Below are 57,671 nucleotides of genomic sequence, written 5' to 3'. Positions count from 1 at the left end.
ACAAATCATATATAAAAATTTTATGATACAAACAGACATAGCAAATAGACAGAAGAGGTGTGATTCACTTGAAGAAATATGTAATAGGGATTACGTTATTTATGCTATTATTCTCGGTATCTTCAATGGTAGTTCTAGCTGCAGCTGAAAAAAATGATGCGATAGATATAAAAAAATGGATAGCAAAAGAATATTATGTTCAAATCACTGAGAATGGAAAAGAAGAGCCTGTGGAAGATCATGATGAGAAAAAACAACCCATATATTGGTATACAATGAAATCCTATGATAAAAAAGGGAATGAAGAAACAGTTAAATTTTTTGCAACGAAAAACTTAAAAGTAGGGGCAGTTCTGCGTGTGTATGTAAGTGGTAAATATCCTGACAAAACAAATGGTATTGAAAGTTACGAAGAAATAAAGGCGAATGAAGTACCTGGGAAAGCAAAGGAAAAGTTAGGTGTGAAATAAATAAGCAGCTTGTGGAAACTAGATCCACAAGCTGCTTATTTTATTAAAATATCAATTATGTAGTTTGTTCTATAAACAAATAATGTTTACGATTTAGAAATCAGTAAGTAAGATTTTTTATAAAGTGAAAATTCATTTAAATTAAATAATCCTTATGGTATCCTTAGGTTATGTCTCTCTACCATTTAATGTAAGGAGTTGAGTCGTTATTACTATATTAGAAAATATAAATAAAACTGCTGAATTATTATTAGTTTTATCTACATTTTGCTTTTACATGTATCTAAGAAGAATTAAACTAGAAAGAAAACTTACTGGTTTTGAATTTTCCATGTATATAGTATCACAACTTGCATACATTCTTTGGGGATTTAGCTTTATTTTTAAAATATGGGGATAAAATAAAGTTGTTCTAAATGTTGTATATAGCATTAAAAATAAAAAATATAAAACTGCATAATAAACGGGCATGCTGATAGATTTTTCTAGCTAGCATGCCCTTATTTTATTTCGCACTTCTAGCACTTTTAATTAAATAAAAAGGGATGCATAAAATAGCAATCAGCACTCCAAATAACGCGCATTCTTCGCAAAAGCATCAATAGTATTCATAATTGAATCGCCTTTGCGTTTTCTCGTCTGATCATACTCTTGTAATTCTGTATATTCTTTTTGTAGTCGCTGCATGAAGTATCTCCCCTATATTATTTTTTCATGTACGTGATGAATCCTGATAAGGAAGCCAGCAAAGAAAAAACAAAGGGATCATAAGGAATTGAGTCCTCACACATTTCTTGAACATCTTTACTCCATTCATATAATTTCATTTCGTAAATTCACCTCATCTAATATTTGATAATTCTTAATATTAAAATTATAACACAAAAAAAGTGTTCATAATCAAAGAAGACAGGGGAAAGATAGAATCAAATAAGTCAGATTGAAAACAGTTCGGGCACTTTTTTTAATTACAAAACCACTTACAAAAGTTACAAAAACTATTATTACTATTGAAAGCGTTTTAACATTGTAAATAACAACATAAGGGGGTGCCTCTATGGGGATTCAAAAGCAAGTGGAAACAATGCCGCCTGCAGGTGAGGTAGAAACAAAGCAGGAGACATTTGTTTCAAAAATTATGAACATAAAAATTGGTGTTATACCGTTACCTTTATATCTTGTACTAGCAGCAGTTATTTACGGAGCATCTGTATATAATAAGTTGCCAGCGGATATGATTGGCGGATTTGCAGTTATTATGATTATGGGTATTTTCCTCGGCGATATCGGAATGAGAATTCCAATTTTAAGGAACATTGGCGGACCAGCAATTCTTTCATTATTTATTCCTTCATTTCTTGTGTTCTTTAACTGGATGAACCCAGCATCAATGAATGCTGTAAATATGTTAATGAAAAAATCAAACTTTTTATATTTATACATTTCTTGTTTAGTAATCGGAAGTGTTTTAGGAATGAGCCGTAAAGTATTAGTACAAGGCTTTATTCGTATGTTTATTCCGTTAGTTGTAGGAACACTTGCTTCTATTGCAGTTGGATTATTAGTTGGATCATTATTTGGATTCGAAATGAAGAGAACGTTCTTCTTTATCATTGTACCGATTGTGAGCGGTGGTATCGGAGAGGGGATTTTACCACTTTCTTTAGCCTACAGTGAGATTTTAAATCAATCATCAGCAACATTTGTATCTCAGCTTATTCCAGCGGCGGTTATTGGAAATATGTTTGCGATTGTAGGCGCTGGATATATGAAGCGATTAGGTGAGAAAAAACCAGAGCTTAGCGGTAATGGTGTATTAGTAAAAACAGGTAATCAAGATGACTTATTAAAAGAACAAAATACTGAAAAACCAATTGACTTCTCATTAATGGGAGCAGGTTTATTAATCGCATGTACGTTCTTTATTTTCGGTGGATTAGCTTCTAAATTTATTGGTATTCCAGGGGCGATCATTATGATCTTCTCAGCAGCACTTGTGAAATACTTCAAGTTAATGCCAGCAAAAATGGAGCAAGGTGCATATCATTTATACAAATTTATTTCGACAAGCTTAACGTGGCCATTAATGGTTGGTTTAGGATTATTGTATATTCCGTTAAAGGATGTAGCAGCTGTTCTTTCAGTTGGATATGTTGCGGTGTGTGCATCAGTAGTAATAACAATGATTGCAACTGGTTTCCTTGTTGGGAAAGTTATGAAAATGTACCCAGTTGAGTCAGCGATTGTAACAGGATGCCATAGTGGACTTGGCGGAACGGGAGACGTTGCAATTTTATCAGCTTCAAACCGTATGGAATTAATGCCGTTTGCACAAATTTCAACGCGTTTAGGCGGAGCAGCAATGGTTGTAACTGCATCAATTTTATTAAAAATGTTTTCGTAATGTAACAGCAGACAAGCTAGCTATGTAAAGACGTAGCTAGCTTGTAAAATTAGGAGGAGATTATTTTTATGTTAGAGAGTCAAATTAAAGAGCGTTCGTTATTACTTCATAAAGAATTAGTAGGAAAAATTGAAATTACAAGTAAAGTAGAAGTGAACTCAGCTGATGATTTAAGTTTGACATATACACCGGGCGTAGCGGAATCTTGTAAGGCAATTGCGGCAGATGAAGAAACAGCTTATGACTATACAGCACGTGGTAATATGGTTGCGGTTGTCTCAGATGGAACGGCAGTACTTGGCTTAGGTGATATTGGACCGAAAGCGGCTATGCCTGTTATGGAAGGGAAAAGTATTTTATTTAAAAAGTTTGCGAATGTCGATGCATTCCCACTTTGTCTTGGAACGACTGATGTAGATGAAATCGTAACCATCGTTAAAAATTTAGAACCTACATTTGCGGGTATTAATTTAGAAGATATTGCAGCACCGCGCTGTTTTGAAATTGAAAAGCGTTTAAAAGAAGAAACAAATATTCCAGTATTCCATGATGATCAGCACGGAACAGCAATTGTTGTTTTAGCGGCAGTTCTTAACGCATTAAAAGTAGTAGATAAAGCAATGGATGAAGTGAAGATTGTTATTAATGGTGCTGGTTCTGCAGGGATTGCGATTGGTAAATTGTTATTAAAAGCAGGCGCACAGCATATGACATTAGTAAGTTTAGAAGGTATTGTGTGCGAGGGAGAATCATGGATGAACCCTGCACAAATCGAGATTGCGAAAGCAACAAATCGCGAACATGTACGCGGAACATTAAAAGAAGCGATTCAAGGCGCGGACATTTTTATCGGCGTATCTGCTCCTAATGTGTTAACAAAAGAGCATGTAAAGACAATGAACGAAAATCCGATTGTATTTGCAATGGCAAATCCAGTACCAGAAATATTCCCAGAAGAGGCATTAGAGGCTGGTGCAACTGTTGTTGGAACAGGGCGTTCTGATTATCCAAACCAAGTGAACAACGTATTAGCATTCCCGGGTATATTCCGCGGTGCATTAGATGTGCGTGCGACAGATGTTACGGAGGAAATGAAATTAGCTGCCGCATATGGGATCGCTAATATCATTACAGATGAAGAGCGAAATGCAAATTATGTCATTCCAAATCCACTCGATAAACGAGTTGTACCAAGTGTAGCAGCTGCAGTCGCAAAAGCAGCAATTGAATCAGGTGTGGCGCAAATTAAAAAAATGCCAAACTATTCAATCGAACAGTAAAGTGAAACTTCCTCTTGGGAAAAAGAGGTTAGTAGAACCAATCGGGCTTTTACGGGAAGCTAACTGCCCGTAAAAGCGGGATAAAATGAAACTTTGAATAGAAGTTTCATTTTATAAGAACTCGATACATTTAGAAATATACAAAAGTCTCTTTAGAAAAAAACTAAAGGGGCTTTTTATATTGCAAAAAAACATAATAGTCTCGATATAAAAGGAACCACCCCTTTTTACAAAATGTACATGAACTCCTCTTTCGATTGTATCGTATTAACGAACTCATCATCTTGATCTGCTATTCTTTTTGTAGAAATCTATAAAAAGAATAGCGTTTTTCTACGTTTGCTAATCTCCTTTTTTTATTTACAAAAAGAATTACAAAACTTTCAAAATCTATTTTTATTGTTGAAAGCGCTTTATTATGTGAGTAAGAACATAAGGCGGTGCCTGCATGTGGATTCAAAATAAAAAGGAGACTCTTTTATTAAAAATGTTTTGGTAATGTATGCAGATAAGCTAGCTTGTAAAATTCGGAGGAGGTCATTTCTATGTTAGAAAGCCAAATTAAGGAACGTTCATTATTACTTCATAAAAAGTTAGTAGGGAAAATTGAAATTACAAGTAAAGTAGAAGTGAATTCAGCAGATGATTTAAGTTTGACATATACACCGGGCGTAGCGGAGTCTTGCAAGGCAATTGCTGCAGATGAAGAAACAGTTTACGATTATACAGCACGTGGTAATATGGTTGCTGTAGTTTCAGACGGAACAGCAGTACTTGGATTAGGGAATATTGGACCAAAAGCAGCTATGCCTGTTATGGAAGGGAAAAGTATTTTATTTAAAAAGTTTGCGAATGTCGACGCATTTCCGCTTTGCCTTGGAACGACTGATGTAGATGAAATCGTAACCATCGTTAAAAATTTAGAACCTACATTTGGGGGTATTAATTTAGAAGATATTGCAGCACCACACTGTTTTGAAATTGAAAAGCGTTTAAAAGAAGAAACGAATATTCCAGTGTTTCATGATGACCAGCATGGAACGGCAATTGTTGTTTTAGCGGCAGTTATTAACGCATTAAAAGTAGTAGATAAAGCAATGGATGAAGTAAAGTTTGTCATTAACGGGGCTGGCTCTGCAGGGATTGCGATTGGTAAATTATTATTAAAAGCAGGCGCACAGCATATGAAATTAGTAAATTTAGAAGGTATCGTGTGCGAGGGAGAGTCATGGATGAACCCTGCACAAATCGAGATTGCGAAAGAAACGAATCGCGAACATGTACGCGGAACATTAAAAGAAGCGATTCGAGGCGCAGACATTTTTATCGGTGTATCTGCTCCTAACGTATTAACAAAAGAACTTGTGAAGACAATGAATGAAAGTCCGATCGTGTTTGCAATGGCAAATCCAGTACCAGAAATATTCCCAGAAGAGGCATTAGAGGCCGGTGTAGCTGTTGTTGGAACAGGACGTTCTGATTATCCAAACCAAGTGAACAACGTATTAGCATTCCCAGGTATATTCCGCGGTGCATTAGATGTGCGTGCGACAGATGTTACGGAGGAAATGAAATTAGCTGCCGCATATGGAATTGCTAATATCATTACAGATGAAGAACGAAATGCAAATTACGTCATTCCAAATCCGCTCGATAAACGAGTTGTACCAAGTGTAGCAGCTGCAGTCGCAAAAGCAGCAATTGAATCAGGAGTGGCACAAATTACAAAAGTGCCAAACTATTCAATTGAACACTAAAGTGAAACTTCCTCTTGGGAAAGGCTATTCTTCCCAAGAGGTTAGTAGAACCAATCGGGTTTTTACAGGCAGTTAGCTTCCCGGTTCTTTGCTAGCCTTTACTGCCCGTTAAAGCGGGATAAAGCGAAACTTCGTCTTGGGAAAGGTTTTTCTTTCCAAGATGTTAGTTGAGCCAATCGGGTTTTTACGGGCAGTTTACTTCCTAGTTCTTTGCTAGCCTTTACTGCCCGTTAAAGCGGGATAAAATGAAACTGTGATGAAATAAATATATTGAATTTGGACATACTACGAATCCAAAAGGTGTGGATTGTGTATGTCTAAGTTGGATACATATCATCCATTTTTTTAACTTATCCCCACCTTAAGAGGTGGGGATAAGTTTTATTCTTTCTTTATATATCTATTTTCAACATATAAGTCGCTGCTATGCAGCATAAAATTGCTGGCTCCTTTTGTTTTAAACCTTGCGTGTGGTAGGAAAAGATCTGATTGTTTCTATGCGTGGCCATATTCTCTTGTCTATCTAAAAAACGTTATATATTCCAATAATTCTGTTGAAGACTTCTCTGGATTTTTTTGGAGTTTCAATGAGTGAAATGTTCCATATAACCGTACTTAAGAAAAAAAGTTGTTTTCATTGTAAAGAATTAGTATTATAGATTTCGCATGCAATATAGAAATTACAGGGGGAACAGGCGGGATGGAGAAAAGTAAGACGTTTTGGGACTTGCAGAAAACGATCGCATTTTTAGTATGTGCTGTAGTTGCATTTGCTTTACTTGTAACTGATATTTTAATTAGTCATCATGTCGAACGTACGACAGAAGAAAGTCAAATTGAAAAAGCAAAAGTGGTTGCACGTATTACAGCAAATTCACCGCTCGTAATTGATGCTTTATCGGGAAGAAAAGATGAATCTGAAATTCAGCCGAATGTAAATCGGCTTTTAAAAAATACATATGTTCAATTCATTGTCGTTATGGATATGAATGGGATACGAAAATCTCATCCAGATCCAACGAAAATAGGCCAACATTTCGTTGGAGGCGATGAGGAAACGGCCTTGAAAGGAAAAGAGTATGTATCAACAGCAAAAGGGACATTAGGAAGGTCTATGCGAGTATTTGTACCAATCTTTTCTGAAACGAAAAAACAAATAGGGGTTGTAGCTGTTGGAATTTCAGCTAATAATGTAGAAGAGATGGTCGAAGAAAGCAGAAATATTATGTATATCGGTGTCAGCGTTGGGATTTTAGTAGGAATTATAGGGGCTATTTTATTGGCTAGACACATTAAGAAAATTTTATTCGGTCTCGAACCTAGTGAAATTTCAAAGATTTTAGAAGAACGCAATACGATGTTACAGTCTGTCAAAGAAGGAATTATCGCAATTGATAAGGATGCGCGGATTACTTTAATTAATAACGAAGCCAGGCGGTTAATTGGGAAAAGCGGGATTAAAGAAGAGTTTATTGGTAAAGACATTAAGAAATATATGCCGAATTCACGGATAAAAGAAGTATTGCAAACCGGAGTAGCGCAGTTCGATGAGGAACAAAGTCTACATGGAATTACAATTGTTACGAACCGGGTTCCATTATATGTAAAGGGAGAAATTGTTGGGGCGATTGCGACATTTCGTGATAAAACAGAAATAAGAAAATTAGCAGAGCAGTTAACCGGTATTCGACTATATGCAGAGGCTTTGCGTGCACAATCTCATGAATTTATGAACAAGATGCATGTTGTTTTGGGATTAACACATATGAAGAATTATGAACAATTAGAAACGTATGTTAGCAGTATGGTATCAGAGCATCAATATGAAATTGGAGATGTGATGCGGAAGATAAAAAATCCTGTGTTTGCAGGTTTTTTACTTGGGAAACTTAGCTATGCAAGAGAAAAAGGAATCGAATTAACGATCAGTGAAGATGCTTATTTACCAGAGCCGGAAGATGAGGATATTATTCATGAACTCATTACAATTGTAGGGAATTTAATTGATAATGCCTTGGATGCAGTAGCGGATTGTAAAAATAAGCAGGTAAATGTTGAAATTATATATTACAATGGACTAATTGTAAAAGTTACAGATACAGGTAATGGGATTAAACAAGAAGAAATAGATAAATTATTTGTAAAAGGGTACTCTACAAAAGGAGAAAATCGCGGATATGGCTTATATCTTGTGAAAGAAAGCGTAGAGCGCATAAAAGGAACTATACATATCGATTCAGTATTAGGAAAGCGAACGACAATCTCAATTGAAACACCATATAAAAGTAGGGATGAGATAGAACTATGATCAAAGTTTTAATTGTAGAAGATGACCCAATGGTAGCGATGTTAAATAAACATTATTTAGAACAAGTTGGCGGGTTTGAACTTGTTCATATAGCTAACTCTGTAGATGAAGCGTTACGTGTACTAGAAGAATCCCATATAGATTTTATATTACTTGATATTTTTATGCCTGGTGATACTGGGTTTGAATTGTTATTGCATATTCGAAATAAAGAAAAAGAAATTGATGTGATGATGATTTCTGCGGTGCATGATATGGTAAGTATTAAAAAGGCACTGCAATATGGAGTTGTAGATTATTTAATTAAGCCATTTACATTTGAACGTTTTAAGGAAGCATTATCTGCTTATCGTGAAAAATTTAAATTTATGAAGGCGCAGCCTAATATTAATCAATCTGAACTAGATGCATTGATTTTACAAAAAGAAAAAATAGAACCTCTTGCAGGTAAAGAACTGCCAAAAGGACTAACAAAGCAAACATTGCAGCTAGTTTGGAAACAGATACAATTGCTTCATGGAAAAATATTTACAACAGAAGAAATGGCACAATTGGTTGGGATTTCTAGAGTTTCCATTCGAAAGTATGTCATGTTTTTAATTGAAATTGGAGTTTTAGAGAATGAAATGGTGTATCAACAAGTAGGAAGACCGGTAAGTAAACTGCGTTGTATTGATGAAAGCAAAATACATTTGTACATATGAAGCTGTTCCCAAATGGCGTTCTAAACGTTTTTTGGGGGGCAGTTTTTTTGTTGGAAATAAGCGTGGATCATAAGTGTTTTTAAAATTATGTGAACATTTTAAGATAGATTGTAGAATGATGTCGAATTAATGAGAAAATTGTCACTTTTCATCTTGTAGCCGTGTATTTTTAGTGTTAAACTTGAACTCACAAAGAGGAAGTAGCAAATTCTTTTTTTAGAAATAGAAGACTGAAAATTCTATTTTTTAAGGTTTTCTCTGTTTTTTCGTGATTGTTATGTATGTGTATAGGCTACTTTTTCTTTGTTTTATCTTATATCAAGCACATAGGCATGGAGGTGATGAAGAAGGGTTATCAATCATATAGTAGGAGTAGTTTTAAAAAAAATTTAAACAAATAGTTGACAAATGGCTCTCTTTTTAATAATAATTAAATTATAATCATTTTAAATAAATAATTATTATATAAGAGGAGGCTCCAAAATGAACCAACACAATCGCTTAACAACAAACCAAGGTGCTCCTGTAGGGGATAATCAAAATTCTCGTACAGCAGGTCGTCGCGGGCCAGTATTATTAGAGGATTATCATTTAGTAGAAAAATTAGCTCATTTTGATCGTGAACGTATTCCTGAGCGCGTTGTACATGCACGAGGTGCTGGTGCTCATGGTGTTTTCGTAACAAAAAATAGTATGAAAGAATATACAAGAGCAGCATTCTTACAGAAAGAAGGAACAGAAACACCTGTATTTGTTCGTTTCTCAACGGTTATTCATGGGCAAGGTTCTCCAGAAACAGCTCGTGATCCAAGGGGATTTGCGGTGAAGTTTTATACAGAAGAAGGGAACTATGATCTTGTTGGTAACCACTTACCTGTATTTTTCATTCGTGATGCAATCAAATTCCCAGATATGGTGCATTCTTTAAAACCAGCGCCTAATACAAATATTCAAACACCAGATCGTTATTGGGATTTCATGACGCTAACACCAGAATCGACTCATATGTTAACTTGGGTATTTTCTGATTACGGTACACCTGCAAATTATCGCGAAATGGAAGGCTTCGGTGTTCATTCATTTAAATGGGTAAACGACAATGGCGAGGTTGTATATGTAAAATATCACTGGAAGCCAAAGCAAGGTGTACGTAACTTTAATGTAAAAGAAGCCGAACAAATGCAAGGAAAAGATTTTAATCATGCAACTCGTGATTTATTTGATGCGATTGAGCGTGGAAATTATCCAAAATGGGATCTTCACGTACAAGTTATGAAACTAGATGAAATGGATTCCTTAGAGTTTGATCCACTAGATCCAACAAAAATGTGGTCAGAAGATCGTTTCCCATTAACGGAAGTAGGTACAATGACGTTAAATCGTAACCCACAAAATTTCTTTGCAGAAGTTGAGCAAGCGGCATTTTCACCAAGCGCAACTGTGCCTGGTATTGAGCCATCTGAGGATAAATTATTACAAGGACGTTTATTCTCTTATCCAGACACACAACGTTATCGCTTAGGGGCAAATTACTTACAAATCCCTGTAAACTGTCCGTACGCAGCGGTGCATAATCAACAGCGTGATGGTTTCATGCAAGTAAATCAACAGTCATCTACAATCAATTACGAACCAAGTCGTCATGCGGAAAATCCAACTGAAGATTCGGTATATCGCGATTCAACTATGAAACTTGAAGGTTATGTATCTCGTGAGAAAATTGAGAAGCCAAATGATTTCCAACAAGCGGGTGAGCGTTATCGTTCATTCTCAAAAGAAGAACAAGATAATTTAATTGCAAACTTGGTAAATGATTTGAAAGGTGTAAATGAACAAACAAAACTGCTTGCGATTTGTAATTTCTTCCGTGCAGATCGAAAATATGGTATGCGTTTAGCAGAAGCGTTAAACGTTGATATTTCAGCGTATGTGGGAGGATCTGTGAGGTAGGAGGAATGACCATTCTTTTATATGAAAGTTAAAAAACAGTATACTTCCAGATAGACGAGAGCACCTGGCCGTGCATAGAAACGGCCAGGGCCTTTTCTACAATCGTACGATGCGAACGGCGTAGCGTACAAGTATGAAGTAAAAGAACAACCAGTAGCAGGATACCAATCCGAAGTGAATGGTTATGACATTACGAATACAAAGATTAAAGTCCCAACAAATACAGATACAAATACAGATATAAAAACAAACACAGGTACAAACACGAATATTAAGAATCCAGAAGCGTCATCTAATAAAAAGGATAATAAGGGCAGGGATTACTTCCTGAAACAGGGGGAACATCAGAATGGATGATTTCAGTAGCAGGAGGAATGATGTTGTTTGTTTTAGGTGGAATGTTATTATTCCGTCGAAGAGTTAAATAATTAGATTGTTTTTTATCAAAAACCCGAGTAGTAGACAGGTTAAAAAGTCGCTACTCGGGCTTTTTATTATTTAGAACTTGTCTTTTTAAAACAAATAATCCTTTTTGCATATAGTGATAGGGAGAGTGGAGGGATAAAATGACGAGAATTGCGTATACAGAAAGTGATGTGGATTTATTAGCTCGTCTCATGCGTGCAGAGGCAGAAGGAGAAGGGCAACAAGGGATGATGGCTGTAGGGACAGTAGGTGTGAATCGCGTCATGTGTGATTGTTTAGACTTTAAACAAATTACAAATATTTCGCAAATGGTGTATCAGCAGCCAGGCGGATTTGAAGCAACGACGAAAGGGTATTTTTATCAAAGAGCAAGAGAGAGCGAGAAAGAAATGGCAAGAAAGTGTTTGAATTATGCTCGTATATGGCCAGGTGTATATTCTTTGTGGTTTTTTCGGCCAGTTGGTAATTGTCCTCCGACGTGGTGGGATCAGCCTCATGCAGGACAATACAAGAATCATTGTTTTTACGAACCGACTGGAGACGAATGCCCGAAAGTATATAGTGGAAAGTAGCGCAGAAGAAATATATCAGTGCTTTTTACAATTTATCGGCGATTCGACACAAAATAAAGATTGTTCGATGAGAGTCGACGGATAAAAAAACCATCTCATTTGCAAAATGAGGTGGTTTTTGTTATTTTCATAGAAAATAATACTGAGAGGAAGCGATTGTTATATGATGCCTGAGATTGTAGTTAGAGGATTTTTTGAAGAAATACGTTCAGGACGTAATCTGCATTTAGTAACAGAGTTTATGGCAGAAAAAGTGTTGGCTCATCAAGTTCAAGCTGAAGATGAAGTAACAGTTGAAAGATCTCCTATGGATTATGCGGATCATGTACAAGAGATGTTGGATGTTTATGGTACGTTTACTTTAGAAATTCAAGAGTTGTTAGCATCTCAGCAAGATCGTGTATATGTTCGCTGGAAACAAACAGGTACTCATATTGGTGAAGTTGATGGATACCAACCAACTAGACTTCCTATCATTGAATTAGCGAGCGCGGTGTATCGTGTAGAAGGCGGAAAAATTGTGGAGTACTGGATTCAAATTGACCGCACTGGTATTACGGCTCAATTAGAACGAAATAAAAAGAAAAAAATCGAAAATCATTAAAAATATGTATTGTATATCGTTAAAACAAAAAGCATTTCTTTCTATGATGCATATAGAAAGAAATGCTTTTTGTTTTACTTAATAGGACTGTTATATAAATCCATTTTAATTTTTAAATATATAAATCGTTGCTATGGAGAATACAACATGATCTACACTCACTCACTTTGTTTTAAACCTCGCATGTGGCAGGAAAAGGCCTTGACTAATTCCATGCATGGCTAGATGCTCTTGTCCTTCGCTAAAAGAAAGGTGTTTTTATTTTTTTTAACTCGGATATATATAGTTCATGAATAATGAGCCAAAATGCTCATATAGAATATTTTCCCTTAGGAAATACATACTAAACAATAATATAAAACGTACGTAGAGAGTGGGGGAGTTCATGGTTAATTTTCTGAAACGGTTAAAAAGCAGGGGCAATCCTAGGTCGTTTTCAAGACGCGACGATCGTCATTTTCAGGATGAAAATATAGAGGACTCCCTCTTAGATGCGGATTTATCTAAAAACATTGGTGAGCTTCAGGAACTCTTTCGTCAAGCTCCTGATTTAGTGATTCGGCGGTTTTCAATGTCAGGAGATGGAATAGAAGCAGCTTTAGTATATTTGTCTGGATTAACTGATAAGCTATCGATTCAAAAACATGTTTTAACTCCATTGATGGATAGCGTCTATGATGCGAATGCGGAACTTCCAATTCCATTGGGTCATGTTGAAATAATTAATACGTGGGGCCGAATTGAAAATGCTATTTTGGAAGGCGATAGTATTTTATTCCTTCATGGCCAAGCTACAGCGTATCAATTAGATACAAAAGGATGGCCGCAAAGAAATATTGAAGATACTCGTAATGAAATATCTCTAAAAGGTTCTCATCAAGCGTTTGTAGAAACTGGAAGTCAAAATATCGCAATGATTCGAAGATACATCCCTCATCGCGAATTCAAGGTGCAAGAAATAACAGTTGGTATGCGAAGTAAAACGAGAATTTCTATTTTATATTTGAAAGATGTAGCTTCTGAAGATGTTCTGAAAGAATTGGAAACACGGATTCAAGGTATTACGGTCGACTCTATAGCGAGTGCGGGTGAACTTATCGAATTCATTGAAGATAATCCGTATTCACCGTTTCCGCAATTTATGCTAACTGAAAGACCAGACGTGGCTATATCTCATATTCTTCAAGGGAGATTTGTAGCTGTAGTGGATCGTTCTCCCCATGTATTAATTGCTCCAACAAACTTTATCTCCTTTTTTCAAGGAGTCGACGATTACGGGACACGTTGGTTAGTTGCTTCGTTTATTCGGATACTCCGGTTTATTGCTTTTATGATAGCTCTATTTTTACCTGCGAGTTATGTTGCGTTTATTTCCTTTAATTTTGAAGTTATTCCTGTAGAACTTTTTTTATCTATCGCAGAATCAAGAACGCGTGTACCTTTTTCTCCAGTTATGGAAGCGCTACTTATGGAAATGACACTGGAAATGATGAGAGAAGGCGCCCTACGGCTACCTGCTCCAATCGGTCAAACAGTTGGAATTGTAGGCGGGATTATTATTGGACAGGCCGCTGTTCAAGCGGGAATTGTCAGCAACATTATGATTATCGTTGTTGCTGTTACGGCTATCGCTTCTTTTATTATTCCTAATTATGATATGGGAGCGGCGATCAGACTGTTGCGCTTTCCTATGATGATATCGGCTGCTTTGTTTGGGATTGTCGGAATTGTTATCGGGTGGATGACATTAGTTGCACATCTCATCAGTCTTGAATCGCTCGGAACTCCTTATGGGACTCCGTTAGCACCGTTTCGCTTTGCTAATATGAAGGATACTTTTATACGCTTTCCTTTATGGACAATGAAAAATCGTCCTAAGGGTACGGGAGCTACTCAATCTATTCGACAAGGAAAAAACCATAATAAAAGGTGAAACTATGAAAAAGTATGCCTATAATGACATTACTCTTCTGCAGTATATTTTTTTAATTAATGGAATGCAGGTAGGAACTGGAGTTTTATCTCTCCCGCGAGTGCTTGCAGAAAAAGCTGGAACGGATGGATGGATAGCTATAATTATCGGTTGGATATTCTCCACGATATCCGGTATTTTTATTGTGAAAACATCTGCAAGATATCCAGAGGACACGCTTTATGACATTCTTATACGATTGTTTGGCAAAATAGTTGGGAAAGCGCTAATTGTTATTTATATGATCTATTTTGCTTGTTATTCGTGCATCATTCTTGTGAATACCATGCTGTATATTAAGGGGTGGCTTCTTCCGAAAACGCCTGACTATATCATTATATTTTTGTTTTCAATTCCTACATTTCTTGTTGTGCGCAATGGCATTCGGATAATAGGGCGTTACTGTGAACTCGTTTTTTATATGATGATTTGGCTTCCGCTCTTTTTTTTGATACCGCTAAAAGGAGGTTGGAGTTGGCTGCCGTTCTTTCCGCTCTTAAAAGAAGGATGGAAATCGGTATTAACAGCTGTACCAACTACTATTTTTACTTTTTTAGGGTTTGATATCGCGTTCTTTTTATATCCCTTCTTACAAAAAAAACAGTATGCAGTCCATGGAATCGTGATTGCCAATACTTTGACGATGTTATTTTATTTATTTACTACTCTTATTTGCTTTGCCTATTTTAGTCCTGACAGTATTACGGAATTTAATCAGCCTGTACTAAATTTATTGAAAGTAATTGAATTTCGGTTTTTAGAACGTTTTGACATGTTTTTATTAGCTGTTTACTTAATTGTTGTTTCAACAGCTTGGATGCCTTGCATATACTGCGCTGTATTTTGCTCTAGTCAATTACTTGGAAAACAAGACCATAGTTCTCACGTCATCGTTCTATTATTACTTATTATAGGTTTCATATTTTGGAACCTTCCTACTTGGAATAAAGCTGATAGTTGGCAACAGGCAGTATCAAATGCGGGATTAGGATTGACGTATATATCACCTGTAGTCTTATGGATATATAGCTGGGTATATGAGAAGTACCATCGGAGGGGAATACAGTGAAAAGGAAGGTGCTATGTTGTGTCTTGTTATTGACGTTTATGACGACAGGGTGTTTTGATCAAACAAATGTTGAAGACGTTTCCCTTAGTCTTATAATTGGTGTGGATTTAGATCATAATGATAATTTATTGGTGTACATGTCAAGCCCTGTTTTTAATAAAGAAGCAAAGAGTAAAGAAGAAAATACTGGTGTGAAATCTGTTACAGTTCGAAATGCTAGAGAGAAATTCGATGCTACAGTTATGGCGTTAACATCAGGAAGTAAAACGCAAGTCTTCTTAGTTGGGAAACGGCTGCTGCAACGAGCAAATTGGGATGATTACCTCGATCCATTTTACCGAGACCCAAAAAATACAGTGACTGCAAGGATTGTCGCTGTTGATGGACCTGTTTCGGACGTAATCTTTTATAACCCAAAAGATAAGCCACGGCTCCCTTTGTATTTAACGAAACTAGTTGAAACGGCCTCTAAACGAAATGTTGTGGTAAAAACAACTCTTCAAGAATTGCATGAACAAATGAAAGATAAAGGGATGACAGCGAGTATTACCGAGATGAAAAAAAAGAAGAAAATATGGCTGACAGGAACAGCCCTTTTGGACGAAAAAGGAAAATATAAATTAACGCTGAAACCCGATGAAAACAGATTGTTACGCATCTTACAGCATAAAAATAATGGTGAGTTTCTATTCACAATTGCAACCAATCCGAAAGCGGATGACAGTAATAAAGATTGGATAAGCTTTGTTGCTCAAAATATTAAGGTAAAGACTAAGGTGAAATATGACAGTAAATTTATGTTTCATATAGATGTAAAGATGAGAATCGCCATTACAGAACGACTTTTTCCATTTAATACAAAAAAGGAGGCAGCAAAGCTGGAAAAAGCTATTGAAACGAAATTGCAAGCTGATTTCAAGAATTTAATAAAGAAAATACAAGCTGCTGAAATCGATCCGATTGGACTGGGTACATATGCAAGAACTTATACATATCCAGAGTGGAAAAAAGTCCAAAATAATTGGAATAAAGCATTGGCAAAAGGGGATGTGAACGTTAAGGTACATGTGACAATTGGTGGGATGGGAACGATTAAGTAATAAGCGTTTAACTGGAATTCGTATAAAAACTGCAAGCCCCTTCAATTTTATGAAGGGGCTTTTCTCATGACAGCTGATTTAAAGCGGCAATACTTCTTCTAGATGTGTATTCAGTTCAAATATAAATTTATCAATATCTGGATTTTTTATTACATCATAGCAAGCAAAGCTCTTTAACGGCTTCATACCGATAAACTCGTGTGTTCGATGTAAATGACTGAGTGCTTCTTCTAAACTCTTTCCTCCAAAGAATTGTGCTGGATCGTTAAATGCTTGCTTAGGAGCATTCCATGTAGTTGAAAACATATAGTGTTTGTCAGTTAATAAGCCGCCTCTTCCATATTGCTCAGATCCTTTGAAAAATAATCCATAAGCATACACTTCATCCATATATGTCTTCAGTAAACCAGGCACATTGAACCAATAAATAGGTGTTTGAAAGATGATAATATCAGCCCATAAAAACTTACTTTGTTCTTCCTCGATATTGTATCCGTTTTGAACAACTGTTGTTTGGACATCGTTATTTGCACTTAATACATTCACTATGTTATCTGTCAAGGTTTTATTTAATGTTCCTTCTGCTGATCTGTAAGTTTGATGGCCGTTTATAATAAGGATATTTTTCATTGTAGTTTTCCCCTTTATTTTATGATGTGTTTCCATTAATTTTCCGGTACAACGCCGAGTTGTTGCATAAGCGTTAGATTATCTTCTAAGTGCCAATCTTCAACAATTTTCCCATCTTTCACTCGTAAAATATCGATAGCAAAGAAGTGAACAGCTTTGCCAGTTGGCTGTTTCTCTCCAAAGTTACCTTTATGTGTTCCAGTGAATGATAGACGGGCTGTTACTTTGTCGCCAGTTACTAGTAAATCCTCGATGTTACACTGTAAGTCGGGAACGGCTTTACGGAAATTGCTTGATGCAAATGTTAAGCCTTTTGGTCCTTGAGGACGCTCTTTCGGCAGCGTGTTATCAAAAAAGTTGTCTGTAACAGTTTGTGGGATTAGAGCGTCATTACCAGTATTCCAAAATGCATAGAAGCGCTGGGCAGCATGAACCATTTCCGTAGCTTTCTGTTGATTCAACGAAGGATCGATTGTCATCGATTTAGGTTGTGGAAAATCCCTCAACAATTGAATATCTTTCTTGGCTGGTGCAGCAGTCTTGTATTCTGATGTTTGTGTATGACAAGCTGCCAACATAATCATGAACCCGAAGATACTTATGGCACTAGCTATGTTTTTTACACCCATTTTTATAACCTCCTTATTTTGTAAAAAGCGTCGGTCGCTAATAATATTTTATGTATAGTTAGTTCCTTTTGGGAAGTAGTGATATTTATTTCATATAGTTACCGTAAAGATAGAATTGTGATACCATAAAGAAAATGAATCGAAAAAAATTTTAGGAGCGTGGTTCAGTGAGTAACATGGAGCAAATCAAATTAACAAAAGGAACACCAGGACAGGTTTGTCCCATTGCGAAAACACTTGATGTGATCGGGACAAAGTGGACGTTTTTAATTATTCGGGATCTTCTTATTGAAGGAACGATGCGATTTAGTGATTTGCAAAAATCAATAGACGGAATTAGCCCAAAAACGCTCTCGCTTCGTTTGAAGGAACTTGAAGCACAAGGAATTGTAGAAAGAACGGTATATCCAGAAGTTCCCCCGCGGGTTGAATATACATTAACGGAGAAGGGAGAACGTTTAGAACATATTTTTATTGAACTAAAGCGCTTCGGATTAACGTTATAGAAAACACTGTAAATAATCACAAATAAAAGCGCTCAGAATTCTATCATTCTGAGCGCTGATTTATGATTTCGTAAAGTATTCATTTGTTTCGTAAGCGATTTTCATCTTAGGCAACAATGTTTTTAACTCCATTAAGTCATTTATTACAAAATCAGCTTGTACAAGTTCCTCTTCTTGTGCAAAATCAAAATTACATCCAATTGCGATCAAAGCATTATCTTTCGCTGCATTTATATCAGATAGACGATCACCGACTACTGCAGCCTTTTTTATATCATATTTTTCGATAATTGTTTTAACTAAATCACCTTTATCGAGCGTTTGTATTTGTTGAATACTAAATGTTTCAGTAACCCAATTATTCAAATTATAATAACTTACAATTGCTTGTAAATATTCCGTTAAACCATTACTTGCTATGTAAATGGAATAATTATTTTCTTTTAAATAACTAAAAATTCCCTCTACATTGGGATATAATGCACCTTTCCCGCTTCTTATATTTTCAATTAATCTTTCCAAAAAATAAGCATCCGTTTGTGCTCTTACTTCACTAGAATGATTAGGTAACAAAGCTTCCCATACTTTTGGTAAAGGTACTCCCATAATTTCACGATATGTATCAATAGGGGTTACTGTATCCCATAAATGTAGTGATCGTAAATGATTAAAAGTATCATCAAGTGATAATTCTAGAATTTTTTCTGTTTGAAATAAAGTTCCGTCCATATCAAAAATTAATGATTGTAACATTGGTTTCTCTCCCTTTTTATCATTGCTGACATAACTTAAATTCCTATTCAGCGAATGCGACTTATCAGTTTACGTGCAAATTCTCGTAATCTTTAAATAAATTTTAACATAAATTTACAATGGTCATTCTCATTTTTTATCCCGCATTAACGGGAAGTAAGACCTCGACCTCAAGATTGAGAGAAAAGCGAAGAAGATAGGTGGAGGATAACTGCCCGTAAAAGCCCGATTGGTGAGGGCTGATTAAAGTTTCACTTTATTAAGCATGATGAAAACAAGAATTTCATCATACGAGGAGGAAAAAATGAAAAGGATTTTACTCGTGCTAGGAATTGTAATACTGGGATTGGCAGGATGGATTGTTTACCAACATTCTTATGATATAAAGCAAGAAGAAGTAACGATTCAAACGAAAGAAACTACATTACACGGTGTTGTTTCTTTTCCTAAAGAAAAAGAAAAGCCAGGATTAATTATTTTTGTTCATGGTGATGGACCTGTAAACGCAACGTATGATGATGGCTATTTACCTTTATGGGAGGAATTAGCGAAAAAAGGGTATGCGTCCTTAGCTTGGGATAAGCCTGGTATTGGAAAATCAACTGGAGATTGGCTAAATCAGTCGATGGAAGATCGCGCCAATGAAGTAATCGAAGTGATTGAATGGGCAAAGAAAAATCTTGATATTAATCCTAAAAAAATAGGTTTATGGGGAGCGAGTCAAGGAGGATGGGTTGTCCCAAAAGTAGCAAATGCTAGTGATGATGTTTCGTTTAGTATTTTAGTGTCACCTGCGATTGATTGGATCGAACAAGGAAAGTATTATACGGAAAAAAGTATGACTAGTACTGGTGCAACGAAAGAAGAAATCAATCAACGAATGAAAAATAATGAAAAAGTTCTAGAGTTACTTTTGAAAAATAGTAATTATGAAGAATACAAAAATGTAACGAACGATAAAGGAGATATCTCTAAAGAAAGATGGGATTTTATTAAAAAGAATGTAAATAGCGATGCCACAAAGGACCTCACAGAAACAAAAAAGCCTGTTAAGTTAATTGTTGGTGGTCGTGATGAAAATGTAGATGTTAAAAACACGATGGCAGTTTATAAAAAAGAAGTGCGGAAAGAGCTGTTATCAGTATCGTATTTACCTGAAGCAAATCACTCCATGTTGAAACCGCAATATGTAAATTCAGAATTGGGTATGTTTGTGAAATCTATTTTTGATCCTAGAGAGCTATTTGACGATGAATATGTGAAGTCGGTTAGTGAGTTTGTCGATCAGATGAAGAGATGAAGTGAATACAGTAAATTTTTTTAGAAGTGCCCCCTTATTAAAAAAGAAACTTTCCAAAAAGTAACTATATGAATTAAATATCACTACTTCAAAAAAGAAAGTTATAGAATTACAATAACCTCAGCAAAACAAAACAAGAAAAACTGGGGGAAATGAACATGTTACACAATAAAAAAGTTGTCATTATCGGTGGTAGTTCTGGAATTGGTTTAGAAACGGCGAGACTTGCGCTTATGCAAGGCAGCGAGGTCATCATTGCTAGTCGTTCTGAGGAAAAACTGCAAAGGGCAAAGGAGCAGTTAGGAGGAAACGTAACAATTCATGTGCTTGATACAGTGCAAGAACAACAAGTACAATCTTTTTTTAAACAAGTAGGTCCGATTGATCATTTAGTTGTTACAGCAGCAGAAACATCTGGAGGGTCTTTTATCGATACAGATACTGCCGCAGCACGTCAGTTATTTGAAAATAAATTTTGGGGGCAATTTTATGCAGCGAAATATGGTGCACCTAACATTGCTGATAATGGTTCCATTACTTTATTCTCTGGAGTTGTCGCTTATAAATCTATGATTGGATCGGCAACACTTGGTGCAGTCAATGCCGCTGTTTCTAACCTTGGCCAAACGTTAGCGCTAGAACTAGCCCCAATTCGCGTAAACGTTGTCTCACCAGGAATTATTGATACACCGTCACGCAGCAAAATGGCAGAAGAAGCACGGAACAAATTTTACACTGACCTAGGAAACAAACTTCCAGCGGGGCGAGTAGGAAAAGCTGAAGATGTAGCCAAAGCGGTATTATATGCTATGCAGAACGAGTTTGTTACAGGAACAGTTCTGCATGTTGAAGGTGGGCATACGTTAATTTAGTTTGTATGGATAGAATAGAAGACGCTACTCTTTTTGAGAGAATAGCGTTCTTCATGTTTCTATATAAAGTTTAGAGGATAAAAAACCTCTACCTTACTCCATTTCTCCTCCCACTTCTTTTTCTGTACACGCTCTTCATATATAGTTGCATATTCCTTCGTTTCCTCATAATAAGGAGTCGGCCTTAGTTCTAAGTTAATCACATCTTGTACACTCCAAGGAGCAGCTAGTACAATTTCATCCTGTTCATCCAATTTCAAACCTAGTGCCGTTGCGGTTTCAGGAAATTTTGATATGGCATCTATTGAAGAAGAAAAAGGTGGCATGTTGTTAATGATGTGCATTCTTGCTTCATTTTTTACAGACCAAGGTATATTTGGAAGCATATTTAGTAGTTGTTGTTCGTATTTTTTTTCTTCGGATTCATCAATATTTTCAGTATCAAAATAAACAACATCAACATCTGAAAGGGGGGTTCTTTCTTCAAACCCGTGCAGAGTGTCCCATATTTTTGAACGGACAAACCCAGCGCATACCCACCAGTCGGGTAAGTGTAATTGTTTAGCGGTCTGTAATATATCCATCATCCATGCATCTTCTTTTACTAATTGAATGATATCTTGTTCGTTTGTTAGTTTCATAGGTGTGTGCCCTTCTGTTTTTTTGTTATGTCCTTCCATTCGCTTAAGTACATTTTATCCGTTCGGTCCAATTCAAAAGGAAGACGAGTGATTAGTTCTAAGCTATTGCCATCAGGATCATTGAAATATACAGAGGCATGTGCTTGATTTGGAAATACGATAGGTTCAATAGGTTCCATTCCAAAATCTTTCCGCGCTTCCATTCCTTTTTCTTTTAGCCAGTCAATCGCATGTTCTAAGTCGTGTAAATTTACTTGAAAGGCGATATGTCTAAGAGAAGGATGATACTTTGTTTTGTATTCGTTTCCTTCCCAAAGCCCTAGCCAGCTTTGTCCTTCGATAATCCAAAAGAAAGCTACTGTTTCATCTTTTTTATATAGCTTTAAACCTAATGATTCATAGAATGAGATCGATGTTTCTAAATGACTGACAGGAAGATGTGCTTCATATAATCCTTTGATCATGAAAATAGCTCCTTTTGGGGGTCACCTTACATACCCATCAAGTTAAGAAATTCGACTCCCCCTAAGTGTAAAAAACATTATTTTTTCTAAACAAGTTATATAGCTTAATAATAATTTCACAATAAATTTAACTCCCATTGTTCTTCGGTAAGTTTTTTGTTAGACAACGTTTGAATTCGAGTTTCCTTTAAAACAAATCCATTTTTTTTATAGATTCGTCTTGCTGATGTGAGTTCGCTATTTGTCCAGAGAATGATATTCCTGAAATCTAATTTCTTACAAAAATCAATAGCTGTTTGCACCAGTTGCTGTCCATAACCAGCACCTCTTACAGTGGGGTCAACAAGAAATAAACCTAACTGAGCAGTATCTTTATTAACTTTTTTAATACTTATCGAGCCACTTTGCTTTCCTTCGAGTTCTAAAATCCAAATATTCTCTTTATTATCGCACCTTTCTACAAAACCCTTTACACTATCTGCAATAAAATTTCGGAAAGATAAATCGTAATTGAACTCCCTGCTATAGAGCTCATAATGTGAGTTAATTATGTAGTCTACATCATTATCTAATCTATACGTACGTATCATTATATCACCTTTTATTTTTAAAATTAGAGCTACTCTTGTTTTTATAAACTACCTTTAATTTAAAAAGAGCAACTGTTGGATGCATTTTTTTATTCATTTCTAAATCAATTAACATGATTATTCCCCCTTTTTAACAAGATTTTACCATAAATTTATGTTGTATATTCTATACATGTGAGTTTGACATAACGCATCATTATAAAAAGTTGGATATCGTTAGGAATTCTTTTATACCAATAGATTCTCTTAATCGCCGATACTATAAAACATGTAGGATTTTATACATTACTACAATAGTGTGGGTTTTCGGGTTCTCGTTTGTTACGGGATTAGCCAAAAAATTGTATAAAACCTTGCATGCTCTTAGCATGTTTTTTTTCAAAAATGCTGGCGATATCCCATAGCCGTCAAGCTAAAATTTTAAAGTATCCCCTAAACGGAAATTTTTTGCTAACTTGTAACAAAAAGCTCATTTTTTCGGTTTGGGGTAATTTTGAATTCTTAAGTTGATGGGCATGGGTCACCATATCGAAAAAAGAATATTGTACGTTTAGACACATTTTGGACACAAATTAACCGATTCCCTGTACGATTAAGGAATCGGTTATTTATTTTAGCGCTTTTTTATAGAGTTTTTCTCGCGTAATGGTCTTAGATTATTGAAATTTGTTTTTTGGTTTAAGTTCCACACATAATCACCTGTCAATGTGATATGTTCCCAATCAAGTGGAGAGATATGCTGTAAATATTCCTCAGGACTATTTACGCCTTTTGTACGCAAAGCATCAACTCCATGTGATATATGGGGTACTACCCCACATCCATCAACTTAAGGGATTTATGAAACGAAAACGTAAGCTTTCTGGTTCGAGTTTAAATAGAAACCTTTCAATAAAATTAGGATTGCATTGGAAATGTATCTCTGTTGTTTTTTGTTATATATCTGGACCAGTATACCGTTATGCCAAATCCAATAGTAAGAATTAATCCTGCAAAGATATATGGTAGATTAACATTTACATTAAGTAAAATGCCTCCCATTGCTGGCCCAATAATATTCCCTAAGCTCGTATAAGTAGAATTCATCCCTCCAGCAAATCCTTGATTTTCTCCAGCTATTTTAGAAAGTAATGTTGTAATTGCTGGTCGGAGTAAGTCACATGCCAAAAAGACGATAAATGTTACAATCATGATTACCCAATAATTACTAATAAATGTGGAACCAAATATATATATAGCAGCTATGAGTAAGCTACATTGAATGATTCTTTTTTCACCAAATTTTTTTACCAACTTTTCGAAGAATAAGATTTGTGCTACCACTCCTAATATGGCGCTTACTGCAATAATTGTTGATATATCTTTAGGTGTAAAACCAAACTTTTTATCAACAACAAAGCTAAACATATGCTCATATGCCGATAAGCCACACCCTAAAACAAGGACAAGTAACAACGGAACAAAATATAAAGGATGAAAAGATTGTTTAATTTCTTCTAAAAAACTTATTTGCATCTTGGTATCTCTCATTTTAATTCGTTGTTCCTTAGTTATAGGTTCTTTCAAAATGAATACTGAAAAGCATGCAGCGATACCAGAAATTATAGCTGCAAAAAAGAATGGTACACGTATGCCAAAATCAGATATAAACCCACCAATCCCAGGGCCAATGATGAATCCTGTACTGATAGATGCGGATAGATACCCTAATGCTTTTGCTCTGTTTTCTAATGAAGTTGTATCTGCTATAAAAGCGGTAACTGCCGGCATCATACATGCGGCGCTAATACCTCCCAATGCTCTAGAAAGAAATAACACCCATATTTGATTTCCCACACCAAATAAAAATTCAGAGAATGAAAAAAGGAATAGTCCCATTATAATCATTTTCTTTCTACCAAATGTATCTACCCATATTCCAGCGATAGGAGATGTTAATAATTGAAAAAATGCAAACGTAGCAATTAAATATCCCATAATATCAGTACCTAATTGTAATGTCTTCATATAAGATGGCATTATAGGCACAACAAGACCAATCCCTAAGAATACGATAAACAAATTAAATAATACTAAAGCTAATGATGATTTTTTCCTATTATAAATGTCCATATTATTTCCCTCATTTATGATTAATTAAATATAGACATAAAAAAGCTTTTTTATGTAATTATCTTCAGCATAAACCTTAAAGTAACTTTAAGGTCAATACAAAAATAAAAAACGTAAAGATATCTATAAGGAGTCATAAGAAAGGAAAATTGTAAATTGGATACATTTTAATTTGTCCTCTATACGCTAAGTGTAAAACTAGTTAAAAGGTCAATTATCATTAAAGAATAAAATGCCTTAAAGCAAGCGTTGCATAAATGTTAATTTTTGCAACACCTAGTTGGGTCTATTTTACCCTTAGCGTACAGGGTATTGACTTAAATTTGTCTATATTGTGTCGTAAAGTACAATTTTCTTTTTTTGATATGGTGAGGCCTTATAGAGAAATGGGTCATCGTTATTTAGAAGTTATGATGGAATTTTTCGGTACTTCTTCCTTTGAAGGAATATTTATTGAGGGTCACAACAAGTTTCCAGAAAAGGCACAAAAAATTAAGGAAAAGGCTATTCTTAGAGCTAAAGAAGTTGCTAAAGATTTTTAAATATTTCGTTCTAAAAAATAAAGTATTGCCGATTATATTGATATAATTGGCAATACTTTATTTTTTTAACAAATCTCTAAGCTTCTACTTAACTTTTACCTAATTCATCACTAAACAATTTTTTTGGTACTATTGACAGACAAATACGGATTCTTATCGTTTTGGGAATCATCTGTTTCGTAAGTTAATGAATGTGTGGTGATCCCCTTTATAGACTTTATTCTTACCAGATAGGCCTTAACCTCGATGACAATTTACCTTCATTTGCTTCATATACTAATTTTGTTAAATCCTCTTTGAGCATTTGCATTCGTTCTGCACCTATGTTTTCAATCCAGCGCCCCTCCATCTCAGCTAGTATCTCCTCTTTTGCTTTCACTACTAACCAGCCTCGTTCAGTCAAAACAATAATTTTCCCTCTCTTATCAGTAGGATGAGTTTGGCGCATGACATAACCACATTTCTCAAGGTAATCCACCATTTTACTCACAGCTTGCTTTGTAACTCCTAAATATGCAGCTATTTCTATACCTGTTGCTCCATCAGGGATGATACATTTAAACATAAAACCATGTACAGGTCTAATGTCTCCAAATCCCAATTTGCTCAATCTGTCATGTAGTTCATTAATCGATGCACTAAAGGATAATGACAAAAGTGATGTAAGATCCAATTCACCAAATACTTGATGATTATTCATACATAAAACCTCCTTAAATAAAGTCAAATAAATTGACTTTATTCGAATCCTATTGTACTATGCGTAATACGGTCAATCAAGTTGACTATATTGAATTCCATTGTATCATGCATAATATAGTCAATTGAGTTGGCTATATTATGATTATGAAAGAAATAGGATTCACCAAAATAAAAATGAATAAATTATGGAGGGTTCTCATGGCTAATATCGTTAAAATTAGAGGGAGTGTATTTGCACCGTATGCTTGGTTGGCACCTATTAAAGATCCTGCAACAGGAAGGGTATTCGAATATACTGGTGATGCACGTGAATTTACACCATACGCTGTAAACACAATGCGGTCAAGATTAGAACAAGAAGTGATTATTGATTTTTATAAAAAAGAAATTTTCACATTTGCAGATGCTTGTATTACAACTGTAAAAATTACAAATCCAGATGGTTCTATTGAGCATAAAAAAGGAAAAACAGGTACAGAAAACATTGTATGTACGAATGTTGTGTGGGGCGCTGATGAAGTCTCTTTTGAAATGAGGGCAAGTGCCAGCAACCCTTTAAATACAGCAGCACCTGCGGCTGATTATTTATTAACTGTATGTGTTAACAAAAGTGGAGCTTTGCATATTGAAGGTTCTCATGATGGGTTCCCTTGCTATGAATTTTATAAGCAAACGGATTTTGGTCGATTTGAATTAATCTATACACATGATTTCAGAAAAACTGGTGACACTCCAGCGGCGCTAGCTGGAGAGATGGAATACAGTTTTAAAAAGACAATTTAAATATAAATATGAATTAGAAGAGTATCACACTTTACAAGCAGTAGCGAGTATAAAAGAAAAACAATTGATTGTTCTAAAGAAATTGTGACCTGTTTTGCTCAATGATGAAAGGTTATGTATTATCCAAAATAAAATTAAAATTACAGAGGTGTTTCTCATGACTAATATCGTTAAAATTAGAGCAAGTGTATTCATTCCAATGTCTTGGACTGCAATAGGTTGGACTGGACCTAAGGAAGATAAACAAAAGGGAAACTTAATCGAATTCGAAGGTGACTCACGTGAATTTACCCCTTATGCTGTAAACGCTATGCGTTCTAGAGTTGAACAAGAAGTAGTTGTAGATTTTCATAAAAAAGAAATTTTCACATATGGGAATACGGGCATAACAACGGAAAGAGTTACAAATCCAGATGGTACCGTCAATAAAAAAACAGGAAAAGCTAGTACAGAACGTATTGTATGCACTGATATTGAATGGGCTTCTGATGACGTCAAGTTTCAAATGAGTGCAAGTGCTAGCAATCCATTAAATATGAATGCACCTGCTGTTGACTATCTTTTAACTGTGCATGTCAAAAAAGATGGTACTGTTGAGATTGAAGGTAAACATGATGGATTCCCTTGCTATGAATTTTATAAACAAACAGATTTTGGTCCGTTTGAACAAATTCATACACATGATTTCAGAGAAACAGGTGATACAGCTGAAGCTCTAGGTGGAGAAATGGAGTATAGTTTTAAAAAAATATTATAAATTCAGCGTGGTGCCACATTGGCATCGAACCAAGATAAAGTAAATTCTTCGCAGTAAGTATGTAGGTACAATTCAAATGTATATTTTATCGCCCTATTTGTAACTTTCACAGTTATAAATAGGGCGATAAAAGAAAAAGTGAGAGAACATATATATGACTGTAAAAATTAAAGTTTATTCTGATTTTGTATGCGCATTTTGTTTTTTAGCAACGGGTCCTTTGGATGAGGTTGTAAAGGAAAAAGATGTAGAAGTAGAATGGATGCCATTTGAATTGCGTCCTAGTCCATCTCCGAAAATTGATCCACGGACACAACCTCGTGTAATGGAAGCTTGGGATTCATTTATTTATCCTACTGCTGAAAAATTAGGATTAGAAATAAAGTTACCACATTTTCGTTCATATACGCACCTTGCGTTTGAAGGTTATCAATTTGCAAAGAAACTTGGAAAAGGAAATGAGTTTCACCATAGAGTGTTTATTGCACATTTCCAAGAGGAACAAAATATTGAAGACATCGAAGTGTTAACAAAATTGGCGGAGGAAGTGGGAATTTCTCAAGATGTATTTAAAGAAGCATTAATATCACGAAAGTACCGAGAAATGCATCAAAAAGCTATAAGACATGCCCATCAAGAAGCACAAATTATGGCTGTTCCAACGTTCATTATTGGTGACGAAGTCATTCAAGGATTTGCTAGCAAAGAAAGATTAGCAAAAGCGATTGATCAAGAATTAGAAAAGGGTAAAGAGAATAAGTTAGATGGACTGCAATGTAATGTATATGGAGATTGTTAATGTTAATGCTATAAATACTTGATGATTCATATATAAAATTCAAATAAAGTCAATTAAGTTGACTTCGTTTGAATTCCATTGTACTATACGTATTATAGTCAATTAAGTTGACTACACTGTTTTTATTATAAAAGAAGTGGGATACCCATTTTTAATGGGTAAATATAGAACAACGTAAAAGTGAGTAACAGGAGGAAAAGAGAATGACAACAGTGTTATTTGTAAAAGCAAACAACCGTCCAGCAGATCAGGCAGTTAGTGTGAAATTATACGAGGCTTTTTTAGCGAGTTATAAAGAATCACATCCAAACGATACAGTGGTAGAGCTTGATTTATACAAGGAAGAATTACCATATGTAGGAGTAGATATGATAAACGGTACATTTAAGGCTAGTAGAGGATTTGATTTAACAGCAGACGAAGCAAAGGCAGTAGCTGTTGCTGATAAATATTTAGATCAATTCCTTGCAGCAGATAAAGTAGTATTTGGTTTCCCATTATGGAATCTAACAATTCCAGCTGTACTACACACTTATATTGATTACTTAAACCGCGCGGGCAAAACATTTAAATATACGCCAGAAGGTCCAGTAGGTCTGATTGGAGATAAGAAAATTGCATTATTAAACGCAAGTGGTGGTGTATATTCTGAAGGACCAAAAGCCGAAATGGAGATGGCTGTTAAATATGTAGCAAGTATGATGAGCTTCTTTGGTGTAAAAGATATGGAGAAAGTAGTGATCGAAGGCCACAACCAATTCCCTGATAAAGCAGAAGAAATTATTGCTGCAGGGCTTGAAAAGGCTGTTACAGTAGCAAGTACATTCTAATTAACAAAACATTTGTCACTAAATATGTCAGTACCAACACTTTTATAGCGGTGGTACTGCTTTTTTATTCGCTTATCTCTCTACTTTGGAGCAGTAAGAACCTAATTGATGCGAGCTTTTCATTCTCATTAAACGATAGAAAGAAGGATTTACATTACAATGGAACGTTTATGGACAAAAAACTATATAATGCTGACAATTACAGCATTATTACTATTTAGTGGTTTTTATTTACTCATGCCAACGCTACCGATGTTTATTAAACAATTAGGTGGGAGTGAATCTCAAGTTGGATTTATTATTGGAGTGTTTACAATATCGGCAGTCATTTTACGTCCTATTGTTGGCGGATTAATGGATCGATATGGCAGGCGTGTATTTATAATAAGCGGACTACTATTTTTTGCAATTACAATGTATTTTTATGATTGGGTAGCAGGAGTTATATTTTTAGTGGTAATACGTATCCTCCATGGAATCGGCTGGGCGATTGCTACAACTTCAATCGGAACGGCTGTGACTGATGTGATTCCACCATCTCGTCGCGGAGAAGGCATGGGATGGTATGGACTGGCAATGACTTTGGGCATGGCTTTAGGACCAATATTAGGTCTTTGGGTCGCAAAATCATTTTCATTTCATTATCTATTTCTTCTATGCACAGCGTTAGCACTTATTGCATTCATACTTGCGCTTGGTACAAAAATACCAGCAGTTCAAAGTGCCTCAAAAAAACCTATATCATTTTTTGAAAAAACCGTTTTACCAATCGCCATTGTGACATTCTTCTTATCCCTTACTTTTGGCGGCATTACAACATTTTTACCACTGTTTGCGGCAAAAATTCAAGCTAATGCTGGTACTTTTTTCTTAGTTTATGCTGTCACACTTATAGTAATTAGACCGATTGCAGGGAAAATATCCGATAAGCGTGGAGAAGGGATCATTATTGTTCCTGCGCTTATTATAATGATAATTGCACTATTCATCCTAGCCATTACAAAAGGGCTTGTTGGACTAGTTATTACAGCTATTTTGTACGGAATTGGATTTGGAGCAGCGCAACCTGCTCTTCAAATAGTAACGTTACGATTAGCTCCACCAGAGAAAAGAGGAGTAGCGAACGCTACATTTTTTACTGCTTTTGATTTAGGGATTGGTTTAGGATCTATTCTTCTAGGATTTGTTTCACAGCTCATGGGATATCAAATGCTATTTATTGTGTGTGCTGTATCAGGGTTCATTAGTCTGTTAATTTTTATTTTGTTTGTAAAAAAGACACTAAAATAAATTTTTAATTTACGAAAAAAGCGCTATTCTTTTGTGGAAATACACAGAAAGGATAGCGTTTTTGATCTCTTAGGCGTCATATACAATTATTCCATATCTCATAATCTATATAGCTTAACTTAAAGTAACCAAATTTAAAGTATATTTTATTGTAAAGACTTACCTGTAACTTTATTATTTTCACTTCAAGAAATAATGTCCTCCATAAATAACATTATATTTTAGATTAAATAACTATTAATTTCTCTTATCTCTTTACACCGAAAATAACAGCGTATTTTTTCATTTTAGGGGGTATTTTGTTTTCTTAGCTTGATAGTGATGTGACGGAACCCCATGCCCATCAACTTAAGAATTTTATAACCCACACCGCCATCAAGCCAATGACAACAAGTAACCCATAACAAAAATTTTGTTAAGTTAATGAATGTGTAACAAGACCTCATAAATAAAAAAGATAAGACCAGGAACCCGGTCTTATCTATGGCATAAGGAGAAACAAATAGGGTGATAACCATCACCTTTTCATGATATTACATTAAATTTTAATTTTGAATATTATAACTAAAAATAGTAGCAATATCTATATTGAGAAATTTATTACTAATTCGTTTTAAGTTCCAAAAGGTACACCTTTTGAAGTATCTAGATATCTATGAAAAACATTGCTTCAAAACATCAAAAACTACACATTTGAAGTACTTCTAAAAAATAAATACCTTTTGAAGTAAATTTGTTATAATAAACTTATAGAAAGGATAAAGGAGTTACTAAAGTATGAATGTCAGAAAATTTGCTTACATTCGTGTAAGTAGTAAAGATCAAAATGAAAATCGGCAACTTGAAATTATGAGGCAATATATAAAAGACGAACGGGATATTTTTATCGATAAACAAAGTGGAAGAGATTTTAATCGAGAGCAATATCAACTTTTAAAACGAATGTTAAGAAAAGGGGATATTTTATACGTTCACTCACTTGATCGTTTCGGAAGAAACAAGGAAGCCATCCTTCAGGAATGGAAAGATATCACCAAAAATATTCAAGCACATATTATTGTCCTGGATATGCCATTGCTTGATACGACACAATACAAGGATAGTTTAGGGAATTTAATTACAGATCTTGTATTACAAATTCTTTCTTGGCTTGCTGAAGAGGAACGAACAAAAATTAAGACTCGTCAACGAGAAGGAATTGAAATCGCTAAGAAACAAGGGAAACATTTAGGAAGACCTAGAACTGAAATTACTGAAGAATTTATTGCAGCTTACACAGAGTGGAAAAAAGGTGAAATTTCAGCATTAGAAGCAATGAGAAGATGTAATATGACTAGCCCGACATTCTATAGGGTAGTCAAAAGATATGAAAATAGAAAATAATCTTATCTACAAAAAAAATTTATTTTTTCCTTAGTTACAAGAGTGCTGGTATTGGTCCTTATGAGAGAATTGGGTAAATTTCTTGTTTTCTAAAAAGGAATTTCACCGTAATACATAAAGGCCTTAGCTAATTGCACATTACTTTTGGTTTCTTGTACAATATAAGAAAGAGAAATAGACAGGGAGAGGAAACCCATGTCCACAAAATTAGTAAATTTACGAATCGATTTTGCTTTTAAACAGTTATTCGGAACAAAAGGAAACGAAGAAATTTTAACTGGTTTCTTGAATGCTGTGTTAGAGGAATCTTTAGATACACCTATTACATCTTTACAATTGGAAGATCCACATCTTCATAAATCTTATGAAGATGATAAGTTATCCATATTAGACTTATTAGCAACACTCGACAACGGAACACAAGTGAATATAGAAATTCAGCTTCGAAATACACATGATATGGTGAAACGCTCTCTATATTATTGGAGTAAGCTCTACACATCCCAAATGCAAGAGGGGATGCCGTATCGTTCACTTCGGAAAACAATTACCATTAACTTATTAGATTTCATATTATTTTCTCATGACGACTCATTTCACACCATCGGCCAATTATGGAATGCCAAAACACAACAGATACTAAGTGATGATATTGAAATTCATTTTGTAGAGATTCCAAAATTAGTGAAACAATGGCGTGAAGAAAAAGTAAATCCATGGGAAAATTCATTTGTCCGTTGGATGTTATTGTTGCCAGCCCACGAAGATGAACATTTAACTCAAACATTGGAGGAGATTGCGATGAATCAAGATCCAATTTTACAAAAGGCAATAACTAAATGGGAAAATATGAGCCATGATTCTTCCTTCCGAACAGCTTATGAAGCTCGTGAGAAAATACTTCTAGATGAACAAGCTAAAATAGCTCATGCACGAGAAGAGGGATTAGAAGAAGGTATTGAACAAGGTATTGAACAAGGAAAAATCCAATTAATTCGTGGTATGCATAAAAATGGCATGCCATTAGAAGATATTGCAAAATTCACTGGTCTCAGTACAGAAGAAATACGAAAATTACTATTATAATTATATATCATGGAAAAAGCTTTGCGAAAACTTCCGCAAAGCTTTTTATTTTATTCATCTACATGACCATTTTTGGACTTATCTCGGCTGAACCTCTTTTTTCGGTTAATTTTAGACACTAAGTTATGACACCTGTTTATGTACTGATATTATAACATTCCAAAAATAGAGCCAAAACTTTTAAGTTATGAACATCTTAACTTAATAACCGTTACTCCAGTAATTACGAAATCTACACAGATAACTTTATTATGTTTACTCAGGACGCAAAAGAACACTTGAAATTAGTGCAAATTATCTCCTAAAGTGACACTTGAGGGTTGATTTTTATAGCGTTACAACGTTGCATATATTATGTTGCAAATCAAATCCCGAAAATGATACGATATTTGTAGCAAAATAGAAAAATAGATTTATGCAACGTTAGGAGAACAAAAAATGAATTACGCATATATTCGAGTATCTACTCCGCAACAAGACTATACATTTCAGAAAAAAGAAATACTTACATATTGTGAGGCTAACAAAATTGAATTGTTAGAAGAGTCGATTTTTGAAGAAAAGCAAAGTGGAAAAAACATGGAGAGAGAACAATTCCAAATTCTTATGCAGCGACTCAAACCGGGAGATACACTTATTGTGTATAAGCTAGATCGTTTAGGTAGAAATCTTTCTGATATGATCCGTACTCATGAAAAACTGATTAAAAACGATATTGGAGTCATTGCTATTCATGATAATATTGATACCCGTAAGAAAGATGACATGACGACTAAAGTAATGGTTACAATTTTATCTTTATTTGCTGACATTGAACGAAACTATATACTGGAGCGAACGCATGCTGGTCGTATGAAGTATGTAGAAAATGGCGGGAAACTAGGGAGAACTCCTAAAATCAATAAGTCTAAAACTGATTTGATACTTGAGTTACTTGATCAAGGCAAAACGAAACAGGAAATTGCTGATTTTTTAAATGTTGATAGAACTACCATTTATCGAACATTAAAGCGAAATGGTTATTAGTAAAATTATTAATAACAAGTACTATCTATGCTTTTATAGACTATATTCATTTTGCCAAAAAATTCAAGTCTTACTGAAGGGAGTTATCACAAAAATAGGAGCTAAACTATAAATTTTAGTTCCTTCTATTTGCAAATTATTTGATTATAAATGATATGGTTCTAAAATTATACACTAAGATATGTAAGGATGTTAACTAATACACTTTATGAATTTATATTTTTTATTCAACCTATAAACATCTTGCAACAAATATACAATTGTCATGATAGCCATTAGCCCATTAACAATAAGAGCTATTACAATTGATAATTCCGTGGTAGGTGATAACATAATATATAGTGAAACAATAGCTGCAATAAAAGGAACCACTTTTCTTGTTCTTGTTATGCAAAATTCATTACTGTTTTTTAGTTGGGGGCATGATTCTACCTATCATTAACAAGAAAGGACTGGTGGCTAAGATACCTAACCAACCAAAAACACTTTCAACAAACCAAGGCAAAAATGGAATAGCTGAAGAAAATATAAATAAGTTCAGTACTAACAGAACTTATTGTATAAGTGATAATCTTATATGTAGTTGTTTCATTTTGTTACACCTCTGATACTATTAAAATTTAATTATGTTTTATTTTTTAATGGTGTTCATTTTCGTACAGTAAAGAATTTTCAAAGCTTCATAGCATGTTTTTCCCTCGATTTCTTGCTAATCTGTCAAGAAAACTCCATCAGCATTTGCATAATATAGAAATATGCATACATAGAATAAAGGAATGCAGTACACATCAGCATACAAGCATTCCCTTGTTATTTTTATGTTATTACTTTACATTTTATGTCCCCACTGGTCAAAGTGATAATCTTTACCGTTGATTTTAAACCAACCGTCTGAATAAAGTGAACCATCTTCTCTAGCACAATACCAAAGGTATCCGTATGCAAGAGGCCAAGGTCTATATCCACCACCAACTTGGAACCATCCTGTTTTAGCTGCCCCTTTCTCATCGAAGTAATAATACTTCCCCTCGATAGTTTGCCATCCTGTTTGTGCTACGCCGTTATTGTCAAAATGGTATATATTACCATCTATTTTTTCAAACCCTGCTCGGTTAACTGATCCGTCTTCATGAAAATAATATCTTTTTCCGTCAACGTTTTTATAATCATTGAACGTATCATTGCGACCATTTGTGAAATAGTATCTTTTACCGTCTATCATTTTCCAACCGGTATAGGAAATTCCATCTTCTAAACTATAATATGTCAGTGTTTTCTCGTTTTTGTTGATCCCTGTTTTCACAATCGAACCGTCTTTATTAAATGCTAATATTTTATTGTCAAACTTAACATTAATAGCGCTGTCTATAACTTGTCCATTTAGATTAGAAACTCTCTCAAGCACACCTTTGTCGGAAAGGTGAAGGATGACATTTTGATCTTCTAGACGTAGTATTTCATTTTCAACGGACACAGCACCTTCGAAATAATAAATTTTACCATCGATTTCCCGCAAACCCGTTTCAATAAGTGCTCCAGAAGCATCAGAATAGGAACGACCACCGTAGCCAGTATGGCTCCATGCTGATCGTTGCAAAGCGCCAGAATCATCGAAATTATAAAACTTACCATCAATCCGTGAATCACCTTTATATCTCGCCGTAACTAATTCGCCATTAGACGGATCAAAATAATAAGTCTTCCCCTTAATGTCTTGCCAGCCTTTCAAAAGGGCTCCTTCAGCATCTGTAAAATGATAATTCGAATCTTTGTTTACCCAACTGTTCTTTATTACATTTCCAGAAGAATCTTTTGCAATCAATTTAGTAGAATCTTTTTCATCAGCTACAAACTGTGCTCCGTCATACTTCTGTCTCTCATTTTCTTTACCCGGATACCACTCTACTAACCAATTGTGAATTTCATTGTTGTTTTTATCATCGAAACGAATTCCAGAGTCGAGACCCTCACCAGTACCGAACTTTGAAGTATTCCTATCACCAGCTAAACTTACCCCATTCTTGTTAATCAAACGGAACTGAAATGAACCAGAATCATTATTTTCTACCTGAACAAGTTCAAACACTTCATCATCGCCAAGCGAATCGGAATATTGAAGTTCGTTTCCTTCTTTTCCTGAAAGGTATTTTGAACCTGTTTTTACGATTACTTTATTCGTTCCTTTTTTATAGGGGATAATTTGATAAGGTTTACCATCATTTAGTCTAATGTATGTCAGTAGCAGACCTGACTCTATGACATTCGTACGCTCCGCCAATACATCAGATAATCGATTATAAAAATCTGCACGAGCTTTAGGATCATTAGTAACATAGTCGTCAAGGACCTCTTTAGATACTGGCTTTGAAGTCAATGTTACCAATCGTTTTTGTTCATCTGATAATTTACTTGCTATATAATCAAATAGGGTATCCTTACTATAAGTAATCACGCTCCAGTCTGCAGCCGAATCGCCTGAATATTTTTTATAAAGTGGAAAAAGAAATCTCGGGTTTTTACCAGATGCTTTTTCTACAAATGCACGTTCACCTTGATTCATCACAACTCCGGTTTTTCCTTCGTCTAATTGTGCTTGTGTAATGTAAAGAAGATCGTGTTCTGAGACATTTGCTGCATTAGGGTTTAAATCTATAATCGCTCCTGCGTCAGTAATTTTAAGCTGCTGCCCAGATTTTAGTTGATGAGTTTCAATTCTTCCATTTGGATAGCGTACTTTAACTTGTTTAATAAAATTCATATCACCTTGTGTATGATACATGGAAATATTAAATTCCCCAGATGTAAAACTAGGGGCCTTGTAAGCTATATTTTCTGCATATACATTATCAATGGAAGTGTGTGTTTCTATATCCCCTGGAGATAGTCCAAGTGTTTGATAAGTGTTTGCTATAGAACCTAATACAGTAATACCTATATCTACTACTGCACCTATCCCTGCGCTAGCTTTATTTTCTGCAAGAGGAGCCATGGAAAAAAGAATACCTAGTGCTGCTGTTGCAGGGATTACCTTCTTTCCAATTCCAGTTGTTTTAAATTTCTTTTTCATTCCGTTCTCCTCTCTTTGTGAAAATATTCACTTTTGAATCATCTAAAATTAATGTTCTGAAGTTCAGTTTAGTTTAAACACCTTTCAAATTCCTTGCACAAGTGTTACAAAAGTCTTTCATGAAATTATATAAAATGATGACCTCTGGTAACTTTTTCAATATCAAACACTATTTACTTCCTTTATTAACTAATAAATAGGAGACTTTCCTATTACCACCAAGATAATAATTGGAAGTGATTGTGTATTTCTGTACATTCTCCATACTAGCTTCTTTCCTACAATCAATTTGATATCGTTCATCGTATATCGTTAGAAACCCTTACAAAATACAGAGATCCATGTACAGAAAAAGAACACATATTATTGTTAGCGTGAGGTAGAGAATGAAATGATTTTGTTATTCATCTCGGCCGAACGTCTTTAAAACCAAAGAAAGATTTTTGTAACATCTATGAAAGACTTTTGTAATATTTACGAAAGTGATTTGAAAGATGTTTAAAGTACGATAAGTTTATCTCTAATCTATATGCAAAACACTCTATAAACTTTATATTTTATTTTTTTGATACAATAAGAACGTCGAATTTGATATGAAATCATTTTTTGAATATAAAACAATTTATAAGTTCCAAAGTACATTTGGTACAAGAATCTCATTAAATGAAAAACAAATCGTTCAGATGTGTTAGAAAAATAAAATTAATCAAACCGAACTTCCCCAAAGTTCCTTTGAAATAAACAAAACCCACAGAGAACATTCTTGTTCTCTGTGGGTTTTGTTATATTTTATGTTTTTTCTTGAAACAAGTGTTGTTTTATCATAGAAGTAAGTGAGATTTTTTGAGGTTACATGATAAGACAATTGTTCCACTCTATGAAAAATAATGTACAAAGGAGAATAGGAAGTTGAAAACGAGAGAACTTCTTACTACAGCACAAAGGGAATATTTTTATGGAATTCCTGAGTATATGGATGAGAGAGAAATTCTACGTTATTACACAATATCTGATGAAGAATTACGCATTATCAATAAACAACGTGGAGCCTCTAACAGATTAGGATTTGCTATACAAATTGCTTATTTACGTTTTCCAGGAAGACCATTATCCTCGAATGAAAAAGTTCCAGATTTTATTGTACATGCAATTGCTAAACAACTAAGAATTTTACCTTCAGCTATACAGAATTATGCACGTGAGCGTGATGCAACTCGGCGAGAGCATTTGATAAAAATCAGAAATACATTAGGGTTTCGAGCTTTTACTTTAAAAGAATATCGTGAACTAGCACGTTGGCTTCTCCCGATGACAATGAAAACAGATAAGGGACATCTCCTAGTAGAAGCTCTTATTACAGAAATGAGGAAAAGAAAAATAATTTTACCAGCTATATATGCAGTTGAACATTTAGCGTGGGCTGTACGTGAGCGAGCACATAGAAGGATTTTGAAGAGTATCTTCTACCACAAGAAAAATGGTATGAATTGAAAAATAGAAAACAAGTTCCCTTAACAATTTCAACAAATAGCGATCAGTATTTACAGGAACAATTTCAGTTAATGGAAGAGCAACTCTCTAAGGTGAATTATTTAATTCAAAATCAATTGTTAACAGATGTTGCAATGGATATTCCTGACGAATATTTACAACATATATCTCCACTTGGTTGGGAGCATATTACACTGACAGGTGACTACGTTTGGAACTTAAATCAAAAGACAAACTTCAATAATTTAAGACCATTACGGGATAAAGTGAAACTTCCGTCAGTGGGGGTTTTCTTCATCCCACACTGAAGGTTAGTTGAACCAATCGGGCTTTTACGGGCAGTTATCCCCCACCTATCTTCTTTGCTTCTCTCTGAAGGGGGTCTTACTGCCCGTTAATGCGGGATAAAAATTAAATAAAAAGATAGTAAAATAAATAACCGGTGCCTTAACGTACAAGGAACCGGTTAAAATGTGTCCAAATTTTGTTGTAACGTACAATTTTCTTTTTTTGATAAGATGCCCCCTTTTTTGTTTTACAGAATATTTTTCTGAATTATATGATAACATAAAAGGGAAGGGGGAGACAAAAAATGGAACATTTAAAAGTTGGCGATATACAAGTAACGTGGCTGCGAGGAGGAAATACACATTTAGACGGCGGAGCAATGTTTGGCGTCGTACCGAAAGCGCTTTGGTCACGCAAATATAGCCATAACGATAAAAATCAAATTTATTTACGAACAGATCCATTATTGCTGCAAACGAAAGATGGAAATATGCTTATTGATTCAGGGATGGGCAACAACAAAATGAATGAGAAAATGAAGCGAAATCAAGGAGTGACAGAAGAGTCGTCAGTTGAACAATCGCTTGCTCAGCTTGGACTAAAAGCTGAAGATATTCAGTATGCATTAATGACGCATCTTCATTTTGATCATGCATCTGGTTTAACGAAATGGGAGGGTGAAAAGCTCGTTCCGACGTTTCCAAATGCAAAAATATATGTATCACAAACAGAATGGGATGAAATGAGAAATCCAAATATCCGTTCACGTAATACATATTGGAAAGAAAATTGGGAGCCAATTGTAGATCAAGTCCAAACATTTACAGAAGAAGCGCGCATTACAGATGAAATTCGAATGGTTCATACAGGTGGCCATAGTGATGGACATGCTGTTATCGTTGCACAAAGTAAAGATGAAACATTCCTTCATTTAGCGGATTTATTGCCAACACATGCGCATCAAAATGTACTGTGGGTTATGGCTTATGATGATTATCCGATGACGTCTATTGAGAGTAAACAAAAGTGGATGAAGTATGGGATAGAAAAGAAAGCGTGGTTTACGTTCTATCATGATGCTTATTACCGTGCAGTGAAATGGGATGAAGAAGGACATATGGTAGAAACGTTAGAACGAAAAGATATAGAAGTGACGAGCGAAGTTTAAAGAGGGGTTGCTAATCATTAAGTACGATATAAGTTTATGTTGGAAAAGACATAAAAACCTCTTTTTTTATGTGGGCGAGAGGGACTGGTCATGCTAGAAGCGGCCAGGACCTATTTCTGCCACGTGCGAGGTTTAAAACAAAGGGAGAAAGCAAGCGGTGGTTATGTTGTATTCCGCATAGCAGTGACTTATAGGATGAAAAATTCACATGGATTTTAGTTAACGTTGATATTGTAAATTATGACGCGAGGAGATTCAAAATGAAGGGATTTTTCATTGAGAAATGTATAGAGTTTTGTATTTGCATCGTCGTTATTATGGTTATTAGTTATGTGCCATTTGCTTTTTGGGGGAACAATCCTCTTAGTTTTACTACGTTTTTACAACAGATATTTACCCATGGAGATTCTGGAAATCTTATGGAAATGCGCCAATTTCCGTTTTGGGATAAGATTTGGGAGCCGTATATATATTCAGGTATTATTTTACTAGCATCTACTTGTTTAACAGTTATCATTGCTACATGTCTATCTTTTGGCTATGTACTGTCGTCTTTGAAAGTGAAAAAAGCAATTGAGCGATGTTTAGTACTAATTGAATCTATTCCTGATTTGTTATTAATTTTTATGCTACAAATATTTTTTGTTTGGGTATATAAACAAACAGGAATCAATTTCGTAAATATTTACGCATTCGGCAGTAAACAAGCTTATTTCTTACCGATTGTGACGATGAGTCTTGTGCCTGCTCTTCATTTCTTCCGTATTATGGTTTTATTTTTATTGGATGAACAGAATAAGCCGTATGTCGAATTTGCTCGTGCAAAGGGCTTGAGTAGAAAATATATTTTATTTGTTCATTTGTTTCGAAATGTAATTTATCATTTATTTAATCATTTGCAATCTACTTTTCTAGTTATGATTTCAAGTCTATTGCTAGTGGAGGCTGCTTTTAATATTAATGGATACATGTCATTTATTTTAAAGCCATTTGTTTTAAATCCTGTAACGATAGCACAATGGATCCTTTTATTATTTATTCCATTTTACATTGTGTTTACGATTGCTCATTTTCAAGTGAAGCGTACGACAGGAGGACTTGCAAATGAAAAATAGCATGTTCCATTCGAAACGTTTTTGGATTGGCCTTTCTTTTTTCGGCGGACTTGTGTTAGCTAGTTTTTTATTCACATGGTACGGAAAAGATTTGTATTCTCAGACGCAAGTGTTAATCAAAGGTGCTGACGGTAATGTTTCACAAAGTGCACCGTTTAATCCTTTGGTGATGCCTCCTTTCGGATCGGATCGAAGTGGGTATAACTTATTCTTTAAACTTATTATTGGCGCAAAGTTTACGATCTTATTTGTGTTTGGAATTTGTTTTATTCAACTATTAGTAGGAACTTTATTGGGGAGTTTATTAGCATATACACCCGATTCATTACAAAAGTTTATTGAAAAAGTATGTAAGGTGTATTTCTTTGTTCCGACAGTTGTTTTAGTTAATTTGTTCATGATGCCGCTAATGATCCAAAGTGAGCATACGGGTTTTCAGGAATCTATTGTTATTAAGCAATTTCTCATTCTTTGCATCGTCACTTTGCCAAATCTCATTCTTTACATTAGCCAAGAGATTAATCTTTTTATGAAAAAAGAATATATTACAAGCGCCATTGTGCTCGGTGCTCGAAAATTTCATTTGTTTCGAAAGCATATTTGGCTCTCTGTGAAAGAGATTCTTGTGATTCTGTTCCTGCAACAGGCTGTTCAATTATTTACGCTACTCATATATATGGGCTTTTTTAAAGTATTAATTGGTGGAAGGAAAATGGTAAAGGATCCTTTCGGAGGTCCCCCTACTGCGTTTTCCCTTACAAATGAGTGGTCGGGATTAATTGGATTGAACAAAAATGAATTATTAACAGCACCGTGGATTATATTGGCGCCGTTAGTAGCTTTTGCAATATCGATTTTTGTTTTAAATCTTATGGTTCAAGGAATAAAGGAACGACTCAATACAAGGTTTGTGCCTATTCCACAGAAAAAACAAGACTCAGTAGTTGAAGAAAAGAAAACAACGATGTCTGTGGACAAATTTCGATTTGCGAATATGAAGCCGTTGTACAAAGGAAAAGATAGTTCGTATGAGTAAAAGTATCGGTCTATGCTGACTGATACTTTTTTGCGTTTGAAGGGTCTGAAAATATAGACATTTCAATTTTGATGTTTTATAGTAGTTAATACAATAACTACTATTAGGAGGGCTTATGGAAGAGAAAGCAATTGCCGAATTGCAAAAACATGGATTTTCGAAATACGAGTGTAAGGCTTACATCGGTTTATTGAAATCACCTGCTATCACCGGCTATGAATTAAGTAAGCGTTCCGGTGTTCCGCGCTCTATGATTTATGAGGTGTTAGGGAAATTGCTTGATAAGGGAGCGATTCAAACGGTTCCTTCTGATCCGATTGTCTATAAACCTGTTGAACCGAAGCTGTTGCTTGCTCGTTTGAAAGAAGAGATGGATGCGTCATTAGAAGTGCTCGAATCATCTCTTACGACGTTAGAAAGTGATCAAAAGATAGATGTTGTCACGAGAATTGTTCAGTATGAACATATTGTTCAAGAAATGCTTTCGATGATTCGAGAGGCAAACAAAGAACTTTGGTTATCCATTTGGTCTCCTCTTGTGAAAGACATTGAAAAAGCTGTTCGAGAAAAAGAAGGATCAATCCCGATTTTTACAGTTTTATTTGGAGCAGAAGATAAGAAGTTAGGGCACACATATCATCACAACTACATGGCGCCGGACATTGTGAGCAAACGTATGGGTGGGTATTTGACGATTCTCGTTCGAGATGAAGAAGAAGCTCTAATTGCTAAGTTTAGCGACAGAGGTTCGGAGTGGGCTGTGAAGTCAACTGATCCTGCGCTCGTTCTAATTGCTACTGAATACATTCGGCATGACATTATGGTAGAGGAAGTTACAACTGCGTTCGGTCCTGAAAAGCTAGATGAACTATGGAAGAAAAGGGAAGATTTAACTCATGTTATGACAGGAAAAAACAGCTTATTATAAAGTGAAACTTCCATCAGTGGGGTGGTATTCCCCACTGATGGTTAGTTGAACGAATCGGGCATTTACGGGCAGTTATCCCCCACCTATCTTCTTCGTATTTTTTCAATCTTGAGGTGGGGGGTACTGCCCGTTAATGCGGGATAAAGCTGTTTTTTTCGCACAAAACAATAGTCGTTATAACGATGACTACTTTAGGGGGAGTTACATGTATGCGAAATTAAAATTTGTCGCCTCTATGGCTATCTTTGGTTCTATCGGTCTATTTTCGATTAAAACAGGCCTCCCGTCGATTGAATTGGTTTTTGTACGATGTCTTTGTGCAAGTGTTTTGTTAGGGGGAATATGGCTTTTTCGCACATTCACAGCAAAACAAGAAAACGTTATTCCGCGCCGCGAGTATGGTCTTGCCTTACTATGTGGCTTGTTTCTTATTATAAACTGGGTCTTTTTCTTTCGCTCCATTGAAGTCATGCCCATTACTGTCGCGATATCAATTTATCATTTAGCACCAGTGATTGTACTTCTATTAGGCTCTATTATCTTTAAAGAAAAAATAACAGGAACAGGATTGTTCTTTTTCTTTGTTTGCTTCGTCGGTACATTGTTAGTTGGCGGGATTCATCAACATACAAGCGTTTCCGAATTTTTATCCACAGGTGTCTTATGGGCATTTGCTGCAGCCCTTTTCTATGCACTTACTTCCATCACAGGAAAGGGAATTCAACTACTGAGTCCGTTGTTAACGACCGTGATTCAAACGAGTCTTGGTGTTATCTTGTTGATTCCATTTGTGGATTGGTCAAAATTTACGCATCTTACTGCTGAAAATTGGTTTTATATCCTTGTGACAGGATTTATTCATACAGGATTTGTGTTCTATTTGTTCTTTAGTAGTTTACGAGAATTAAAGGCGCAAACAATTGCGATTTTAGTCTTTGTGGATCCAATTGTCGCAATTTTACTAGATGTTACGATTTTACATTACCGTCCTGATCTGTATCAGCTTCTCGGCATTTTTCTCGTGTTTGCGGGAATGAGTTATTCTCCAAAAAAAGAACGACAATTAGCAAAGGCTTAAGTTGTATATATGTAAAATATGTTCAGAGTTTGTTTTAATGGATTTTGGTTAAAATAAACTCTTTTTTCCTTATGATGAATTGTAATTTACGAACATACATTCTAGAATAAAAGTACATGTGGAGGTGTGAATAGTGAGACCTAATCTGACAAAAGATATTTCGATTCAAGATTTTAAAGATTTTTACTGGTTAAAAGAAGAGCTGCAATCATTTTGCAGGGAACATGGAATGAGTGCATCTGGTTCTAAGATAGAGATTACAGATAGAATTGAAACGTTTCTTCAAACCGGGGAGATCAAAAAAGCGTTGAGAAAGCCAAAAGATAAGACAAAGTCCCAAACACAAGGTAATTTAAGTCTTGATACAGTCATTACAGAAAATCATCGTTGTAGCCAGGATGTAAGAGTCTTTTTTAAGACAGTGATTAGTCCTAAGTTTCACTTTTCTACTTATATACAAAACTATATTAAAAATAATGTAGGAAAAACGTATCGTGATGTTGTAGCTGCTTGGTATGAAGAAGAAGAGCGCAAGAAAGATCCGGCATATAAGAAACAAATTGCTCCTCAATTTGAATACAATCAATTTACTCGTGACTTTTTCGCAGATCCAAACAATAAAGGAAAAGGTCGTAAAGAAGCGATGGAAGCATGGAATAACATTAAGAAACTCCCTGGAAGTAACAAATATGTCTCTAATCATTCTTAAGCGAAACGAAGCATTTGATGAACAAGTCAAATGCTATTTGTTTGGCCTTTTTAACTATCAAAGCGAATTGGAGTTGTCTCTATTTGTCGAAAGATTCACCCGTAAAGTGTTCTGAAAATTGTTATAATAATTCCCAAGCTATCTTGTTTTTTTATAGGAAGATAGCGAAAAAAATGAAAGCGTTTTAATGAATGGAGGGAAAAGATAACGTGTATATGACCATTGGGAAACTACTGGAAGTAACAACTGGGAATTATCCGAATAAGGAAGCGATTGTTGAGCCTGAAAAACAGATTCGCTGGACGTATGCAGAGTGGAATGAACAGGTAAATAAACTTGCTCATGCGTTTCAACAAAGCGGGATTCGAAAGGGTGACTGCGTTTCGGCGTTCCTTTTTAATAGTAGCCGACTTGCGACGACGTGTTTTGCTTGTGCAAAAATAGGAGCTATATTTAATCCCATCAACTTTCGATTAAAACCACAAGAACTTGCCTATATATTAGAAGATGCTTCTCCTAAAATTGTACTTTTTGAACAGCAAATAACCTCTCAAGTAGAAAGCATTCATACACAATTTCCTCACATTCAATTTTGGTACATTGACCAAAATAAACCATCATTTTCTGTTTCATATGAAGAAAAAGTAGCAAATGCTACGCCGCATTTTGAAAAAGTAGAAGTAAAGGAAGATGACATTTGTTCCATTATGTATACGAGTGGAACGACAGGTCAGCCAAAAGGTGTGCTTCATCGCCACCGGGAAATTATTGATCAAAGTATGATGGGTGTTGCGTATTTACATTACACGGAAAATAGCCGCGGCCTTGTGACGGCGCCAATGTTTCATTGTGCGGAGCTTCATTGTTGTTTCATTCCGAGAGTACATAGCGGTGCGACAAATATCATTCTTCATCATTTTGATGCAAAGCTTGTCTTGGAGACGATTCAAAACGAAAAGGTGACGGTGATGTTTGCGGCACCGACAATGTGGAATATGATGCTGCAGGAAGATTTAGCGCAGTATGATTTGTCATCGCTGCAATACGGCTTATACGGAGCGGCTTCGATGGCACCTGCGCTCGTTAAAGCTTGCGATGAAAAGTTGAATGTTTCGCTCATACAAGCTTACGGCATGACAGAGATGGGACCGGCCGTTACATTTTTACGGGAGCATGAGCAACTTTCCAAAGTTGGTTCGGCAGGAAAGGCTGGATATAATCACGAAATCCGTGTTGTCCGTCCGAACGATGATGGACCGTCTGAACCTGATGATGTGTTACCTCCCTATGAAATTGGAGAAATTATTATGAGAGGTCCATGCGTGATGGCGGGGTATCACAACAAGCCAGAAGTGACGGAAAAAGCTTTATATAAAGGATGGTACCATTCAGGAGATTTAGGTTATGTCGATCGAGATGGGTATTTATATGTAGCTGATCGCGTTGACGATATGGTCGTGAGCGGCGGAGAGAATATTTATCCGCGCGAGGTAGAAGACTTTTTATACACGCATGAAGGTGTGTTAGATGTTGCGGTATTAGGGGAGAAAGATGATTTGTGGGGGCAGCGCGTCGTTGCATACGTTGTTTCAAAGGACGGGTCGCTTACAGAAGAAAAGTTAGATGAATATTGCAGGCAAAGTGATAAGCTCGCTGATTATAAACGCCCGCGTAGGTATGTATTTACGGAGCAGCTACCGAGAAATGCGAGCGGGAAAATTCAAAAGTTTATTTTGCGTAATCAAGGGACAGAGGTGAAAAAAATACGATGAAGCATGCCTATTTAGAGGAGGAGCATCACATTTTCCGTGATGCTTTCCGTAAATTTTTAGAAAAGGAAGCGTATCCGCATTATAACCAATGGGAGAAAGACGGAATGATTCCACGGTCTCTCTGGAGAAAGATGGGGGAAAATGGTTTTCTTTGTCCGATGATAGAAGAGAAGTACGGCGGAGCTGAAGCTGATTTTGGATACTCAGTTGTCATAAATGAAGAGTTAGAAAAGGTTGGTTCAAGTTTAGTAGGAATTGGTTTACATAATGACATTGTCGTTCCGTATTTGACGGCATATGGAACAGAAGAACAAAAGAAGCGCTGGCTTCCAAAGTGTGTGAGCGGTGAATATATTACTGCTATTGCGATGACAGAGCCGGGAGCTGGTTCTGATTTAGCTGGTATTCGTACAACGGCGCGAAAAGAAGGCGATCATTATGTTGTAAACGGTGAAAAAACATTCATTACAAACGGGATTCATGCGGATGTAGTCGTTGTTGTTTGTAAGACAGATACAACTGTAAAGCCGGCGCATAAAGGAATTAGTTTACTCGTTTTAGAAAGAGGAATGGAAGGATTCAAGAGAGGAAGAAAACTAGAAAAGGTTGGATTGCATAGTCAAGATACAGCGGAACTTATTTTTGAAGATGTAAAAGTTCCTGCTTCTAATTTGTTAGGGGAAGAGGGAAAAGGTTTCTATTATTTAATGGATAAATTACAGCAAGAGCGCCTCATTGTCGCAATTGCGGCGATAACAGCGGCAGAAGTGATGCTGCGCTTAACGAAGGACTATGTAAAAGAACGAAAAGCATTTGGGAAAAGTATTAGTGATTTTCAAACGGTGCAGTTTAGGCTTGCTGAAATGTATACAGAAATTGAAATTGGTCGCACGTTTGTGAATGAATGTATTGCAGCACATATGCAAGGTGAAAACATTGTAACGAAAGTATCGATGGCCAAGTGGTGGGTAACAGACCTTGCAAAGAAAGTAGCGGCAAAATGCATGCAGCTCCACGGTGGGTATGGGTATATGGAAGAATACGAGATTGCTAGAAGGTACCGGGACATTCCCGTAAGCGCCATTTATGCGGGGACAAATGAAATTATGAAAAATATTATTGCGAAAAGTATGGGTTTGTAATGAAAGGGAGGAAGATGATGATTCGGAATATTGCGGTAATTGGTGCTGGGATTATGGGAAGTGGTATTGTTCAGGCATTAGCGATAGGTGGAAAGAGCGTAAAAATGTATGATGTGTCAGAAGAAAGTATACAAAAAGCATACAAAGGGATTACAACAAGTCTAGAGCGTTTTGTGAAAGCTGGGCGGATGAGTGAAGAAGAGAAAGAGCAAGTTCTTGTGAATATCGTGTCTACTATAACGATAGAAGAAGCATGTAAAGATGTAGAGCTTATTATTGAAGCTGCTCCAGAGAATTTGCAGTTGAAAAAAGAGATATTTAAACAACTAGATAGCTACGCTTCCTCGTCTACCATTCTGGCAACAAATACATCTGAATTAAGTGTAACGGCGATTGCAAGTGCGACAAATCGCCCGGAAAAGGTGTTAGGGATGCATTGGTTTAATCCAGCACCTGTTATGAAACTGATTGAAATTGTGAGAGGAGTTGATACAGCGGAACATACAATACAAGCGGTGAAAGAGTTAGCAGAAGAGATTGGCAAAGAAACCGTTGTTGTGAAAGATATGCAAGGGTTTGTCACTTCAAGAGCGATTGCCGTGCATTTGTTAGAGTGCATGCGTATGTATGAAGAAGGGATAGGCAGTAAAGAAGAAATTGATAAAGCGATTAAACTTGGCTTGAACTATCCGATGGGGCCGTTTGAGTTAGCGGATTATGTTGGATTAGACACGATGTTATTTGCAAGTCAAGGTTTAAGCGAAGCATTTGGTGATAGATTCCGCGCTCCGCAAACGCTTGTGAAACTTGTAGAGGCAGGGCATCTCGGAAGGAAAACTGGAAAAGGGTTCTATAACTATGAAAAAGGGAAAGTGGGAGAGAGAATATGAACAGAGAAGTTGTCATTGTTGAAGCGGTACGTACGCCAGTTGGAAAAAGAAACGGTGCGTTTCGTGAACTTCATCCCGTGCAACTGGCGGCAGTTGCATTGGATGAGGTGATGAAGCGTGCCAATATAGAAAAAGGTATGGTAGAAGATATTGTCATGGGCTGTGTGACGCCGATTGCAGAGCAAGGTTTTAATATTGGGAGACTTGCTGCTTTAGAAGCGGATTTTCCGATCACTGTTCCAGCTGTAACGATTAATCGTCTTTGCGGTTCGGGGCAACAAGCAATTCATTTTGCAGCGCAAGAAATTAAGTCTGGTGATATGGATATTACCATTGCTGCTGGTGTTGAGCATATGACGAAAGTACCAATTTTAAGCGATGGTAATGCAAATACAATTCCAAGTAGTCTTCATGAAAAATATGAAATTGTCCATCAAGGTGTGTCGGCAGAAATGATTGCTGAAAAATATGGAATTACAAGAGAGCAGCTAGATAACTATGCCTATGAAAGTCATCAACGTGCGTTGCAAGCAATAGAAGTAGGTAACTTTAAACGTGAAATTCTCCCAGTAAATGGGATAGATAAAGAAGGCAATACAATGCTCGTTACAAACGATGAGGGACCAAGAGCAGACACTTCTCTTGAAGCATTAGCAAATTTAAAGACTGTATTTAAAGAGAACGGATCGATTACAGCAGGGAATGCGAGTCAAATTAGTGACGGAGCAGCGGCCATTTTGTTAATGGATAGTGAAAAAGCGAAAGAGTTAGGATTGAAAGCACGGGCGCGGATTGTCAATCAAGTTGTAGTTGGTTCAGATCCTACAACGATGTTAGACGGTGTCATTCCCGCGACGAAAAAGGTACTGCAAAAAGCAAACTTAACAATTCATGATATGGACGTAGTCGAAATTAACGAAGCATTTGCTTCTATTGTTCTTGCATGGCAAAAAGAACTAGAAGCAGATTTACATAAAGTAAATGTGAACGGCGGTGCGATTGCATTAGGGCATCCACTCGGAGCAACAGGTGTGAAATTGATGACGTCTCTTCTTCATGAACTAGAAAGAAGAAACGGGAAATATGGTTTGCTTACAATTTGTATCGGACATGGGATGTCAACGGCAACAATTATTGAAAGAATATAACAAGAGGTGCAGAAACGATGTAAACATACAAAGTCGACAAGAAGACTATGGAAATATTCTTTTGAAGGAGCATTATATTGAAACATATATCATTAAAAGCAATCGATAAGAATAATTGGGAAGATGCGATTCAATTATCAGTGAATCGAGAGCAACAGCCATTTATCGCTTCCAATTTGTATTCCATTGCAGAAGTGCAGTTTCTAGACAATTTCTATGCAAAAGGAATATATCTTGATAACGAAATCGTAGGTTTTACTATGTATGGAATAGACGGTGACGATAATAATTATTGGATTTACAGACTGATGGTTGATAAAGGATTCCAAGGAAGAGGAATAGGAGTACATGCGATAAAATTGGTTATTGAAGAAATAAAGAGAAGGAATGATATTAATATTCCACTTATTATGATTGGATATCATCCTGAAAATCTTGCCGCAAAATTCGCTTATCAAAAGGCAGGTTTTATAGAGACGGAATTATCATCTTGGGGTGAGCAATTAGCGAAGTTCTGTTTATGAAAAGTAGGCTTATTTAAAGAAATAGAAATAAAAAAAGCTTGGATTTACACGTAATCCAAGCTTTTGGGTGCTAGAACTACTTAAAACCAATTTGCACCTCGCATTAAGCAACTTTCACTTCTAAAATTGTACCTGTTTTTGCATCTACTAAAAATTCAAATCGTTCTTGCACATCGTGTAATAACGTTGTAATACCACCGCGGTATACATCGTAAGTAACATCATATTTTTCAAACGTCTCAGGAACCATATGTACCCAAGAACCTGTAATTTCACCTTTATGACTTAATGCTTGCTTGACCATTGTTAATGCTTTTTCAGAAGAAATGTGGGATTGCTCTTGAACTTTATTTGCAACAACATATCCAGCTGCAAAACCTAAACCAACACCCGCTAATAAGCTTTTCCAGTTCATACATTCACCTCTATCCTGTTAAAGTTTTCCCCATAAGTATAAATCAAATTACATAAAAAAAGAAGAAACTAGAAAGATTTCGAAAATTTCGTTACAATGAAAATAGTGATTCTATTACTGGATTGAAGGAAGGGTACCGTGATGAATAAAGAGACAATGGAACTATTTCGTACGTTAACAGAACTGCAAGGTGCTTCAGGATTTGAGCATGATGTACGCCGTTTTATGAAGCAAGAACTAAGCAAATACTCAGATGAAATCGTACAAGATCGTTTAGGCAGTATCTTCGGTTTGAAAAAGGGTGACGAAAATGGCCCGCGCGTTCTTGTAGCTGGTCATATGGATGAAGTTGGCTTTATGGTAACGCAAATTACGCCAAACGGAATGGTTCGTTTTCAAACATTAGGCGGTTGGTGGAGCCAAGTATTACTAGCGCAGCGTGTACAAATTATGACAGATAACGGCCCGGTTATTGGTGTAGTAGGTTCTGTTCCTCCGCACTTATTAAGCGACGAACAACGTAACAGACCGATGGATATAAAAAACATGTTAATTGATATCGGTGCAGATAGCCGTGAGGAAGCACATGAAATTGGTGTGAAACCTGGCCAACAAATTGTACCAATTTGTCCGTTTACACCGATGAAAAATCCAAAGAAAATTATGGCGAAAGCTTGGGATAATCGTTATGGCTGTGGCCTTGCGATTGAGCTATTGAAAGAGTTAAAAGATGAAAAATTGCCAAACACATTATATTCCGGTGCAACAGTACAAGAAGAGGTCGGCCTTCGCGGTGCACAAACAGCTGCGAATATGATTCAGCCTGATATTTTCTATGCGTTAGATGCAGGCCCAGCAAACGATGCATCAGGAGATAAAACGCAGTTTGGTCAAATTGGAAAAGGTGCTGTACTTCGCTTGTATGATCGCTCAATGGTAACACACCGCGGCATTCGTGAATTTATTTTAGATACAGCGGAAACGCATAACATTCCGTATCAATATTTCGTATCACAGGGCGGTACAGATGCAGGTCGCGTACATACAAGTAACTCTGGTGTACCATCTGCAGTTATCGGTGTATGTGCTCGTTACATTCATACACACGCTTCGATTTTACATATCGATGACTATGCAGCAGCAAAAGAATTGCTGATTCAATTAGTAAAAGCGACAGATAAAACAACGTTTGAAACAATTAAAGAAAATGTTTAATAGGGAAAGGCCAAATGAGGCCTTTTCTTTTTGAATTCGAGGTGAAAATATGAAAGTAGCAGTTGGATCCAAAAACAAAGTGAAAGTAAATGCAGTTCAGCAAGTGCTTACAGAAGCAGAAATGATTTCACTGTCTGTCCCGTCTCATGTGTCCGCGCAACCATTTTCTGATGAAGAAACGCTCCAAGGAGCAAGCAACCGGGCAAAATTAGCATTAGCAGAAGGAAAAGCCGATATCGGAATTGGTTTAGAAGGCGGCGTGATGCATACAAAGCACGGCTTGTTTATGTGTAACTGGGGGGCTTTAGCAACGAAAGAAGGCAAGCTATTTACCGCAGGCGGAGCACGTATGAAACTGCCAGATGAGTTTATTCACCCTCTTGAAGAAGGAAAAGAATTAAGCGAAGTGATGGAAGACTATACGAAGCAACGTGACATTCGTAGCAACGAAGGAGCAATCGGTATTTTTACAAATAATTATGTAGATCGGACGGAGTTATTTGTGCATGTTGTGAAGCTATTAGTTGGACAGTACATGTATGACAGAAGTAAAGCATAAACCTTGCACTGGAAGTAATGTATGGTAGTATAGAAATACAATTTAAAAAACTTAAAAAAAACCTTTAAAATCCTCTTTTTTTTAGATGGGCGAGAGCGTCTGGTCATGTGTAGGGCGGTCAGGGCCTATTTCTGCCACGTGCAAGGTTTAAAACAAAAGTAGAAAGCAAGTAGCGGACATGTTTTACTTTGCATGGCAGTACTTTGTGTAAAGAAAGATTAAATTAGTAAATATGCTTCTTTTTAGATGGCGAGAGCGTCTGGCTATGTGTAGAGCGGTCAGGGTCTATTTTTGCCACGTGCGAGGGTTAAAACAAAGGGAGCAATCGAGTAGCGGGCATGTTTTAATGTGCATGGCAGTGCTTTCTGTAAAGGAAGATAAACATGCTTCTTTTTAGATGGCGAGAGCGTCTGGCTATGTGTAGAGCGGTCGGGGCTTTTTTCTGCCACGTGCAAGGGTTAAAACAAAAGTAGAAAGCAAGTAGCGGACATGCTTTAATCGGCATGGCAGCGATTTAATTAGTAAGTACATACCTTTTTTAGGGAGGAATTATAGATGAAAGCATTAGAAAGTATGGAGCAGTTTCCAGAATTGAAAAATGAGGAGAAAGTGATCTTTTTATTTTCGGCAGATTGGTGCCCGGATTGCCGTTTTATTGATCCATTTATGCCAGAGGTAGAAGAAAAATATAGCGATTTCTCTTTCTATTATGTAGATCGCGATGAATATATCGATTTATGCATCAAGTTAGACGTATTTGGTATTCCAAGCTTTGTCGCTTACAATAAGGGAGAAGAAATTGGCCGCTACGTAAACAAAGATCGTAAAACGCAAGAGCAAATTGAAGAATTCATTGAAGGTTTAAAATAAAGTGAAACTGAAAACAACCTCTATCTTCATATGTGGAGGTTGTTTTTTTCGGAAGGGAGGTAAATTGTATGAAAATGACGAGTAAAAAGATGAAAGATGAACTGATGAAGCACCTTGAACGAGCAGAGTGGGGCTTTCAGTACGATAGCGAAAAAGAAACACTTCGCATTGAGCAAGCAAATACGAAAAAGGGAATTACGGTTTCTCTTCCAGGGATTGTAGCAAAGTGGGAGGTAAAGAAAGAGAAGGCAATTGAAGAAGTTGTCTATTACGTAGAAGAAGCGCTCGTTGCGATGCATAAAGAAGTAACGAGTACGGCGAAAATTTTGCCTGTTATCCGCTCCACTTCTTTTCCGAAAGAAGCAGACAAAGGGAATCCCTTTGTCATGATGGAACATACAGCAGAAACGCATGTTTACTATGCATTAGATTCAGATAAAACGTATCGTCTGATTGATCAGCGTTTGCTAAAGCAAATTGGGATGACAGAAGAACAAGTGCGTGAAATGGCATTGTTTAACGTACGCTCTTTACGCACTGAATTTAAGCAAGATGAAGTCGCTGGAAATACATTTTATTTCTTAAATACAAATGACGGATATGACGCAAGCCGAATTTTAAATGATTCATTATTACGAGACATGCGTAAACAAATTTCCGGTGATATGGTTGTTGCAGTTCCGCACCAAGATGTATTAATTGTTGCTGATATCGTGAACAAAATGGGTTATGATATTATTGCACAAATGACAATGAAGTTTTTTGCAGAAGGTCATGTTCCGATTACATCACTTTCATTCGTATATGAAGATGGTAATTTTGAACCAATCTTTATTTTGGCGAAAAATCGGAAGGAACGAAGTGAAAAAGAGAAAGGATGAACAAAGTGAACGTTTTTTATAACCTTGAAGGTATTGGGGATACATTAATTGTTGCCCTGCAAGATATTACATTAGAAAACCGCACATTTGAACGCAAAGGAGATGTAGCGCGCGTTTTCGATCGTGAAAGCAATGTAACAGCAGGATTCAACATTTTTAATGCTTCTTCTTATATGGAAATAACAGAAACAGGCAATCTCACATTAACGAAAGAGCTTGTTGAAAAAATCAATGAAATTTTAGCGAAGAACGATTTTACAGAAACAGTAGAAGCGGATCTTTCACCAAAATTTGTTGTTGGTTACGTAGCAGAAAAAGAAAAGCATCCGAATGCAGATAAATTAAACGTATGTAAAGTAGAAGTTGGTACAGAAACATTACAAATCGTATGCGGTGCACCAAATGTTGACGCAGGTCAAAAAGTAGTAGTTGCGAAAATCGGTGCAGTAATGCCAAGCGGTATGTTAATTAAACCAGCAGAGCTTCGCGGCATTCCATCTTCCGGTATGATTTGTTCAGCGCGTGAATTAGAGCTTCCAGATGCGCCGCAAGAAAAAGGAATCCTTGTACTTGAAGACAACTATGAAGTTGGACAAGAGTTTAAATTCTAAATAAAAAATAGAGCTGACCCCATACTTATGGAGTCAGCTCTTATTTTTGTTTGTCCACCGATATATCGGCGCTTTTCGGAATATATCAGCGCTTTTTCAAATATATCGACCACTTTTCGGAATATATCGGCGCTTCGACATGGAATAAAGGCTCTTCGACAAAGTTTGACACTCCGATCACAACTACGATACACAAACATTCTATTTTCTCCCGGAAAAGAATTGTATTTTGAAATCAAATTAGGTAAAATCTAGAAAAATATGAAAAGAGGTATATCACATGATGCATCATCCAAAAGTTTACGAACTGTTTCAACTCGTGCAAACTTCTCGTATTCATGACATTGAATTGCAATCGTTAGAAATCTACCTATTTCATAAACAAGAATTTAAAGATGGCCAAGTTGGTTATCGGTATGATAAGAAAGGAAATTCATTAATAGGAGAACAAGAAGGAAATTGGCAAGAGAGTTGGTTTGTGATTGGATATGATACGGATCTTGGCAATCCTATTTTTGTAGATATACAAAATTTACATGTGTATACGGCGGAGCGGGGAATGAGTACTTGGAATCCTGATTGTATTGCGGATCATGTAGATGAAATCATAGAGCACATAAGAAATTCTTTTTATAGATAGGGAGATAATATGAAGCACATAAAAAATGTTTCTGTAATGATGATAGCAGCACTTTGTATGATAGGATGCACGAAGGAAACTGTAAAAACAGAACCGAAGCAAGAGGAAAAGAAACCTCCTCATGTCGAAAGTCCTGTACAAAACAATGAACCGAAAGCTGAGCAAGTGAAAGAAGAGCCAGCACCTGCTCCTGCCGGGGAAAAACCGAAGTTCGTCGTATGTATTGATCCAGGTCACCAACGAAAAGCGAATTTAGAGCTAGAGCCAATCGGCCCAGGGGCAACGAAACAAAAATATAAAGTAACAGATGGAACAACAGGAGTTGTCACGAAAAAGCGAGAGTATGAACTAAATTTAGAAGCTGCTGTTCTATTAAAAGAGATGTTAGAGGCAAAAGGCGTTGAAGTGGTCATGACAAGAACGACGCATGATGTAAATATAAGTAATAAAGAACGGGCGACAGTTGCTAATGAGCATCATGCGAATTTGTTTTTACGAATTCATGCAGATGGTTCGGAAAGTGCAGCAGAAAAGGGTTTTGCGGTATTGACGACGTCAAAAGAGAATGCTTTTACAAAAAATATTTATCAGGAGAGTTTAACCGCTTCTGAGTTCATTGTGAATAAAGTAAAGGAAAATAGTAATGTACAAGTAAACGGAATTAAGTTTCGTGATGATTTGTCTGGATTTAACTGGGCTGAGGTACCAGGGGTTTTATTAGAACTAGGATTTATGTCAAATCCAGAAGAAGACAAAAAATTATCAGACGTAAATTATTTACGTTCTTTACTGCAAAGTGTAGCAGATAGTGTTGAGAGTTATCGAGTTAATAAAGGGTAATTTTTTCTTAGCTCCATTGTATATGGAGCCGTTTTTATGTAATGATATTTTTTATTTTTCTGTAAATGAAATGAAAGCAATTTCATCTGCACTTTTTGTTGAATGCTGATACAATAAAGGGTGTTACTATTTAGTAGAAAGAGTGGTAAGCATGTTAGATTGGATGAAAAAGCTTTTTAAAAAAGAGGAAGAAAATGAAGCGACAGCATTAAGTGCAATAGAAACACCTGCAGAGAAAAAAGTTACTTCTCAGATCCCTCGTGTAAAATACTACTCTGATAAACGAGAAGATGAGCTGAAAGCGTCTAAATCAAATTCGGGTGCTAATTTCCGGTTCCCGTTAATTCCTGATGATGGATTTGACGAGATTACGCAGGGGTCATCTCGTCTAGAAAAGCACGCTATACAAGAAAGACCGATTAGAGAGCGGCGCCAATCAAGACGAGTAGAAGAAGTGCAAGAAATGACATATATGGAACCAAGTACTGAGAAGGTAAGACATACTCCTAAAGTTGAAAGTAATCGAAGACCGTTCCGCCCTTCAGAAATGGTTTCGCCTATTTTTGGATACAATCGTCCAGAAACCAAGAAAAAGGAAAATGAGGAAAGTAAACAACAGCAACAACGAGAAGATATTGAAATATCAATGGAAGGAAAATCAGTTGTTGATGCGTGGTTAGAAAAGAATGGCTATATAAGTTCTGATGTATCACAAGATGAATTAACAGAAGTTGAACCTACCATTGTTAAAGCAGATGCAGAGCACACAGTAGATATAGACAAAAATGAAGCAACGTTACATACCCAGGAAGAAGAACAGTTGGGTATGCCTGAAGATGTTATCGTACGAAGTGAAGATTTTGCTAAGCAAATTCATACATCTGAAAATGAAGTACAAGAACCTACTGTTGTAGGGACAAGCTTTGAAATGACTGAAGAACCAGTTACGGAAGAAGTGACAGAGGAATCAGCA

The 57,671-nt window shown here is 36.0% G+C and carries 55 protein-coding genes and 4 pseudogenes; 47 read left to right on the top strand and 12 right to left on the bottom strand.

Translation table 11 applies throughout. The features are described from left to right. Window positions 1-68 precede the first annotated feature (68 nt). Window positions 69-470 (top strand): YxeA family protein, encoded by a 402-nt coding sequence (locus BR72_RS19795; RefSeq protein ID WP_035435975.1) that lies wholly within the window; start codon window positions 69-71, stop codon window positions 468-470. A 561-nt stretch (window positions 471-1,031) separates the two neighbouring features. On the opposite strand, the gene BR72_RS27365 is transcribed toward BR72_RS19795, so the two are convergent. After that, the gene (locus BR72_RS27365; RefSeq protein ID WP_256217161.1) at window positions 1,032-1,157 is read right to left on the bottom strand and encodes a hypothetical protein; all 126 of its coding nucleotides are present in this window, start codon (window positions 1,155-1,157) and stop codon (window positions 1,032-1,034) included. 370 nt (window positions 1,158-1,527) lie between these two features. Here BR72_RS27365 and BR72_RS19790 point away from each other — a divergent pair, with 370 nt between their 5' ends. The 13 genes and pseudogenes from BR72_RS19790 (at window position 1,528) to BR72_RS19735 (ending at window position 16,616) form a co-directional block, all read left to right on the top strand. Continuing rightward, window positions 1,528-2,874: a 2-hydroxycarboxylate transporter family protein gene (locus BR72_RS19790; RefSeq protein WP_035435973.1), complete on the top strand. Its 1,347-nt coding sequence runs from the start codon at window positions 1,528-1,530 to the stop codon at window positions 2,872-2,874. 68 nt (window positions 2,875-2,942) lie between these two features. Continuing rightward, window positions 2,943-4,154 carry an NAD(P)-dependent malic enzyme gene (locus tag BR72_RS19785; RefSeq protein ID WP_035435970.1) on the top strand — a complete coding sequence of 404 codons (1,212 nt, stop codon included), beginning with the start codon at window positions 2,943-2,945 and terminating at the stop codon, window positions 4,152-4,154. Between the two features lie 545 nt (window positions 4,155-4,699). Further along, complete coding sequence (locus BR72_RS19780; protein ID WP_035435969.1) at window positions 4,700-5,911, top strand: NAD(P)-dependent malic enzyme; 1,212 nt, start codon at window positions 4,700-4,702, stop codon at window positions 5,909-5,911. A gap of 700 nt (window positions 5,912-6,611) precedes the next feature. Then, complete coding sequence (locus BR72_RS19775) at window positions 6,612-8,219, top strand: sensor histidine kinase (RefSeq protein ID WP_035435967.1); 1,608 nt, start codon at window positions 6,612-6,614, stop codon at window positions 8,217-8,219. Then, window positions 8,216-8,923, top strand: coding sequence for a response regulator (locus BR72_RS19770; protein WP_035435965.1), 708 nt, complete (start codon window positions 8,216-8,218; stop codon window positions 8,921-8,923). Before BR72_RS19775 ends, BR72_RS19770 begins: the two co-directional genes overlap by 4 nt. Window positions 8,924-9,406: 483 nt before the next feature. Further along, window positions 9,407-10,873: a catalase gene (locus BR72_RS19765; RefSeq protein WP_035435964.1), complete on the top strand. Its 1,467-nt coding sequence runs from the start codon at window positions 9,407-9,409 to the stop codon at window positions 10,871-10,873. A gap of 144 nt (window positions 10,874-11,017) precedes the next feature. Then, window positions 11,018-11,230 (top strand): annotated as a pseudogene (locus BR72_RS19760) (hypothetical protein); the annotation flags it as partial. Beyond that, window positions 11,227-11,301, top strand: coding sequence for a hypothetical protein (locus BR72_RS27195; RefSeq protein ID WP_231559738.1), 75 nt, complete (start codon window positions 11,227-11,229; stop codon window positions 11,299-11,301). The pseudogene BR72_RS19760 and the gene BR72_RS27195, both read left to right, overlap by 4 nt. A gap of 138 nt (window positions 11,302-11,439) precedes the next feature. Then, window positions 11,440-11,871, top strand: a complete 432-nt coding sequence (locus BR72_RS19755) for a cell wall hydrolase (protein ID WP_035435958.1) — start codon at window positions 11,440-11,442, stop codon at window positions 11,869-11,871. A gap of 163 nt (window positions 11,872-12,034) precedes the next feature. Next, window positions 12,035-12,475, top strand: coding sequence for an ester cyclase (locus BR72_RS19750; RefSeq protein ID WP_035435956.1), 441 nt, complete (start codon window positions 12,035-12,037; stop codon window positions 12,473-12,475). A 385-nt stretch (window positions 12,476-12,860) separates the two neighbouring features. After that, on the top strand, window positions 12,861-14,408 hold the full coding sequence (locus BR72_RS19745; RefSeq protein WP_035435953.1) for a spore germination protein: 1,548 nt from the start codon (window positions 12,861-12,863) through the stop codon (window positions 14,406-14,408). Between the two features lie 4 nt (window positions 14,409-14,412). Next, complete coding sequence (locus tag BR72_RS19740; RefSeq protein WP_035435949.1) at window positions 14,413-15,516, top strand: GerAB/ArcD/ProY family transporter; 1,104 nt, start codon at window positions 14,413-14,415, stop codon at window positions 15,514-15,516. Then, window positions 15,513-16,616, top strand: coding sequence for a Ger(x)C family spore germination protein (locus BR72_RS19735; RefSeq protein WP_035435947.1), 1,104 nt, complete (start codon window positions 15,513-15,515; stop codon window positions 16,614-16,616). The genes BR72_RS19740 and BR72_RS19735 overlap by 4 nt, the downstream gene beginning before the upstream one ends. 78 nt (window positions 16,617-16,694) lie before the next feature. On the opposite strand, the gene BR72_RS19730 is transcribed toward BR72_RS19735, so the two are convergent. Continuing rightward, window positions 16,695-17,246 carry an NAD(P)H-dependent oxidoreductase gene (locus BR72_RS19730; protein ID WP_035435944.1) on the bottom strand — a complete coding sequence of 184 codons (552 nt, stop codon included), beginning with the start codon at window positions 17,244-17,246 and terminating at the stop codon, window positions 16,695-16,697. Between the two features lie 35 nt (window positions 17,247-17,281). After that, window positions 17,282-17,875 carry an ester cyclase gene (locus BR72_RS19725; RefSeq protein WP_035435942.1) on the bottom strand — a complete coding sequence of 198 codons (594 nt, stop codon included), beginning with the start codon at window positions 17,873-17,875 and terminating at the stop codon, window positions 17,282-17,284. 176 nt (window positions 17,876-18,051) lie between these two features. Here BR72_RS19725 and BR72_RS19720 point away from each other — a divergent pair, with 176 nt between their 5' ends. Then, window positions 18,052-18,381, top strand: a complete 330-nt coding sequence (locus BR72_RS19720; protein ID WP_197059960.1) for a winged helix-turn-helix transcriptional regulator — start codon at window positions 18,052-18,054, stop codon at window positions 18,379-18,381. A 60-nt stretch (window positions 18,382-18,441) separates the two neighbouring features. Here the strand turns inward: BR72_RS19720 and BR72_RS19715 are convergent, their stop codons facing one another. Further along, entirely contained in the window at window positions 18,442-19,134 is a 693-nt protein-coding gene (locus tag BR72_RS19715) for an HAD family hydrolase (protein WP_035435938.1), read from the bottom strand. A gap of 304 nt (window positions 19,135-19,438) precedes the next feature. Between BR72_RS19715 and BR72_RS19710 the strand changes: the two genes are divergently transcribed. Continuing rightward, window positions 19,439-20,434 carry an alpha/beta hydrolase family protein gene (locus BR72_RS19710; protein WP_197059958.1) on the top strand — a complete coding sequence of 332 codons (996 nt, stop codon included), beginning with the start codon at window positions 19,439-19,441 and terminating at the stop codon, window positions 20,432-20,434. A 158-nt stretch (window positions 20,435-20,592) separates the two neighbouring features. Continuing rightward, on the top strand, window positions 20,593-21,306 hold the full coding sequence (locus BR72_RS19705) for an SDR family oxidoreductase (protein ID WP_035435937.1): 714 nt from the start codon (window positions 20,593-20,595) through the stop codon (window positions 21,304-21,306). 59 nt (window positions 21,307-21,365) lie between these two features. On the opposite strand, the gene BR72_RS19700 is transcribed toward BR72_RS19705, so the two are convergent. The 5 genes and pseudogenes from BR72_RS19700 to BR72_RS19685 all read right to left on the bottom strand — a co-directional run bounded on the left by BR72_RS19700 (window position 21,366) and on the right by BR72_RS19685 (window position 25,113). Then, a complete protein-coding gene (locus BR72_RS19700) occupies window positions 21,366-21,947 on the bottom strand; it encodes a nucleotidyltransferase family protein (RefSeq protein ID WP_035435934.1) in 582 nt (193 codons plus the stop codon). Continuing rightward, the gene (locus BR72_RS19695) at window positions 21,944-22,411 is read right to left on the bottom strand and encodes a VOC family protein (protein ID WP_035435932.1); all 468 of its coding nucleotides are present in this window, start codon (window positions 22,409-22,411) and stop codon (window positions 21,944-21,946) included. The genes BR72_RS19700 and BR72_RS19695 overlap by 4 nt, the downstream gene beginning before the upstream one ends. Before the next feature lie 116 nt (window positions 22,412-22,527). Then, window positions 22,528-23,001 carry a GNAT family N-acetyltransferase gene (locus BR72_RS19690; protein WP_051957363.1) on the bottom strand — a complete coding sequence of 158 codons (474 nt, stop codon included), beginning with the start codon at window positions 22,999-23,001 and terminating at the stop codon, window positions 22,528-22,530. 613 nt (window positions 23,002-23,614) lie between these two features. Then, window positions 23,615-23,806 (bottom strand): annotated as a pseudogene (locus tag BR72_RS25915) (Tn3 family transposase); the annotation flags it as partial. A gap of 92 nt (window positions 23,807-23,898) precedes the next feature. Next, complete coding sequence (locus BR72_RS19685) at window positions 23,899-25,113, bottom strand: MFS transporter (protein WP_035435930.1); 1,215 nt, start codon at window positions 25,111-25,113, stop codon at window positions 23,899-23,901. 257 nt (window positions 25,114-25,370) lie between these two features. Here BR72_RS19685 and BR72_RS27695 point away from each other — a divergent pair, with 257 nt between their 5' ends. Beyond that, the gene (locus BR72_RS27695; RefSeq protein WP_442852849.1) at window positions 25,371-25,655 is read left to right on the top strand and encodes an NADPH-dependent FMN reductase family protein; all 285 of its coding nucleotides are present in this window, start codon (window positions 25,371-25,373) and stop codon (window positions 25,653-25,655) included. 223 nt (window positions 25,656-25,878) lie between these two features. Here BR72_RS27695 and BR72_RS19675 read toward each other — a convergent pair whose 3' ends face one another. Continuing rightward, on the bottom strand, window positions 25,879-26,355 hold the full coding sequence (locus BR72_RS19675) for a MarR family winged helix-turn-helix transcriptional regulator (RefSeq protein WP_035435927.1): 477 nt from the start codon (window positions 26,353-26,355) through the stop codon (window positions 25,879-25,881). A 200-nt stretch (window positions 26,356-26,555) separates the two neighbouring features. Here BR72_RS19675 and BR72_RS19670 point away from each other — a divergent pair, with 200 nt between their 5' ends. The 8 genes from BR72_RS19670 (at window position 26,556) to BR72_RS19635 (ending at window position 34,311) form a co-directional block, all read left to right on the top strand. Continuing rightward, window positions 26,556-27,140, top strand: a complete 585-nt coding sequence (locus BR72_RS19670; RefSeq protein WP_035435924.1) for a DUF3238 domain-containing protein — start codon at window positions 26,556-26,558, stop codon at window positions 27,138-27,140. Window positions 27,141-27,297: 157 nt separating this feature from the next. Continuing rightward, complete coding sequence (locus tag BR72_RS19665) at window positions 27,298-27,897, top strand: DUF3238 domain-containing protein (RefSeq protein ID WP_035435922.1); 600 nt, start codon at window positions 27,298-27,300, stop codon at window positions 27,895-27,897. A 154-nt stretch (window positions 27,898-28,051) separates the two neighbouring features. Beyond that, a complete protein-coding gene (locus BR72_RS19660; protein ID WP_035435919.1) occupies window positions 28,052-28,696 on the top strand; it encodes a DsbA family oxidoreductase in 645 nt (214 codons plus the stop codon). A gap of 203 nt (window positions 28,697-28,899) precedes the next feature. After that, window positions 28,900-29,526 (top strand): FMN-dependent NADH-azoreductase, encoded by a 627-nt coding sequence (locus tag BR72_RS19655; protein WP_035435916.1) that lies wholly within the window; start codon window positions 28,900-28,902, stop codon window positions 29,524-29,526. Between the two features lie 159 nt (window positions 29,527-29,685). After that, window positions 29,686-30,816, top strand: a complete 1,131-nt coding sequence (locus tag BR72_RS19650) for an MFS transporter (RefSeq protein ID WP_035435915.1) — start codon at window positions 29,686-29,688, stop codon at window positions 30,814-30,816. Between the two features lie 777 nt (window positions 30,817-31,593). After that, a complete protein-coding gene (locus BR72_RS19645; protein ID WP_035435913.1) occupies window positions 31,594-32,199 on the top strand; it encodes a recombinase family protein in 606 nt (201 codons plus the stop codon). Between the two features lie 195 nt (window positions 32,200-32,394). Continuing rightward, window positions 32,395-33,285 carry an Rpn family recombination-promoting nuclease/putative transposase gene (locus BR72_RS19640; protein ID WP_035435909.1) on the top strand — a complete coding sequence of 297 codons (891 nt, stop codon included), beginning with the start codon at window positions 32,395-32,397 and terminating at the stop codon, window positions 33,283-33,285. Between the two features lie 438 nt (window positions 33,286-33,723). Then, window positions 33,724-34,311 carry a recombinase family protein gene (locus BR72_RS19635; RefSeq protein WP_035435906.1) on the top strand — a complete coding sequence of 196 codons (588 nt, stop codon included), beginning with the start codon at window positions 33,724-33,726 and terminating at the stop codon, window positions 34,309-34,311. Between the two features lie 829 nt (window positions 34,312-35,140). On the opposite strand, the gene BR72_RS19630 is transcribed toward BR72_RS19635, so the two are convergent. Beyond that, on the bottom strand, window positions 35,141-37,378 hold the full coding sequence (locus BR72_RS19630; protein ID WP_035435903.1) for an N-acetylmuramoyl-L-alanine amidase family protein: 2,238 nt from the start codon (window positions 37,376-37,378) through the stop codon (window positions 35,141-35,143). 909 nt (window positions 37,379-38,287) lie between these two features. On the opposite strand from BR72_RS19630, the pseudogene BR72_RS19625 reads away from it, so the two are divergent. From BR72_RS19625 to BR72_RS19565, 13 genes and pseudogenes are all read left to right on the top strand, one after another. Then, a pseudogene (locus BR72_RS19625) lies at window positions 38,288-38,839 on the top strand (DUF4158 domain-containing protein); the annotation flags it as partial. A 26-nt stretch (window positions 38,840-38,865) separates the two neighbouring features. Further along, window positions 38,866-39,177 (top strand): Tn3 family transposase, encoded by a 312-nt coding sequence (locus tag BR72_RS19620; RefSeq protein ID WP_035435897.1) that lies wholly within the window; start codon window positions 38,866-38,868, stop codon window positions 39,175-39,177. 284 nt (window positions 39,178-39,461) lie between these two features. Beyond that, window positions 39,462-40,325, top strand: coding sequence for a YtnP family quorum-quenching lactonase (locus BR72_RS19615; RefSeq protein WP_035435895.1), 864 nt, complete (start codon window positions 39,462-39,464; stop codon window positions 40,323-40,325). Between the two features lie 260 nt (window positions 40,326-40,585). Then, window positions 40,586-41,440, top strand: a complete 855-nt coding sequence (locus tag BR72_RS19610) for an ABC transporter permease subunit (RefSeq protein WP_035435893.1) — start codon at window positions 40,586-40,588, stop codon at window positions 41,438-41,440. Further along, window positions 41,430-42,476: an ABC transporter permease subunit gene (locus BR72_RS19605; protein ID WP_051957362.1), complete on the top strand. Its 1,047-nt coding sequence runs from the start codon at window positions 41,430-41,432 to the stop codon at window positions 42,474-42,476. The genes BR72_RS19610 and BR72_RS19605 overlap by 11 nt, the downstream gene beginning before the upstream one ends. Before the next feature lie 115 nt (window positions 42,477-42,591). Next, window positions 42,592-43,404, top strand: coding sequence for a TrmB family transcriptional regulator (locus BR72_RS19600; RefSeq protein ID WP_035435890.1), 813 nt, complete (start codon window positions 42,592-42,594; stop codon window positions 43,402-43,404). Window positions 43,405-43,609: 205 nt separating this feature from the next. Then, entirely contained in the window at window positions 43,610-44,482 is an 873-nt protein-coding gene (locus tag BR72_RS19595; RefSeq protein ID WP_035435888.1) for a DMT family transporter, read from the top strand. Between the two features lie 133 nt (window positions 44,483-44,615). Then, window positions 44,616-45,191 carry a DUF6434 domain-containing protein gene (locus BR72_RS19590; RefSeq protein WP_035435886.1) on the top strand — a complete coding sequence of 192 codons (576 nt, stop codon included), beginning with the start codon at window positions 44,616-44,618 and terminating at the stop codon, window positions 45,189-45,191. Between the two features lie 209 nt (window positions 45,192-45,400). Continuing rightward, window positions 45,401-46,963 (top strand): fatty acid--CoA ligase, encoded by a 1,563-nt coding sequence (locus BR72_RS19585; RefSeq protein WP_035436364.1) that lies wholly within the window; start codon window positions 45,401-45,403, stop codon window positions 46,961-46,963. Then, window positions 46,960-48,105 (top strand): acyl-CoA dehydrogenase family protein, encoded by a 1,146-nt coding sequence (locus BR72_RS19580; RefSeq protein WP_035435884.1) that lies wholly within the window; start codon window positions 46,960-46,962, stop codon window positions 48,103-48,105. The genes BR72_RS19585 and BR72_RS19580 overlap by 4 nt, the downstream gene beginning before the upstream one ends. 17 nt (window positions 48,106-48,122) lie before the next feature. Further along, complete coding sequence (locus BR72_RS19575) at window positions 48,123-48,995, top strand: 3-hydroxyacyl-CoA dehydrogenase family protein (RefSeq protein ID WP_035435882.1); 873 nt, start codon at window positions 48,123-48,125, stop codon at window positions 48,993-48,995. Further along, on the top strand, window positions 48,992-50,143 hold the full coding sequence (locus BR72_RS19570; RefSeq protein ID WP_035435879.1) for a thiolase family protein: 1,152 nt from the start codon (window positions 48,992-48,994) through the stop codon (window positions 50,141-50,143). The genes BR72_RS19575 and BR72_RS19570 overlap by 4 nt, the downstream gene beginning before the upstream one ends. A gap of 77 nt (window positions 50,144-50,220) precedes the next feature. Beyond that, window positions 50,221-50,667: a GNAT family N-acetyltransferase gene (locus tag BR72_RS19565; RefSeq protein WP_035435878.1), complete on the top strand. Its 447-nt coding sequence runs from the start codon at window positions 50,221-50,223 to the stop codon at window positions 50,665-50,667. A 103-nt stretch (window positions 50,668-50,770) separates the two neighbouring features. Here the strand turns inward: BR72_RS19565 and BR72_RS19560 are convergent, their stop codons facing one another. Then, window positions 50,771-51,082: a PepSY domain-containing protein gene (locus BR72_RS19560; protein ID WP_035435876.1), complete on the bottom strand. Its 312-nt coding sequence runs from the start codon at window positions 51,080-51,082 to the stop codon at window positions 50,771-50,773. 141 nt (window positions 51,083-51,223) lie between these two features. On the opposite strand from BR72_RS19560, the gene BR72_RS19555 reads away from it, so the two are divergent. From BR72_RS19555 to BR72_RS26820, 8 genes and pseudogenes are all read left to right on the top strand, one after another. Further along, window positions 51,224-52,297, top strand: coding sequence for a M42 family metallopeptidase (locus BR72_RS19555; RefSeq protein WP_035435874.1), 1,074 nt, complete (start codon window positions 51,224-51,226; stop codon window positions 52,295-52,297). 49 nt (window positions 52,298-52,346) lie between these two features. Then, window positions 52,347-52,856, top strand: coding sequence for a DUF84 family protein (locus tag BR72_RS19550; protein WP_035435871.1), 510 nt, complete (start codon window positions 52,347-52,349; stop codon window positions 52,854-52,856). A 555-nt stretch (window positions 52,857-53,411) separates the two neighbouring features. Further along, window positions 53,412-53,726: a thioredoxin family protein gene (locus tag BR72_RS19545; RefSeq protein WP_035435867.1), complete on the top strand. Its 315-nt coding sequence runs from the start codon at window positions 53,412-53,414 to the stop codon at window positions 53,724-53,726. 68 nt (window positions 53,727-53,794) lie between these two features. Next, window positions 53,795-54,607 carry a DUF1444 domain-containing protein gene (locus BR72_RS19540; RefSeq protein ID WP_035435865.1) on the top strand — a complete coding sequence of 271 codons (813 nt, stop codon included), beginning with the start codon at window positions 53,795-53,797 and terminating at the stop codon, window positions 54,605-54,607. After that, on the top strand, window positions 54,604-55,218 hold the full coding sequence (ytpR, locus tag BR72_RS19535; protein ID WP_035435863.1) for a YtpR family tRNA-binding protein: 615 nt from the start codon (window positions 54,604-54,606) through the stop codon (window positions 55,216-55,218). The genes BR72_RS19540 and ytpR overlap by 4 nt, the downstream gene beginning before the upstream one ends. 280 nt (window positions 55,219-55,498) lie before the next feature. Continuing rightward, window positions 55,499-55,858 (top strand): hypothetical protein, encoded by a 360-nt coding sequence (locus BR72_RS19525; protein WP_035435857.1) that lies wholly within the window; start codon window positions 55,499-55,501, stop codon window positions 55,856-55,858. 9 nt (window positions 55,859-55,867) lie between these two features. Next, the gene (locus tag BR72_RS19520; protein WP_035435854.1) at window positions 55,868-56,698 is read left to right on the top strand and encodes an N-acetylmuramoyl-L-alanine amidase family protein; all 831 of its coding nucleotides are present in this window, start codon (window positions 55,868-55,870) and stop codon (window positions 56,696-56,698) included. 151 nt (window positions 56,699-56,849) lie between these two features. Then, a pseudogene (locus BR72_RS26820) lies at window positions 56,850-57,671 on the top strand (hypothetical protein); the annotation flags it as partial.

It is taken from the genome of Bacillus sp. UNC322MFChir4.1 (assembly GCF_000746135.1).
In the GTDB taxonomy this organism is placed as follows: domain Bacteria; phylum Bacillota; class Bacilli; order Bacillales; family Bacillaceae_G; genus Bacillus_A.
Note: the sequence above shows the minus strand (reverse complement) of the source record. Positions and strands in the feature narration are given on the sequence as shown.

Bases quoted from the DNA above. Each gene is read 5' to 3' on its own strand.
- BR72_RS19605 (WP_051957362.1), top strand. From the start codon at position 41,430: ATGAAAAATAGCATGTTCCATTCGAAACGTTTTTGGATTGGCCTTTCT.
- BR72_RS19650 (WP_035435915.1), top strand. From the start codon at position 29,686: ATGGAACGTTTATGGACAAAAAACTATATAATGCTGACAATTACAGCA.
- BR72_RS19610 (WP_035435893.1), top strand. From the start codon at position 40,586: ATGAAGGGATTTTTCATTGAGAAATGTATAGAGTTTTGTATTTGCATC.
- BR72_RS19725 (WP_035435942.1), bottom strand. From the start codon at position 17,875: ATGGGTGTAAAAAACATAGCTAGTGCCATAAGTATCTTCGGGTTCATG.
- BR72_RS19695 (WP_035435932.1), bottom strand. From the start codon at position 22,411: ATGATCAAAGGATTATATGAAGCACATCTTCCTGTCAGTCATTTAGAA.
- BR72_RS19750 (WP_035435956.1), top strand. From the start codon at position 12,035: ATGATGCCTGAGATTGTAGTTAGAGGATTTTTTGAAGAAATACGTTCA.
- BR72_RS19570 (WP_035435879.1), top strand. From the start codon at position 48,992: ATGAACAGAGAAGTTGTCATTGTTGAAGCGGTACGTACGCCAGTTGGA.
- BR72_RS19600 (WP_035435890.1), top strand. From the start codon at position 42,592: ATGGAAGAGAAAGCAATTGCCGAATTGCAAAAACATGGATTTTCGAAA.
- BR72_RS27365 (WP_256217161.1), bottom strand. From the start codon at position 1,157: ATGCAGCGACTACAAAAAGAATATACAGAATTACAAGAGTATGATCAG.
- BR72_RS19730 (WP_035435944.1), bottom strand. From the start codon at position 17,246: ATGAAAAATATCCTTATTATAAACGGCCATCAAACTTACAGATCAGCA.
- BR72_RS19740 (WP_035435949.1), top strand. From the start codon at position 14,413: ATGAAAAAGTATGCCTATAATGACATTACTCTTCTGCAGTATATTTTT.
- BR72_RS19785 (WP_035435970.1), top strand. From the start codon at position 2,943: ATGTTAGAGAGTCAAATTAAAGAGCGTTCGTTATTACTTCATAAAGAA.
- BR72_RS19555 (WP_035435874.1), top strand. From the start codon at position 51,224: ATGAATAAAGAGACAATGGAACTATTTCGTACGTTAACAGAACTGCAA.
- ytpR (WP_035435863.1), top strand. From the start codon at position 54,604: ATGAACAAAGTGAACGTTTTTTATAACCTTGAAGGTATTGGGGATACA.
- BR72_RS19640 (WP_035435909.1), top strand. From the start codon at position 32,395: ATGTCCACAAAATTAGTAAATTTACGAATCGATTTTGCTTTTAAACAG.
- BR72_RS19745 (WP_035435953.1), top strand. From the start codon at position 12,861: ATGGTTAATTTTCTGAAACGGTTAAAAAGCAGGGGCAATCCTAGGTCG.
- BR72_RS19655 (WP_035435916.1), top strand. From the start codon at position 28,900: ATGACAACAGTGTTATTTGTAAAAGCAAACAACCGTCCAGCAGATCAG.
- BR72_RS19710 (WP_197059958.1), top strand. From the start codon at position 19,439: ATGAAAAGGATTTTACTCGTGCTAGGAATTGTAATACTGGGATTGGCA.
- BR72_RS19615 (WP_035435895.1), top strand. From the start codon at position 39,462: ATGGAACATTTAAAAGTTGGCGATATACAAGTAACGTGGCTGCGAGGA.
- BR72_RS19700 (WP_035435934.1), bottom strand. From the start codon at position 21,947: ATGAAACTAACAAACGAACAAGATATCATTCAATTAGTAAAAGAAGAT.
- BR72_RS19525 (WP_035435857.1), top strand. From the start codon at position 55,499: ATGATGCATCATCCAAAAGTTTACGAACTGTTTCAACTCGTGCAAACT.
- BR72_RS19550 (WP_035435871.1), top strand. From the start codon at position 52,347: ATGAAAGTAGCAGTTGGATCCAAAAACAAAGTGAAAGTAAATGCAGTT.
- BR72_RS19665 (WP_035435922.1), top strand. From the start codon at position 27,298: ATGACTAATATCGTTAAAATTAGAGCAAGTGTATTCATTCCAATGTCT.
- BR72_RS19770 (WP_035435965.1), top strand. From the start codon at position 8,216: ATGATCAAAGTTTTAATTGTAGAAGATGACCCAATGGTAGCGATGTTA.
- BR72_RS19675 (WP_035435927.1), bottom strand. From the start codon at position 26,355: ATGAATAATCATCAAGTATTTGGTGAATTGGATCTTACATCACTTTTG.
- BR72_RS19765 (WP_035435964.1), top strand. From the start codon at position 9,407: ATGAACCAACACAATCGCTTAACAACAAACCAAGGTGCTCCTGTAGGG.
- BR72_RS19720 (WP_197059960.1), top strand. From the start codon at position 18,052: ATGGAGCAAATCAAATTAACAAAAGGAACACCAGGACAGGTTTGTCCC.
- BR72_RS19670 (WP_035435924.1), top strand. From the start codon at position 26,556: ATGGCTAATATCGTTAAAATTAGAGGGAGTGTATTTGCACCGTATGCT.
- BR72_RS19660 (WP_035435919.1), top strand. From the start codon at position 28,052: ATGACTGTAAAAATTAAAGTTTATTCTGATTTTGTATGCGCATTTTGT.
- BR72_RS27695 (WP_442852849.1), top strand. From the start codon at position 25,371: ATGTTAATTTTTGCAACACCTAGTTGGGTCTATTTTACCCTTAGCGTA.
- BR72_RS19630 (WP_035435903.1), bottom strand. From the start codon at position 37,378: ATGAAAAAGAAATTTAAAACAACTGGAATTGGAAAGAAGGTAATCCCT.
- BR72_RS19540 (WP_035435865.1), top strand. From the start codon at position 53,795: ATGAAAATGACGAGTAAAAAGATGAAAGATGAACTGATGAAGCACCTT.
- BR72_RS19715 (WP_035435938.1), bottom strand. From the start codon at position 19,134: ATGTTACAATCATTAATTTTTGATATGGACGGAACTTTATTTCAAACA.
- BR72_RS19755 (WP_035435958.1), top strand. From the start codon at position 11,440: ATGACGAGAATTGCGTATACAGAAAGTGATGTGGATTTATTAGCTCGT.
- BR72_RS19685 (WP_035435930.1), bottom strand. From the start codon at position 25,113: ATGGACATTTATAATAGGAAAAAATCATCATTAGCTTTAGTATTATTT.
- BR72_RS19790 (WP_035435973.1), top strand. From the start codon at position 1,528: ATGGGGATTCAAAAGCAAGTGGAAACAATGCCGCCTGCAGGTGAGGTA.
- BR72_RS19560 (WP_035435876.1), bottom strand. From the start codon at position 51,082: ATGAACTGGAAAAGCTTATTAGCGGGTGTTGGTTTAGGTTTTGCAGCT.
- BR72_RS19580 (WP_035435884.1), top strand. From the start codon at position 46,960: ATGAAGCATGCCTATTTAGAGGAGGAGCATCACATTTTCCGTGATGCT.
- BR72_RS19545 (WP_035435867.1), top strand. From the start codon at position 53,412: ATGAAAGCATTAGAAAGTATGGAGCAGTTTCCAGAATTGAAAAATGAG.
- BR72_RS19595 (WP_035435888.1), top strand. From the start codon at position 43,610: ATGTATGCGAAATTAAAATTTGTCGCCTCTATGGCTATCTTTGGTTCT.
- BR72_RS19780 (WP_035435969.1), top strand. From the start codon at position 4,700: ATGTTAGAAAGCCAAATTAAGGAACGTTCATTATTACTTCATAAAAAG.
- BR72_RS19645 (WP_035435913.1), top strand. From the start codon at position 31,594: ATGAATGTCAGAAAATTTGCTTACATTCGTGTAAGTAGTAAAGATCAA.
- BR72_RS19705 (WP_035435937.1), top strand. From the start codon at position 20,593: ATGTTACACAATAAAAAAGTTGTCATTATCGGTGGTAGTTCTGGAATT.
- BR72_RS19775 (WP_035435967.1), top strand. From the start codon at position 6,612: ATGGAGAAAAGTAAGACGTTTTGGGACTTGCAGAAAACGATCGCATTT.
- BR72_RS19690 (WP_051957363.1), bottom strand. From the start codon at position 23,001: ATGATACGTACGTATAGATTAGATAATGATGTAGACTACATAATTAAC.
- BR72_RS19635 (WP_035435906.1), top strand. From the start codon at position 33,724: ATGAATTACGCATATATTCGAGTATCTACTCCGCAACAAGACTATACA.
- BR72_RS19575 (WP_035435882.1), top strand. From the start codon at position 48,123: ATGATTCGGAATATTGCGGTAATTGGTGCTGGGATTATGGGAAGTGGT.
- BR72_RS19520 (WP_035435854.1), top strand. From the start codon at position 55,868: ATGAAGCACATAAAAAATGTTTCTGTAATGATGATAGCAGCACTTTGT.